Below are 55,440 nucleotides of genomic sequence, written 5' to 3' on the forward strand. Positions count from 1 at the left end.
TGGTCACCGGCCTGGTGCAGGAGTTCCAGTTCGGTCTGGCCTGGAGCAGCTTCGCCCGCTTCTACGGCGACGTGTTCGGCCCGACCCTGGCGATCGAGGGCATGCTGGCCTTCTTCCTGGAGGCGACCTTCCTCGGCCTGTGGTTCTTCGGCTGGGACCGCCTCCCGAAAGGTCTTCACCTGGCCACCATCTGGGTCGTCGCCATCGGCACCCAGCTGTCGGCGTTCATCATCCTCTCGGCCAACTCGTTCATGCAGAACCCGATCGGCTACTCCATCAATGAGCAGACCGGTCGCGCCGAGCTGAACGACTTCTCCAGCCTGCTCTTCAACAAACTCAACCTGGCCGCCTACCCGCACGCCGCGTCCGGTGCCCTGATGACCGGTGGCGCCCTGCTGCTGGCCATCTCGCTGTGGAACCAGTTGCGCCGTCCCGGTGTCGACCGCGCCGCCGTGCGCGTGCTCGGCCGGGTCGGGGCCTGGGTGGTCGTCGTCGGCGGGGCGCTCGTCTCGATCAGCGGCGACCGGCTCGGCGTGGTCATCTCCGAGGTGCAGCCGATGAAGATGGCGGCCGCCGAGGCCCTCTACACGACCACGACCGGCGCCCCCTTCTCCCTCTTCTCCTACGCCGGGCCGGGCGAGACCGAACCGTCCGTCAAGATCGACATTCCCGGCCTGCTGTCCTTCCTCGTCACCCACGACTTCCACGGCACCGTCCAGGGCATCAACGACCTGCAGGCGCAGTACACGCAGCAGTTCGGCGAGGCCAACTACGTGCCCTGGGTGCCGGTCGCGTTCTGGTCGTTCCGGCTGATGATCGGCGTCGGTATGACCGCCGCCGCGCTGGCGGCGCTGTACCTGTTCGTCACCCGCCAGGACCGCGACCTGCCCGCCTTCCTGAGCAACCCGCGACTGCGCCCGGTCGTCGTCCTCGTCCCCGCCGTCATCGGGCTGATGCCGCTGGCGGCCAATGCGATCGGCTGGATCTTCACCGAGACCGCCCGCCAGCCCTGGCTCGCCTTCGGCCTGTTCCGCACCGAGCAGGGCGTCAGTCCTGGCGTCACGGCGGCCGAGGTGATCATCTCGATCGTCGGATTCACCATCGTCTACGGCATTCTCGCCGTCGTCTGGGTGCGCCTGATGTGCCGGCTGGTGCGTTCCGGGCCGGGATCGGGGGAGACGGAGCACCACGCGCCGGCGGTGTCCTCCGACGGCGACGGTGACCACACCGAAACCGCGACCGACCACGACGACGCGCGCCTCGTCCTCACTTACTGATCTGACTGATTGCTGGAGAAGGCTTCTCATGGATCTACCCGTGATCTGGTTCGGCGTGATCATCGCCGCCTGGGTGCTCTTCTTCGTGCTCGAGGGTTTCGACTTCGGGGTCGGCATGATCGCCGGCCTGGCCCGCCGCCCCCGGCACGAACGCGACGCCGCCGTCCGCACCATCGCCCCGACCTGGGACGGCAACGAGGTGTGGCTCGTCGGTGCGATCGGCCTGATGTTCGCGATCTTCCCGGACTGGTACGCGTCCGTGCTCTCCAGCCTCTACCTGCCGATGGTGCTGATCCTGCTGGCGCTCGCCGCCCGGGGCGTGGCCCTGGAGTTCCGCGGCAAGTACCACGGCGAGGGTGAGGAACGCTGGAAGGACCGCTGCGACGCGATCATGGCCTGGTCGTCCCTGCTGGTCGTCGCGCTCTGGGGTGCCGTCGTCGCAGTGCTCGCCCGGGGTCTGGCGATCGACGGGCAGGGTGAGGTCATGGGCGGTGGCTGGAACCGCAGCATCGACCCGCTCCTCACCTGGGAAGCCGCAGCCGGTGCCCTCGGCGCGGTGCTGATGGCCCTGCTGGTCGGGGCGCTGTTCCTGTCGCTGCGCACCACCGGCCCGCTGCGCGACTGGTCGCGTGGGCTGGCCGTACAAGCCGGAAGTGTGCTCGCTGTAGGAATTCTCGCCGTGGCCGCCCTCAGCGGTCAGTTCGTGGTCGCGATGCTCGTGGTGCCGGCGGCCGGGGCCGCGGCCGGCGCCCAGCTGCGCCGCGAGGGACTGGCCTTCACCGCCGGGGCCCTCACCATCGCGCTGGCCACCGTGCTCGGGCTGGCCTGGCAGGCGCCCACCCTGGTGCCCAGCACGCTGGACGCCACCTGGTCGATCACCATGGACAGTGCCGTCACCTCGGACTTCTCGCTCGAACTGATCAGCTGGGCGGCCCTGTTCATCATGCCCGCCGTGGTGATCTACCAGGCCTTCTCCTACTGGATCTTCCGCAAGCGCATCAGCAGTGCCCGGGTGACCACGGCATGAGTACCCCTCCCGTCCGTCCCTCCTCCCCGACGGTGCCGCGCCCCCGTGGGCCGGTGGACACCCGGGTCTTCCGGCTCGTCCCGACCCTGCGCGGCGACGCGGCCGGGCTCGGTGCCCTCGCCGCGCTCGGGGCTGCGGCGCTGCTCGGCCAGCTCGTCGCCGCGGCCTGGGCCGTCACCGTGGTCGAGACCGGGACGTCGCCCTGGCCGCCGCTGACTGCTTTCGTGGCAGCCACTCTCGTGCGCAGTGCGCTGCGGTCCGTCGAGCAGGTGCTCACCGCCCGGGCGGCCGGGCGGGCCCGGGTCGCGCTCGGCACCGCGCTCGTGGGCTCGGCCCTGCGGCTGTCGCCGGACCGGCTGGCGGAAGCCGGGCCGGGCCGGATCTCGGCGCTCGCCACGAACGGTGTCGACTCGCTGGAGAAGTACGTCACCCGTTACCTGCCCGCGGTCGTTCCCGCCGTGCTGCTGCCGCCCGCGGTGATCGTGATCCTCGCGCTGCTGGACCCGCGCTCGGCCGTCGTGGTGGTGGTCACCCTGCCCCTGATCCCGTTGTTCGCCGTGCTCGTGGGGCGGTTGACCGAGTCGCGCTCGGCGCAGCAGTGGCAGCTGATGTCGAAGCTGTCCTCCCATTTCCTCGACGTGGTGCAGGGACTGGTGACGCTGCGGGCCTACCGGCGGGCCGACCGGCAGGTCGAGGTACTCACCGCGGTGGGGGAGCGGCACCGGGCGGCCACGGTGCGGGTGCTGCGGATCGCGTTCCTCTCCGGCACCGCGCTCGACCTGGTGGCAACCCTGTCCGTCGGCCTGGTCGCGGTCGAGGCCGGGTTGCGCGTGGCCGCGGGTGATCTGGGCCTGGGAACCGCGCTCGTCGCCATCCTCGTCGCTCCCGAGGCGTATCGTCCCGTCCGCGAGCTGGGGGCCCGGTTCCACGAGAGTGCCGATGCCACCGCTGTTCTCGATGAGGTTTCGGTGCTGGTGGACGATGTTCCCGCCCCCGTCGCGACGGCCGGTGGCGTTTCGCTCCCGTCGGGTGTCGCGCTGGTCGCCGACCGTCTCACGGTGCGGTTGCCCGGGCGGTCCGAGCCGGTGCTGTCGGGTGTCGGGCTCTGGGTGTTCGCCGGTTCGATCATGGCGGTCGTCGGGCCCTCGGGGGTCGGCAAGACCACGCTGATCCGGGTTCTCGCCCGCCAGCTGACCCCGGAATCGGGCTTCGTGAACGGAGCCGACCCCGTCTACCTTCCGCAGCGGCCCAGCTTTCCCCTGGCCCGCACGGTGCGGGAGGCGGTGACGGCGGCCTGGCCGCAGGCCTCCCGCGAGGTGATCGACGAGGCCCTGCGGGACGCGGCGGCCCTCGACTGGATCAATGCCCTGCCCGCCGGGCTCGACACCGCTCTCGCCGAGGACGGACGTGACCTCAGTGCCGGCCAGCGTCAGCGTCTGGCGCTGGCCCGGACCTACGTGCAGGCGGCCGGGCACGCGGCCCGGGTGAGGCCCGTCGTCCTCCTGCTCGACGAGCCGACCGCCCACCTCGACGACGTCACCGAGAAGGCGGTGCTGGCCGGTCTGCGCCGCCGCGCCGACAGCGGTACCGCGGTGGTGACGGTTGCGCACCGCCCGGCGGCCATCGCGGCAGCGGACGAGGTGACGCACCTGTGGGGCAACACGTCCCGGGTGTCTCTGCCCGGTGATCCGGGCTCGTCCAGGGCGGTGAGTTCTGTCGACCAGGCCGTTGTCTGGTCGCAGGTGGAGGAGATCGCGCCGTCGGTGGTCCACGGTGGAGGCCGGGCCGGGGCGGGCAGTCTGCCGGGTCTGGTTCCGTCTCCCCGCCCTGGCGCGGGGTCGTCGGCGGTGGTCTCGCCGTCTGGCCCATCGCTCTTGAGAGGGAGCGATAACAGGCTTTCGCGGGTGGAAGATGAAGATCTTGAAGGCCGCTCCAGTCACGCTGATTCCCCTCCGGCGCGGGAGCCTCAGGGCGACGCCGTGCTACCGGGTTTCGGCCGGGCCTGGGCCGACGCCAGGCCCACGCGCAGCTGGATCCCGGCCCGCCTGCGCACGGCCTCGATGAACCTGGCCCTGGTGCTGGGTACGCTGTCGTCACTGTCCGGTGTGGCCCTCACGGCGGTCGCCGCCTGGCTCCTGACGAAGGCCTCGGGGCAGCCACCGATCCTGACTCTCACCGTGGCGGTGGTGGGGGTGCGGCTGTTCGCCGTCACGCGTCCTCTGCTCAGCTATCTGGACCGGCTCGTCGCCCACGACGTGGCGCTGGCCGATCTCGGCCGGTTGCGGGCCCGCGTCTACGCCGATCTCGTTCCGCGGGTGCCCGGTCCGGCTCTGCCCCGGCGCGGAGACCTGCTGACCCGTCTGGTGGACGACGTCGACGCGGTCGGCGACACCGTGCTGCGCTGGCGACGTCCGGCCACCGTGGCCGCGGCCACGCTGGTCGTTGCGCTGCTCGTCGCCGCGATCATTGACCGGACCGCCGCGCTCGCGGCTCTGCCCGGCCTTCTGCTGGCCGGCGTGGTGGCCCCGGTCGTCGCGGGTGCCGGAGCCGATCGGCGGGCCGAGCGCACGGCCGAGGCGAAGGCGGGCTACTCGCAGACCGTGGTCGAGGTGCTGGCCGGGGCCGAGGACGTGAAGGCGCTCGGCGCCACGGCAACCGGGGTCGAACCGGTCCGCACGGCTGGTCGTCACGCCACCGAGGCTGACCGGGTCCAGGTGCGTCGCAACGCCCTGGCCGAGTTTCTGCGGACGGCCGGGGCGGGTCTTGCCGTGGCCGGGGTCATGCTCGTGACCACCGGCATCACCGGATCCACCGGTCTCACTCTCCAGCAGGTGGGGGTGCTCGTGCTCGGCACCCTGGCCCTCGCCGACGTCACGGCGACCCTGCCCGACGCCGTCAATGCCCGTACCCGAGGACGCATCGCCCGCCGCCGTCTGGCCCAGGTGCTCCAGACCCCGGCGGCCAGTGTCGATGCGGTCGTGGATGCTTCGGCTCGGGAGCTGGGCCCGGTCGGGCTTGATGTCGCTCCGGCTGGTTCTGGCGTCACCCTGGCGGGTTCTGGCATCGCCCCGGCTGGTCCGGGTGTCGAACTGAGTGCTGTCGTGGCCGGCTGGGACAGGTCCGGTGCTCCGGTGCTGACCGGTCTCGACCTGGATCTCGGCCCGGGGCGACGGATCGCGGTGCAGGGGCCGTCCGGGAGCGGCAAGTCGACGCTGGCCGGTCTGGTGTTGAAGTTCCTCGACCCCCGGGAAGGCCGGCTCAGTCTCGCCGGCCGGGACTACGGGACGCTGGCGGGCGACCGGGTGCGGGAGAGCATCGGGTTGGTGCCGGACGACGACCACGTCTTCGCAAGCACCGTGCGGGAGAACCTGAAACTGGCGAAACCCGATGCGAGTGACGGTGAACTGCGCGTCGTGCTGACCCGGGCCCGGCTGGGGAACTGGTTCAACGCCACCCCCGACGGACTGGACACCTGGCTGGGGGAGCGGGGTGCCACGATGTCTGCCGGTGAACGTCGGCGGATGGCCCTGGCCCGTGCTCTGCTGGCGGACCGGCCGGTGCTGGTGCTCGACGAACCAGCCGAGAGCCTGGACGCCGAGACCGCGCAGGCTGTACTCGCCGACATACTTGACGCCTCCTCGGGGAAAACCGTGCTGCTGGTCACACATCGCGCCGAGGGTCTCGATGCGATGGATGCCGTGCTGCACCTGGAGAACGGAAGCCTGGTCAACGGAAATCTGGTCAACGGAAATCTGGGGGAGAGCGGCCCGAAGCGCTGACGGCGAGCGCCTTGAGTTACCGGTGCGGCCACCCGCCGGATCCCGGATCTGCTGGATCAGAAGGGCGGTTCACCCCGGTCGGGGAGAGGATCGGTTCCTTCGTCCCCGGGGGCATGCGGTGGCCGGGCCGTTGGTCCGCCCCCTACAGCTCGTACTTGAAACCCGCGTGCGACTGGACGAAACCCAGCCGGCGGTAGAAGCGATGAGCGTCCGGGCGGGTGAGGTCGGACGTCAGCTGGACCAGATGGCAACCCCGCGAGCGGCATTCGTCGATGATCCACCGCATCAAGGCCGAGCCCAGTCCGGACCCGCGCTCGGTACTCGACACGCGCACGGCCTCGACGATGGCCCGCGTCGCCCCGCGCCGGGACAGTCCCGGGATGAACGTGAGCTGGGCCGTGGCCAGCACCGTGCCGTCCCGCTCACCGACCACGAGCAACTGGCCGGCATCCTGTTCCACCCGGGTGAAAGCCTTCTCGTACAGAGGAAGATCGTCAGGGCTCTCGCGTTGTGCCCCGAGCCGGTCGTCGGCCAGCAGGCCCACGATGGCGGGGACGTCGGGAAGGGCGGCGCGGCGGAACTGAAGGTCGGTCATCGTCCCGCATCATAAGAAGTGGATCGGCTGACCGCCACACCTGGCGGGTCCGATGGCTGCGGATCCGGTTCAGGCTGCCTGCGACCGCTCCGAGGTTTCCTGCCCCCGGCGCTGGCCCGGGACCTGCCCTGACGACGTTCCGGTCGTGTGCCCACGTCGTTCGGTCGCCGCCAGGACCAGAAACCGGCCGGCCGTGCCGTAGCCCGCTCCGGCCGGGGCCACGAGCGGCAGATCGGCGATGAGATCGGCGCTGACGGAGGTGATCGAGGGCCGGTCGAGGGGCCCTTCCGGAAGCGTGCCGGCGGTCCCGGTCAGGGCCTGCCGCCCGGCCGCCCGGCCCCGTACGGCCAGTGCACGGCCCAGGGCGCAGGCCAGCATCACGCAGGCCATCGGAACCAGGGCCACGAATTCGACGAACATGACAGTTCCCTCCAGATGCCGGCCGGCCGCGCCGTCCTGTTGCCCGGGTTCTGGCATCTGTCGGCACTGACCATCAAAGCGTCACCCCGTGGGCGGAATTCGGCGATACCTGAGGACCGGCGTCATCCTCCGGGCGGATACTCGCGGGCCGGGAGCCACCCGGTCGGCGGATGGCGACCACGGCAACCCCCAGGAGCAGCACCAGCCCGCCCAGCAGTTCGAACGGTCCCGGCTCCTCGTGTTGCACCAGCCAGGCCGTGATCAGCCCGACCACCGGAACCAGCAGGGTGAACGGCACCACCTGGGCGGCGGTGTACTTGGCCAGCAGCGTGTTCCAGATGCCGTACCCGACCAGCGACGCGAGCACAGCGGTGTACAGCGTCGACGCCACGTTCCCGAGCGTGAGGTGGGTGAGCGCGTGGGTCACCTCGGCGAGCCCGTCGACCAGCAAGGAGAGAAGGACGAGGGGAACGGGCACCACGATCGCCGACCACACCGTCATCGCGAGCCCGGACTTCACCGCGGCCCGGCGGCTCAGCACGTTTCCGCACGACCAGCTCAGCGCCGCGCAGACGGCCAGGGCCAGGCCGGGCAGAGGTGTCTCGGCGGACCGGCCGACCGCCACGACGACGAGCCCGATCGCACCCATGGCCACTCCGATCAGGGCCTTGAGGCCAGGTCGTTCACCCAGCACCCCGGCCGCGATCACCACGGTTCCGACCACCTGGGCCTGCACCACCAGGCTGGCGAGCCCGGCCGGCATGCCGGCGTCCAGCGACAGGTAGAGGAAGGCGAACTGGCCCAGGCTGAGAAAGGTGCCGACCAGCAGCAGGGTGTGCCAGGGAACATCCGGCCGGGGCAGGAGGAACAACGCGGGGAGCAGCACCACGACGAACCGCAGGGCGACGAACAGCAGAGGCGGGAATCCGGCCAGTCCTTCGTCGATGACGACGAAGTTCATGCCCCAGATCACTGTCACCAAGACAGCCAGGAACGAGTCGCGAGTGGTCACGGACTCACGATGGCCTGGTCAACCATGAACGTCCATCGACGATCGCTGCCGGGGAATCGGTAGCATTGCTTCATGATGGATCTGGTGGCGCTGCGCTCCCTGATCGCCGTCGACGTCCACGGTACGGTCGCGGCGGCCGCGAGCTCCGGTGGTTACACGCCGTCGGCGGTGTCGCAGCAGATCAAACGGCTGGAGAAGGATCTCGGGGCGGTCCTGCTGGAACGCGTCGGGCGTGGCGTCGTGCTGACCGAACAGGGGCGCACCCTGGTCAAGCACGGGCAGGGAATCCTGCGCCGGGTCGAGGCCGCGACTGCGGGCCTCAGCGCCGATCAGGGAGAACCGTCGGGGCCGTTGCGGATCGTCGCGTTCTCCACGGCCGTGCGCGGTCTGGTGGCGCCGCTGCTGGCCGACCTGGCCAGGACCAGTCCGGCGCTCGTGCCGGAGCTGTTCGAGCGTGACCCTTTCGAGGCACTCGACGCCGTGGCCGCCGGGCAGGCCGACATCGGGCTCGTGCATCACTGGGTGGGGGTGCCGCTGCACCGTCCTGAGTACGTCGCCGCGCAGCTCATCGGCTTCGACACGGCCGATCTGCTGGTGCATCGCGACCACCCGCTGGCCGGGGCGGAGGTGGTCACACCGGCCGACCTGGTCGACGAACCCTGGGCCTCCACCCCGGTCGGCACGATCTGTCACGGCTGGTTCCTCTACATGTTCACCGGTTTCGCCCGTCCGCCGTCGGTCCGGTTCTGGTCGTTCGAGTTTGCCTCGCAGTTGCGCCTGGTGCAGGAAGGGGTCGCGGTGGCCCTGGTCCCCCGCCTGGGCCGGGGGGCGCTGCCCGACGGGGTGATCGCGGTGCCGGTCTCGGGTCCGGCCCCGACCCGGGTGATCGAGATGATCTGGCGGGACTCGATGTCCGCCAGTCCGGCCGTCCGGCACGTACGCGACCGGTGTGTCTCCGTCTTCGCCGACCATGCCGAGGTTTTCGACCCCTCACGCTGAGCCCGTTACCGGCGGGTGAATGAGAGTCATTATCAAATCATCCGCTATGGTCTTTCGGCAGGCAGGCGTATGACAAGAGACCGATGGCACTGACATTCGACGGGGGATGCGAAGATCATGGGCGAGGTGGAGATCCGGGCGGCCGGGCCCGCGGACCTGGAAGGCGCGGCGGCGTGCATGCGTGAGGTGCTCGACCGCGACCTGGGCGGCTACCAGGAGCGCTGGCACCGCGACATCGACAACCTGGCGGCCGCCTATCTCGAGGCGCCCCGGGCCGCGCTGTTCGTCGCGGTCGGGTACGGCGACGGCGAGCAGAACGGCGAGCATGAGGGGCGCGTACTCGCGACGACCGCTGTGCGTCCCTGCCATCTGGTGTCGCCGCCGAATCCGGAATGGCTCGCGGCCCGCTACAACGGCCCGGAGACCTGCCAGCTCGTGCGGGTCTGGGTGCGCTCGGCGGCCCGCCGTCGAGGGCTGGCCCGGCGACTGGTGGCCGAGGCGTCCGCCTGGGCCACCGAGATGGCCGGGTACGAAACGGTCTACCTCCACACGGATGCGGGAGTGCCCGGTGCGGAGGCGTTCTGGCGCTCGATGCCGACTGTCGAGGTGTACGACGCCAGACCCGACCCGTTCAACACGGTGCATTTCGAGATCGACCTGCCGAAGTTCCTCGGACGACCGGGCAAGGAGGCAGAGCACCGGTGATGCGGCGTGAAGGACAGGCCGAGGCCGGCACGGCCAGTACAGCCAGTACAGCCAGTACGGTCAGTACGGCCAGTACTTTCGGTAGCCGGATCGTCGCGGAGGCCGGTGATCTCGCCCTCCTGAACGACCGTACGGTCGACCAGGCCTACGCCGAGCAACTCGCGGGCCGCGTGGCCACCATCTACGAAAGTCTGCGGAGGCAACCGGGGCTGGCCCCGTCCACCATGGTCGATCGGCTCTTCACCGAGCTCGTCGAACTGTGCGGCGACGACGGCGGCGACCTGTCGCCGAGGGCGGCCCGGGTGCTGGGCGACGAACGCATCACCTCTCGTCTGGCCGGTCTGCACGAGCTGTGTGCCGAGGGTGAGTACCTGATGGAGACCCATTGGTCACGCCGCATCGCCGTTGCCGACCGGCCGCTGGAGGTGCTCGAGCAGTTCCCGTACCTGGGCAACTACCGTGAACTGACCCGGCTGGAGATCAACCTGCTGCGCTGCTTCGGCGTGGAACCCGGCAAGGCCCGGCGCATCTGCTTCCTCGGTGCGGGGCCGCTACCTCTCAGTGCGCTGTGCCTGTACGACGAACTCGGGGTGCCGGTGGACGTCGTGGACCGGTCGGCCGAGGCCGTCGCCCTGGGGTCCGCCTGCGTGAACGCACTGATCGGTCAGGGCGCCGTACGTTTCCACCGGGCCGAGGCGGCGGAGTTCGAGCAGGTGGCCGACGCCGACGTGGTGGTGCTCGGGGCGCTGGCCGGGCTGGACCAGGAGGCCAAGAACGCCATCCTGGCCTCGCTCTGGCAGCGGCTCGGTCCCGGTGCGGTGCTGCTGGTGCGCAGCGCAGCCGGGCTGAGGCGGCTGCTCTACCCGGCCGTGGGCACCCATGACCTGAGTGGATGGGAGCAGCTCGGGGTGCTCCACCCGCTCAACGACGTCATCAATTCGGTGATCGTCCTGCGTCACCCGTAATCGTCGTCCCGCGCACGACCACGGTGCGTACCCGGGTCAGCGCGGTGATGTCGGCCCGGGGATCGCCGTCGACGACCAGGAGGTCGGCGTCGATACCCGGCCGCAGGCGTCCCTTCGTGAATTCCAGGCCGCAGGCCTGCGCCGATACCGAGGTGGCCGTGGCGATCGCGTCGTCCGTGGCGATCCCGGCCCCCACCAGTTCGGCCACGGCGTGTGCCACGATGCCGTGCGGTTTCGCGGCATGGATCCCCGCGTCGGAGCCGCTGATCACCGCAACGCCCTGCCGGTGCAGTTTCTCGACCTGAACGAAACGATGGGCGGGCACCAGTCCGGTGCGTTGCGTGATCTCCTGCGCCTGCGCGGAGGGGCGGCTGCCGGGGATCCGCCCGAACGTCGGCCCGATATGAATCCCGCGATCCCGCAGTCGGTCCGCGAGATCTGTCGGTGTCTGCACGCCGTTCGCCGTCAGGCAGGTGCAGTGCTCGATGCCTTTCACCCCGGTGTCGATGCAGAGATTCACGGCATCCAGCGAGTGCGCGTGCGCGACCACCGGAAGGCCGTGGTGGTCGGCGCGTTCCACTACCAGAGCGAGGTCCTCGGCGGAGTACTGCAACGACAGCAGATCCGACCCCGGCGTCATCGCGCCACCACTGACGACGATTTTCACCAGTGGTGCACCCCGTTCGGCCCGTTCATCCACCGCGGCGACCAGATCGGCAGCACCCGCGGCCTCTCCGCCCATCGCCGCGCAGTGCCCGCCCGGTGTCGTGATCGGAGGCCCCGACGCCACCACGGCCGGTTCCCCGCGCGACGAGACCCGTTCCAGCACGGACCAGCGGTTGTCGCCGAGGTCCCGCACGGTGGTCACCCCGGCCCGGGCGTGGGCGAGCAACGACTCCCGTACCACCCGCTCCCGCTCGTCACCGGAGCGGTGCACGTCCCGCCCCAGGGCCCCGTCCCGCCCGTCCGCGATCAGGTGCACATGGGTGTCGATGAGCCCCGGCAGCAACGTTCCACCGTCATGCCGCCGAACCTCGAAACCCTCGGGAACAGGCCTCTGACCAGTGCTGACGCCGATAATCGACGAACCCTCGGTGAAGACGGTCGCGCCGTCGGGCAGAAACCGTTCCCCGTCGAAGGCCAGTGCTGCGATGTGTGCGACACGCTCCGGACTCGGCATGGAATTCAGTCTCGTACCGGTGCGTACCGTCATCAAGTGCTCACATCGTGATGATGGCCATGGTTGCGCGTGCCGAGTGCGTGGGGGTCAGCGTGACGCCCAGTCAGGCTCGGCGCGCACCGGGATCTCGGGGGCACCGGCTATCGGCGTGGTTGCGTAGAGGAAACGGATGCGGCCTTCATCGGCATCGTCCCCGTGCACGTGCACCACTCCGCAACCGCCTTCGGGTGTCACCAGGTACCAGCGGTTGGGCTGCTGGGTGTCGTCGTCGACCAGGCAGCGCCTTGCTAGTTTCGGGGTGAGGAACTGGGCCCATTCCAGCGGGCAAAGACTTGTCCCGGCGACCAATTCGGCGAAGACCTGTACGACGGTGCTGAAATCGACGCCGGGTTCGCCGCGCTCCAGCATGACCGCGGGAAGACCGTCTCCTGACGATGGATCGTACGGCTCGGTCATAACCCGATCTGCCGGAACGCCCAGTTCGGCGAGTGAGTCGATCAAGGTTCGAGGGTCCACGGCGCCGTCGTACAGCAGCTCGTAAATTTCCATTATTCTCCCCGAAAACTCTTGTGATGCTTGAATACTTCGTACGCTCGACGCTGTACCGAATCCGTGAGGGCCGGGAAGAACGTCATTGCCTCCTCGGCCTTGCGGCGATCACCGTCGGCCTGGATGTAGTGCTTCAGCGCGTGATACTCGTGACGACCCAGGTTGATGAGGCCTGGCCCTGAATCGGGAAACACGGTACCGGAGGGTTCTTCAACGCCGTAGGTTCGTCCGCTGGGCGTCTCGTAGCGGCTCGTGGACCGGTTCCACGGGGCGCGCCCTTCCTGAATGTCCCGGAGATCGCCGGATACATCGACGTCAAGGGTGAGGGCGACGTGCCGCACGGACCCGGCGCCCACCGCTGCGTCCCGGACGTCGGTGCAGACAGCACGCAGCTGGCCCCGTAGATCACCCAACGTGCTCATTCGACCCCGATCCGTTGCCACCGGGCGCAAACTATTCCGAACCACGAAGGTGGGGGCAAGCGTCCTCCATCCGTGCGAAGCGAGCGCCGGGCGGGCCGCGCGGTGGTGATCCGGGCGGTCGTGAGAAAGTCACGGAATGACTGACGACAACCGCTCGGTGAGCATCGAACGACTCGAGGAAGGCGTGTACCTGGCCACGAACAAGCGCGGTGACACGCTGCGCTTCGGGAGCAAGGCCACGGACGGGTTCTCCCCGGTGGAACTGCTGCTGGCCGCCATTGCCGGCTGTTCCGCCGTCGATGTCGACGTGGTCACCGGGCGGCGGTCGCCGGCCGAGCACTTCAGCGCCCGGGTGGACGCCGTCGCAGTGCGGGAGAACGGTGAGAACACCCTCAAGGACATCACCCTGACCTTCGACGTGCGCTTCCCCGAGGGGGAGGCCGGCGACGCCGCCCGCACCCTGCTGCCCCGCGCGGTCAAGGCCTCGCACGACCACACCTGCACGGTGTCGCGCACGATCGAGGCGGGCACGCCGGTCACGGTGCGCACAACGCCGTAGCAGTTGTCGTCACCGCTTCGAACGGGGGACGTCGTTGAGCCTCCGGCTCGCGGCGTCCCTCGCGTCGTGGTCCCGTCGCGGTTCAGGAGGTGGCGGCTCTCCACTCCCGGTCGAGCACCGAGAACAGCAGGCTGTCGCGCCAGGCGCCGTTCGTGAACACGTGATCGCGCATGCGGCCCTCGAGCCGGAACCCGAGCCGCTCGACCACTCCGACCGAGCGGACGTTCTCCGGCCCGATCGCTGCGGAGATGCGGTGCAGACCGAGGGCGTCGAAGCCGAAACCGGCCAGCAGCCGTACCGCGGCCGTCGCGTAGCCACGGCCCCAGGCGTCCGCGTGGATGGCGTACCCGAGCTCCGCCGCCCGGGTGCCGCCGAGGGACAGGCGGGCGAAACCCAGGAAGGTGTCGTCGCCGGGCGCGCTCATCGCCATCCAGTACTCGGTGCGCGGGCTCTGGCGGGCCGACGTCATCGCTCCCTCCACCAGCATCGCGGCCTCGTCCCGGGAGAGGGAGCCGAAAGCCAGCCAATGAGTGACGCGGTCGTCACCGACGACCGCGGCCACCCCGTCGGTGTCGGTCAGGGCGAACTCGCGCAGGACGACTTTCGGGCCCTCCAGGCGGAGGGGACCACTCAGGCCAGGGAGTCCAGACATTTCGGCAGGCTAGCCGAATACACCACACCCAGCCTCTGGGTCGCCCGGGTGACCGCCACGTAGAGGTCGCCCAGACCACGGGGCGAGGCCGCGACGATGTGATCGGGCTCGAGAACCACCACGGCGTCGAACTCCAGCCCTTTGGTCTCCCGGGGCTCGAGAACGACCACCCGGGCGATGTTCTCGGTGTCGGGATCCTCGCCCAGAGCGACGGTTCCGGCGAGCGCACCCGTCAGCGCACGGAAGGCCTCGGCGGCCCGGCCGGGCGCCGTGACGACGGCGAGACGACGGTCCTGGTCCAGGTGCGTGAGCTCGTCCGCGACCGCAACGACCAGTCCCGGGAGCACGTCGGGCCGATGAAGGGCCCACGGCTGCGGGCCGTCGGTGCGTACCGGCTCGGGTGCGGGAAGATCGGGGTCGACGGCCCGCAGCACCCCGGCCGCCACCCGCGCGATCGGTTGCGGCATGCGGTAATTGACGCTGAGTTCGGTCAGGCGCCAGCGGTCGCCGACGTGCGGTCCCAGGGCCTGGCGCCAGGAGGTCGAGCCGGCGGGGTCACCGGTCTGGGCCACGTCACCGACGAGGGTCATCGAGCGTGAGCGGCGCATCAGCATGCGCCAGGCCATCGGCGAGATCTCCTGGGCCTCGTCGACCACGATGTGCCCGAACCGCCAGGTGCGGTCGATGGCGGCCCGCTCGGCGGCGGTGCGGTGATCGATCTCCTCCTGCCGGTCCAGCAGGGTCTCGGCGTCGACCAGGTCGAACGCCGCGAGGATCTCGCTCTCCTCGTCCTCGAAGTCACCCGACTCCGAACCCCGCAGCACGTCGAGCACACCCTGGGCGTACTCCAGGTCGGCGGTCTGCAGCTCGTCGGCCAGGCGCCGGGTCGTCGAGTCGTCCCGGCCGAGGATCTCGGCGGCCTCGTCGAGCAGGGGCACGTCGGCCTCCGACCAGCCGGACCCGCGGGGGCGCAGCAGCAGTTCCTGCTCGGCCCGGGTCAGCCCGACCTGGGTGGCCGCGGCGCGAAGACGCTGGGGAGAGCTGAACAGATCGCGCAGCAGGCGGGTGGGCGTCAGTCGGGGCCAGAGCCAGTCGACGATACTACCGACGTCGTCGTTCTCCTCGAGCTCGCCCCGAACCAAGGCGAGATCCTCCGGCCCGAGCAGATTCTCGCCCCCCAGCGGATCGGTGCCGACGGCCTGGGCCCACTGTTCGGCCAGGGCCTCGACCACCAGCCGGCGCACCAGGGGCCGGGCCTCGTTGTGCAGCAGACGGCTGGCCCGAACCCGCTCGCGCAGTTCCTGGCCGGTCTGCCGGTCCAGGCGCAGCAACTGGCCGTCGTGGCGGACCGCGACCACTTCGTCGTCCTGGGGCACCCACTGCCGGTCCGCGACCGCACCGGCCACGACGTCCGCCATCAGCAACTGCCCTTTGAGGGCCGTGACCGCGCCGGGCTCGGTGAGCGTGGGGGAGACGCCTGGATAGAGGTCGCCGGTGGTGGCGAGCAGGACGCCGGTCTCACCGAGCGCGGGCAGCACCTCGGCGATGTACCGCAGGAACGTGGTGTTCGGTCCGATGATCAGGACACCGCGCCGTTCCAGCTGTTCCCGGTGGTGATAGAGCAGATAGGCGGCCCGGTGCAGCGCCACGGCCGTCTTCCCCGTTCCCGGACCGCCCTGCACCACGAGGATGCCCGGCAATCCGGAGCGGATGATGCGGTCCTGCTCGGCCTGTACGGTCTCGACGATGTCGGTCATCCGGCCGGTGCGGGCCGCGTTCAGCGCGGTCAGCAGGGCCGACTCACTGGTGATCGAACCCGGGCCGGTCTGTGCGGCCGGTGAGGTCGAGGCGTCGCCGGTCAGGTGCTCGTCGTGCAGCTGCACCACGCGACGCCCGACCGTGCGGATGTGACGACGACGCACGACACCGTCGCGCTGCAGTGCCGTGGCGAGGTAGAACGGCCGGGCGACGGGTGCGCGCCAGTCGATGAGCAGGGGCTCGTCGTCAGCTCCGGTCGTGTCGTCAGCTCCGGCCGCAGGCTCGGCGTGGTCCTCGTGCAGCCCGATCCGGCCGACGTAGCGGGGTCGCCCGTTGCCCTCCAGATCCAGACGCCCGAAGCACAGGGCGTTCTCGGCGGCGTTCAGCTGGGTCAGGCGCGCGCCGTAGAGGTGCACGGCCGCCTCACGTTCGACGAGCGCCTGGCGGGTCCCCGTGGCCGAGGCGAGTGCTCGGGTCTGACGGGCGGCGAGCCGGGCGCGGAGCTCGTCGACGTGGTCGTAGAGCAGGGAAATATATTCTTGCTCCAGTGCCAGGTCGGTAATTGACAATTGCTCCTCCGGGAAATAACATATGCCATGTTGGGTGGTATTCTTTTGTTTTGGGAATAGCGAACTCAATTGTCGAACATATCGTCTTTCCGGTTCCCGTGACCAGTGCAAAGACCTCCGCGAAGACCCTCTGCGATGTCCCGATGGTCAGCACTGCGTGTCCGTCTTCTCACGCTCGGCCCGACTTCTCCGGATCAGCACTGTCGGTCATGTCACCTTGACGCCGGAACGCCGTGAAGAATGCCGCCGGGACGCTGCCTTTCGGCGACAATCGGCCAATGCGTGATGACGTGCTCCCCGAGGCCGTGCGTGAGCGTGCGCTCGCCCTGGCCGCGGAGAACCAGCTCCCGGCCTATCTCTACGACCTGGCCGCCCTGCGCTCGCAGGCCGCTGCGATCCGCGACGCGCTCGCGGGGGCCGGGGTCGAGTTCCTCTACGCCGCCAAGGCCAACCCCGACCCGGCGCTCCTGCGCGTGATCGCGCCGCTGACCGACGGCATCGAGGTGGCCTCCGGCGGCGAGCTGGAGCACGTGATGGACGCCGCGCCCGGAGCTCGCGTGGCGTTCGGCGGCCCGGGCAAGACCGACCGGGAACTGATGGCCGCGATCGGCCGGGGTGTCTGGCGCCTGCACGTGGAGAGCGTGCGGGAGCTGAACCGGGTGATCGCGCTTGCCGGTCGACGTCCCGTCGACGTATTGCTGCGGGCCAACCTGCCCTTCGGGGTGAGCGGAGCGGCGCTGACGATGAGCGGGCCCTTCGGGATGGACGAGGAAACGCTCGCCGTCGCCGCCCGCACGGCCCGGGACGCCGCGGCCGCCGGTAGTGGGGTGAGGGTGCGCGGTCTCCACGTGCACCTGGCCTCCGGACTGGACGCCGGTCAGAAGCTGGCGCTCGACGGGCGCGTGCTGGCCTGGGCCCGGTGCTGGCTGGAGCAGTACCTGCCCGGCCGGGAGAGCCCCGAGATCAACCTGGGCGGGGGCATGACCGTCGACTACGCCGAGCCCGGCCGGCACTTCGACTGGCAGGCCTACGCCAAGGGTCTGGCTGAACTCGACCGGGGCCCGGCCGTGCTGCGGGTCGAGCCGGGCCGTTCGGTCAGTGTGCACGCCGGTTACTACGTCAGCGATGTGCTCGACCTGAAATACACGCGGGGCCAGGCCTACGCGATTGCCCGGGGCGGTACCCACCACCTGCGCACGCCGGCGGCCAAGGGCCACAGCCAGCCCCTGGTCGCGCTACCTGGCCCCGGGCGTTCCGGTGAGCCGCTGAACGACGACGAGGTCACCGTGGTGGGTCAGCTCTGCACCCCCAAGGACCAGCTCGCGGCCGGGGTTCCCGTGCAGGACCTGCGGATCGGTGACCTGCTGGTGTTCCGGATGGCCGGGGCCTACGCCTGGAACATCTCCCACCACGACTTCCTCATGCACCCGCACCCGACCTTCGCGTACCTCGACCCGGCGGACTGAGACCTCTCAGCAGCTGTAGCTGAGCTTGCAGATGGTGCTGTCGGAGTTGCGGGTGAACTCCCGGCGCTGCCCCTCGGCCCAGATGCCGAACAGCACCAGGGCGACCACCACCACGGCAATGATCTCCACCTTCAGCAGGAGGTCGGTGAAGCGCTTGGCCGAGCCGATGGCCCGCATCGTGGCCGGATGGGCGGTCTGCGACGGGTGGTGGGAGGGGTGGTGGGTCTCGTGGTGCGGTTCGCGCAGGCCGACCGTCGCGGGGACGAAGTCCGGGTCGGTCTTGTCGTGCGTGCGGGCCCGTAGGGTCGCCGCCGACGCCGCGGTCACGCCGGGCACCGTGTACTCCGGGTGCCGGGCCGAGGCCGGGGTGAGACCACTGCCGCCGTGGTGGATGTGGACGTCGGGCAGCACCTCCTCCTGGTCGTGCAGAGCGTGGATGTTGTCCAGGGGTGTGCGGGCACCCGGTACCGGATGCCGTTTCTCCTCCTCGTGCCGGCGGAACCGGTCGAGCAGGTCCTGGACCCGGTGGGCCTCCCGCTCGTCGGCGTGCCGGTGCCCGAGCAGCTCCGTGCGCATGAACAGCAGGCCCAGGGCCGCGATCGGCCACATCCGCGTGGCCAGGGCGGCCGCCATGATCGTCAGGGCGGCGACCCAGCCGGCGATCCGGATCGCGGAGCCGTGTCGTGGCGCCCGCCCGAACCGGATCAGCAGATGGACGGTGAGCAGCCAGGCCACCGGTATCCATCCGAAAGCTCGGATGATGTCCGCGACCGACATGATTCCTCCAGGGCGGAGCAGTGGCCGGAGACCCCGATGCCACCGGCGGTAACGGCCTTGTCGGCATCCGTCCGGTCAAACTTGAGGGGGCGCCGGTCGGTCAGCTCTACGCTGGGCCGACCTCGACGGTGAGCAACTCGCCGGGGGAACAGCGCAGGACCTCGCAGATGGCGCTCAGCGTGGAGAAGCGTACGGCCCGGGCCCGGTTGTTCTTCAGCACCGACAGATTCACCACCGTGACACCCACCTGCACCGACAGCTCGGTCAGGGTCATGCTGCGCTCGGCCAGCAGTTCATCGAGATGGCAGACGACGTGGTGATCGTGCTCCGACCGGTCTGGTGCCGGCTGGTCCGGTGCCGCCTGGTCCTGCGTCTGCTGGTCTTGCGCCGGCTCGAACACCTGCCCGGGACGCGGGTTCACACCAGCCCCTCGACGTCGCGGTGGAGTTTCTCGCCCTGCCGGAACGCCTCGGCCAGGACCACGAGGAGCACGCTCAACCCGACGACCGGGGCCAGGGACAAACCCAGGCCCATGACGAAGGGGCTGCCGGTTCCGAACAGCCCGAGACGATCGAGCGTCAGCAGCGCGGCGAACTGGGGGAGCAGAGGTACGAGAACGGCTGCGCTGCCGGTGACGGCGGCGAGCAGGTTCAGGCGGGAGGAGTTACCCGAACCGAAGGGCCGGCCCGCGGCGATCGAGGTCAGCACCGGCCGCAGGAGGAGGGTGCCGACGGCGACCGTGGCCCCGAGCAGGATCGCGCCGCCGTTGTTCAGTAGCCGCTCGGGCCTCGTCGGATCGGCCGCGGAGAGGACCGGGCCGTCGTTGCCCGCAGTGAACGAGCTCCGGCCGGCCTGACGGGTGTGCGCACCGGTGGCAGAGCTCGAGCCGGGGTCGCCCCCGGATTCCGTGGCCCGTTCAGCGACATAGCCGGTGGCCCGCTCCGTGCTGGCCCCGTCGGTCAGCTGGACCGGCACGTCCTGCGTCCGGGGTGATCCGGTCACCGAGGCCACCAACAGCACGATCGCCACGACCGCCGATACCGCTCCGACGGCGAGCATGATCCAGGTGATCACGCGCAACATCGTCGGGCTCACGTACCGCGGATCGTTCTTGAGTGGATCATTCTTCATCCGAGCGGTCACCGGCCCCGGGCCCATGGCTGCTGCGCTCATCTGGCTGCGCTCATCTGGCGGCTGCGCTCATCTGCACTCATCGTCGGTGCCCCCATTCCGTGTACATATCGACTTTCGATAGCCCCGTCCTGAGTATGGGCCATCGTTTTTCGATATGTCCAGGGGGATGTGACCAGAGTGCCGATGACTTCGGCGGCTCGCTGTCGTCCACCTGCTGGTTGCACATCCGTGAGCACGGAAAGGACAGATATCATGCCCACCATCAGTCCCAGCCTGTGGTTCGACGGCAACGCGCAGGAGGCCGTCGGCTTCTACACCCGGGTGTTCCCGAACTCGTCGATCCTGCGCACCTCCTACTTCGGGCCCGGCACGCCCGGGCCGGAGGGGGAGGTGATGGCGATCGACTTCGAGCTCGACGGCCGGCCGTTCAACGCCATCAACGGCGGCCCGCAGTTCCCGTTCACCGAAGCCGTCTCGTTCGCCGTGCTGTGCGGTGACCAGGCCGAGGTGGACCACTACTGGTTCGGCCTGAGTGCCGACGGCGGGCAGGAGGTGCAGTGCGGCTGGCTGAAAGACCGGTTCGGAGTGTCCTGGCAGGTGGTTCCCCGGGTGCTCGGTGAGCTGATCGCCGACCCGGATCCCGGTCGCCGCGACCGGGCGACCCAGGCCCTGCTCGGGATGAAGCGGCTCGTGATCGCCGACCTGCTGAAGGCCGCCGACGGAAACGAGACCGACGGAAACTAGACCGGCGGAAACTAGGGGGTGCGCCCGGTGAGGCAGTAGGGCCGCCCCAGCGGATCGGTCATGACGGTCCACTCCTCGTTCGCCGGGCCCACGACCGCACCCGCGGCGGCGTGGACCGGCGCGAGGCAGGCGCGTGCGGGTGCGGCCAGATCGAGGTGTGAGACGACGGTGTCCGCGGCGTCGTCCAGCCGTTGCAGCAGCAGTTTCACCGGCAGCCCGGCGGGCTGCCGCAACCGGGTGAACTCGGACGCACCGAGGGGATTCAGCTCCCAGCCGGTCAGATCCGACCAGAAGCGGGTCTCGGAATCCCACAGCGCGGGCGGAATGTCGAGGCACAGCTGGTCGAGGCGGGCCTTGCCCTCGGGCGAGGGGACGACACTCTCCCCCTCCCAGGGCACGAAGCAGAACGGGTAACCACCCGGGCTGGTGAGCACGTCGTGCTCCTCGCCCCGCAGAACGGTCGACGCCCCGAGGGCAACCGCTCCCGCCACGGCGTCGGCCCGCCGTTCCGGGTCGACGTGCAGGTCCAGGTGTGTCCGGGCCGGCCCGGACCCCAGCCCCTGGGCCCGCAGGTACGCGTCGCCCGTGGAGGGAAGCAGCGTGACGAACTCGCCGTCCTCTCCCCGGGGGGCCGAGAGCCGGCTACCGGTGACCCGGCGCCAGAACTCCACCCCCGCCCCGAACTCGGGGCTCGGGAAGTCCAGGAAGATCGTCATCCAGCGAATCTGCACCGCAGAGAGTCTAGGCACTCGATCGGCCTAACGCCGGGGCGGGGACCTGCCGACATGACCGTGGTGACGGGTATGACGTGTGGCACAACCGGGGCGGGGCCGGGACCGGCCGGGTTAGTGTGCCGCTTCGTGGCAGCGCAGAGATCCATCTCGTGAGCCCGGCTGCTGCCGGCCCCCCGGGGCCTCCGGGACGCCAGGACGACAGCGACCGGCCGACACGCCACGCGCGGGTCCGGGCCCGGCGCCGCCGCTGGTTGCGCATCACTCTCTACGGCCTGGTGGTGCTGCTCGTCCTCTCCGCCGGCGGCGGCTACTTCGTGTTCCGCCGGCTGAACGGCAACATCTCCTCGTCGGCGCTGTTCACCGGCACCACCGGTGGCGCCGGGGTGCAGAAGGCCGACGACCAGGGCCGCTTCCCGGTCAACGTGCTCGTCATCGGCACCGACTCGCGGGCGTCGAAGGAGAACTGCAAGCTCGGCGGCGCCTGCGACGAGACCCACAACAACGCGGACGTCGAGCTGCTGGTGCACGTCTCGGCCGACCGCACCAACATCACCGCGATGAGCATCCCGCGGGACACGATGACCGACCTGCCCGGCTGCAAGAACGCCACGACCGGCGAGAGCGTGGCCGCGCGCTACGGCCAGATCAACACCAGCCTGCAGTACGGCCCCGGCTGCACGGTGGCCGCGATCCACCAGCTCACCGGCATCACGATCGACCACTTCGCGATGGTCGACTTCTCCGGGGTGATCGACATGTCCGACGCCACCGGCGGGGTGCAGATCTGCGTGGACAACAACGTCTACGACACCTACTCGCACCTGAAGCTGTCCAAGGGCAAACACACGCTCAAGGGCGAGGCGGCCCTGCAGTTCGTGCGCACGCGCCACGGTTTCGGCGACGGTAGCGACCTGGGCCGCACCTACGGCCAGCACGCGTTCCTGGCGGCGGCGATCCGCTCGCTGAAGGACAAGGGCACGCTGCTGAACCCGACGAAGCTGTACTCGGTGGCCAGCGCGGCGACCAAGGCGCTGACGGTGGACGAGGGCCTGGACAGCATCCCGAAGCTGATCGACCTGGCCACGGAGTTCAACAAGGTCGACACCGACCGCATCACCTTCACCACGATGCAGACCGTGCCGGACCCGAACAACGCCAACCGCGTGGTGCCGGCCGCGGCCGCCCAGAAGCTCTTCGACACGATCCTCGACGACCGGTCGCTGAGCAAGGACAAGAACGCGGCGACGTCCACCACCACTGCGAGCCCGAGCGCCACGGCCGCCACGTACTTCTCGGTGCAGGTGCGCAACCGCAGCGGCAAGGACGGCCGGGCCCGGAAGGTGACGCAGACCCTCAAGGGCGACGGCTACATCGCGGCCACCGACTCCAGCACCGGTACGGCGCAGGAACGCACGTCGATCCTCTACAGCGGCAAGTACCAGCTCGACCAGGCCCAGCAGCTGGCCTCCGACCTCGGCGTGCCCTCGTCGCTGCTCGCGGTGGACCCGGACGTCGAGGTGGTGACCCTGGTGGTGGGCGAGGACTGGACCACCGGCGCGACCTATCCCCAGCTCACCGACGAGGAACGCGAGGACGCCCTCACCGACTCGCACGCCTCCTCCGCCAAGACCGCGGGTTGTGTCCCGGTCAGCACCCAGAACACCGTCACCTACAACGGTGTCTCGATGTCGCCGATCCGGGCCTACGCGCTCGCGACGGGTGTGAAGGACTCCGGCTCCTGAGTCCGGGACGTTCGCCCTTTTCTGTCGGCCGTTCGTCCCCTGACCGATAATTCGTGCTCAGGCCAGCTGGCGCTTTGGGCCGGAGAGGGACTGAATAGAGGGGAGATGCGGCTGCAAGGAATGAGGGGCTGACGATGAGGTCTCAGGTAGGGAACTGGTTCCGCCGTTGTTCGATGGCCACCCGGCCCGGACTGGGCCGGGAACACAACCCGTTACGCCGTCGCAGCGACCGGATCCAGGGCTATTGCGCGCTGGGGGCGGTGTTCCTCGTCCTGGCCGTCCTGCCCGTGGCGGTGATCATCGGTCTGCAGACCTGGCACCACTACTCCGCGATCTCCGAGCAGGAGCTCGCGTCGAGTCACCTGGTCACGGCCACGGTCGTCGCCGCTGATCCCGAAACCCGACTGGCCCGAAGCTATCTCGCCGAGGTTTCGTGGACGTACCCGGACCGGGTGGCGCACTCGGGCCACCTCGCCATCACCCAGACCACCCAGGTCGGTGACCGGGTGCCGTTGTGGGTCAACGACTCCGGCGCCATGACCGCGGCCCCGACCACACGGCTCAGCGTCTGGCTGGACACGCTCGGCCTCGGGCTGGGCCTGACCTTCGCGGCCGTGCTGGTGGGCCTCGCCGGGTACCGGGCCTCGCGGTTCGCGCTGGACCGGCGTCGCACCCATGATCTCGAGGTGGAGTGGCAGCGCTTCAACGAGAGCCGCTCGCAGGGATACCTCAACTAGCGCGGGTCAGGGCCGCCGCGGTCAGCCGGGTCGCCTCGTCGAGGCGGCGCAGGGTGAGCGTGACGGCCCGGCCGGTCTGCCGCTCGGCGTAGGCCTGGAGCATCTCCCGGTTGCCGGCCAGCGCCCGGCGGCGGTCGGCCTCACTGTGCACGGCCAGCCCGGCGTAGAGCTCCGAGACGTCGGACAGGCGGCGCAGAATGGCCCGCAGGTTGCGCCGTTGCGGAGTGCCGACCAGCATCTGCCGTAGGGCGCGGTCGGTCTGCACCCACTCGCGATTGGGCAGGTCGGGCGTCAGCCGGGCCAGCACGGCACGGGCCTCGTCGATCTCGGCGTCGGTGACGAGGGCGATACGTTCCCGCACGGCCAGGGGCAGGAGCAGGCGCCGGAGCTCGTGGATCTCCTCGAGTTCGTCGAGGCTGATGCCGTGCACGGTCGCCCCGCGGAACGGGTCGGAGTCGATCAGGCCCTGGCTCTCCAGCTCACGCAGAGCCTCCCGCACCGGGGTGACGCTGACGTCGAGGCCTGCCGCCAGTTCGCTCTGCACCAGATGTGTACCGGTCTGCAGGCTTCCGGTGACGATCGCCTCCCGCAGTCGCTCGGTGACGTCACGATGTGCCGTGCGACCAGAACCTCCGCCCGCCGTCATCCGCTCATCCTAACTTTCGTTACGGCACTAGCGGAGACGTCGCGTCGTGACGGGCCGCCGCGACCTCACGGAGTTTCTGCAGAACGATGGACGTGGTGGCGTCGGCGGGGCGGCCGGCCCGGGTGATCGCGTACACCAGCCGGGCGGGGGGCGGCCCGGCCACCGGGATCGTGCGCACGTTGCCGAACCGCAGCGGCTGGGCCAGCCGGGGCAGCAGCCCGACCCCGGCCCCGGCGGAGACCAGGGCGGCGAGCGCGTCGTACTCAACTGTCCAGTGCCGCACATCGGGAATGAAGCCAGCTGCCGCACAGGCATTGTCGGCAATCGCGGCGCAGGCGTCGTGGGGATTGCCGGAGATCCACTCCTCACCGGCCAGACGGCTCAGGTCGACCGTCCGGCTCCCGGACAGGGGGTGGTCCTCGTGCAGCACCACGTCGAGGATGTCGGTGATCAGGTCGATCCGGGCGTACCTCGGGTCGTCGCGCCGGGGGCCGCCGGGATGGTCGACGGTAATGGCGACATCGACCTCCCCGGCGTCCAGGGCCCGGATGGCCCCGACCGGATCGGCGTCGCGGGCGCGCACCCGCAGTGCCGGTCGTTCCGTGCGCAGCTGGGCCATGGCCGGCCCGAGCACGGCCGCCACCGCGGTCGGCAGGGTGGCGACGCGCACCTCGCCGACCAGGCCGTCGTCGAACGCCGCCAGATCGGCCCGGGCGCGCTCCAGCTGGGCCTCGATCGCGTGGGCGTGCCCGAGCAGGACCCGCGCGTGCCCGGTCAGCCGCACGCCGCGACCTTGCTTCTCCAGCAGGGGGACGTCCAGCTCACGGGCCAGCCCGGCCAGCTGCTGGCTGACGGCCGAGGGGGTGAGGTGCAGGGCCGAGGCCGCCGCCGCGACGGTGCCCCGCTGCTCGACCTCCCGCAGCAGCCGCAGCTTACGCAGATCGATTGTGAAGTCTGGACTGTCGATTGACATGAAGAAAATCTAGATGGACTTAACGATTAAGTCGAGAGCATCCTGGGGGCATGAGCCGCCGAGCTGTGATCCTCTTCCTCTCCCTGGGCCTGGCCTGGGGTATCCCGTACATGTTCATCAAGGTGGCGGGCGAGGAGCTCTCGCCGTCGGTGCTCGTGCTGGCCCGCACCGCGCTGGCCGCCCTCCTGCTCGTACCGATCACCCTGCTCAGCCGGCGCCACCGCGCCGCCGTGCCCCGCGTCCTTCAGCACTGGAAGGCCGTGGCCGCCTACACCGTCGTGGAGGTGGCGCTGCCCTGGGTGGCCCTGAACCACGCCGAGCAGCGGCTGTCCAGCTCCACGGCCGCGATCCTGATCTCCGCCGTGCCCGTGGTCGGCGTGGTGATCGCCCTGATCACCCGCCGGGCCGAGAAGCTCGGTCGGCGGGGCGGTTTCGGCCTGCTGCTCGGCACCGCCGGGGTGGCCGCGCTGGTCGGGCTCGACGTGAACGTCTCCGACCTCTCGGCTGTGGCCGAGATGGGCGTGGTGGTGCTGGGTTACGCCATCGGCCCGGTCATCCTGTCGCGGTACCTGGGCGATCTGCCCGGTCTGCCGGTGGTGACCGTCAGTATCGTTCTGGCGGCCCTGATCTATCTGCCCGTGGTGCTGCTCGGGCCCGGCCTGCCCTCGCAGATGCCCTCGGCGAAGGTGCTCGTGGCGGTTGGCGTCCTGGCCGTGGTCTGCACCGCCGTCGCCTTCCTGCTGCTGTTCGCCCTGATCGGGGAGCTCGGCCCGGTGCGCGCCACCACCATCGTCTACGTGAACCCGGTGGTCGCCGTGATCGGTGGTGCCCTGTTCCTCGGCGAGAAGGTCACCCTCTGGACCGTGCTCGGGTTCGGCCTCGTGCTGACCGGGTCGTACCTGGTCAACGGCACCCGGCGCCCGGCCGGCCCGGCCGCCCCGGCCGTGCCGGACCCCGGGCGGGAACTGCAGACCGCCTGATCACCCGCGCTATCGTGGACGGATGCCCCTGACCGCCACCTCCGAGGCCGCGTTCGCCGCCGACGTGCTGGCCAGTCCCCGGCCGGTGCTGGTCGACTTCTCGGCCGGCTGGTGCCCGCCCTGCCAGATGATCGAGCCGGTGCTCGAGCAGATCGCCACCGACGAGGCCGCCCGGCTGCGCGTGCTCACCGTCGACGTGGACGAGAACCCGGTGGTGGCCGACCTCTACGCCGTCACCTCGATGCCCACCCTCGTCCTGTTCCGGGGTGGGCAGGAGGTCGCCCGGGTGCAGGGCGTCAAGCCGCGTGAGCTGATCCTCGCGGAATTGCGCCCGTGGCTGTCCGCGTAGGGCTGCTCGGCCCGCTCGAACTGCACGTCGACGACCGGCCGGTGCCGGTGAAGGGCCGGCGCCGCCGGGCGGTGCTGGCCCTGCTGGCGGCCGCCGGCGGGCGCACCGTCACCACCGGGACCCTGCTCGAGGAAGCCTTCTTCGACGTCGAGAACCCCGCCCCGAACACGCTGCACGTGCACGTCTCCCAGCTGCGCTCGCTGCTCGCGCCGTACGGCGCGGCGCTGGAACGTCAGGGCACCGGTTACCGTCTCGACGCGTCCGTGGTGTCGAGCGACGCGGCCGAGCTGGACCGGGTGCTTGCGGCCGTGCGCACCGCCCCCGCCCGCATCGGTGAACTGCGCACGATGCTGGACGCGTGGCGCGGCGGCTTCTGCGAGGACGTCGCCGTCCCCGCCCTGGAGGGCCGCCGGGCCTTCTACACCGACCTGCGGATCAGTGCCTGGGAGGCGGTTTTCGACGCCGAACTGCAGACCGGGGGCGCCGCCGACCTGCCCGAGCGCATCGAGCACCTGCTCACCGAAGCTCCTCTGCGTGAGCGGCTCTGGGGGCAGTTGATGCTCGCGCTGAACGTGGCGGGGCGGCAGGGCGAGGCCCTGGCCGCGTACCGGCGCGCCCGCACGGTGCTCGCCGACGAGACCGGGCTCGATCCCGGGCCGGCGCTGCGTGAGCTGGAGACGATGATCCTGCGGCAGGCCGACTCGGTGGACACGATGGGTGCCTCGGCCCCGGTGCTGCCCGTCAGCACCGCGCCCACCCTGGTCTGGCTCGACGCCTCCGGCGCCCTCAAGGCCCGGCCGATGCTCGACCGCGCCCCGCTGGTCATCGGCCGCTCCGCCGACTGCGACGTCCGCATCGACTGGGACCCGCTGGTCTCCCGGCGCCACGCCACGATCGCCCGCACGGCCGGGGGTTTCGAGGTCCGCGACCTGGGCTCGACCAACGGGGTGCTGGTCGACGGCGAGCGGGTGGACCAGGTCGCCGCCATCGGGTTGCGGGGTACCGTGCAGGTGGGTGACGTGGCCTTGTTCCTGCGCGGGCCGTCGGAGCGGGTCGGCTCGCGCCAGCCCACGGTGAAGTCGAGAAAGCCTGAAATCTAGCCGTTCTCCAGGAAGTGTAAAGACTTCTCCACCCGGTCCAGGCGTCCCGAGAGTTTCTCGTAGTCCTGGTCACGGCTGAACAGCACGATCTGGTCGGTGTCGCGCCCGGAGGCCGACATCACCATCAGGTAGCGGATGGTCAGCCGCAGGTCCGGGTTCTTGCTGGCGATCAGGGTGCCCTCGACCTTCCAGGCCGAACGGTCGTCCACGGTGGTGCGCACCGGGGTGCCCAGGCTCTTCTTGTTCTCGGCCAGGAACGTCTCCAGATGCTGGCTCACCGCTGTCGCGTCCTCGAGGTCCAGCCGCCCGCTCTGTTTCGCGTAGAGCCCCTCCACGCTGGTGCCGCCCGCGATCGCCGCGATCACGTTCGTCCAGTCGCCGGTCTCCAGTACCCCGCCGTACTGGTTGGTGCAGAAACAGGTCTTGCTCAGGTTCGAGTGCGGCGCCCATTCCGCCGGCCGGTCGAACGCCAGCCACGAGGTGGCCGCGTCGGTGCCCTCGTAGCTCACGTAGTCCGGGCCCAGCCAGCGCGGAAGCACGACGAAAGCGGTTGCCAGCAGAGCTGTCACGGCCAGGGTGGCGACGATCCAGGGGGTCCGGCGGGGCTTGCGGGCGGGATCGTCGGTGGTGGCGACCAGGGGTGCGCCGGGCGACGGGGGTGCGGCGACCGGCTCGTTCAGGCTGGGTTGGTCGTCCATGGAGTCGGTGGGTGGGTGCCTCGGGCCGGGCAGCGGTTCGTGGCCGAGCGCCTGGCGAAGCTGCGCGATCACGTCGCGGCACGAGCGGGTCCGTTCGGCCGGGTCTTTCGCCATCGCCCGGCCGATCACGGCGTCCACGGCCGGGGGAAGGCCCGGGACCAGAACGGACAGCGGCTCCGGATCGGACTGCATGTGGGCCCAGAGCATCGCCGCGTCGTCGTCCCGCTGGAACGGAGGAACTCCGGAGAGCGCCTCGTAGAGAACGCATCCCATTGCGTACACGTCTACTGCGGAGGAAACTTCCTGCCCGGAGATCTGTTCCGGCGCGACGTAGGCGATGGTGCCGATGAAGTGCCCCGCGGTGGTGAACCCGGACAGGCTGCTCGAGCGTTTCGTCAGGCCGAAATCGGTCAGGTAGACGTGGGTCCCGGTCGTGGACCGGGACAGCAGGATGTTGCCCGGCTTCACGTCGCGGTGCACCAGGCCGTGCTCGTGGGCGGTGTCCAGGGCCGCCGCGACCTGGGTGAACAGCGTCAGCACGAGATCGGGTCCGAGCCGTCCCGACTCCGCGATCAGCCGGCCCAGGTCCTGTCCGTCGACGTAGCGCATCGCGATGTAGAGGAGGCCCCCGCTCTCCCCTTCAGCCTCACCCGCGGCGTAGATGGGCAGCACGTTCGGATGATCGATGCTCGCCGCCAGCTCCGACTCCCGGATGAAGCGCTGTCGGAACTTGTCGTTGCCCGCCAGTTCCGGGGCGATCAGCTTCAGCGCCACCCGCCGTCCCAGGAGGCGGTCGCGGGCCCGGTACACCACCGCCATCCCGCCCCGGGCGATGAAACCCTCGATCTCGTAGCCGGCGATCACGTCGCCGGGGGCGTGCATCATCGGTCCGGGCGGGGCTGGACGGGACGTTCCAGGGTTGGTTCCTCGCCGGTGATCACCTTCGGGTCGGTGGTGCCCGTGGCGAAGACGGTGGTGCTGCGGTCGGGGTGCGGGTCGTTGGTGGTGGACGGTGTGGAGCTTCGGTCCTGCGGTTCATCGGCGGGGGACCCGGCCTCCGGGGCCGGCCACCGGCGGCGCCGGGCCACGGCCACCGCGATCATCGCCCCGGCCAGCACGAGGATCACCAGCGCCGCGAAGACCCCGATGGCGAGAGGGCTCCAGCCGCCGGTGCGGCCGTCGGGAACGGTCAGGGCACCCGCCTCGTCGGAGAGGTCCTGCGCCGTACCGGACTTCTCGGTGGACTGCGCCAGGAGATCCACCGCCACCCGCTGGCCGCCGGTGGCCTCGGCCGCGGCCTTCAGCTTGGGCACCGCCGCGGCGAACTGGTCCGCCTCGAAAAGCTCCAGACCGTCTTGGAACTGGGCGTCGACCGGACTGGAGTCGCGGGTCAGGCCGAACGTGCGCAGGTCGTTGGAGATGTGCGACGACGACACCGCGGCGAGCTCGTCACCGCCCTCCGGGGTTCCGAGGAAGGCCACCAGGTCACCCCGGGCCGACACCACCGGCGCCCCCTCGGCCAGCGCCCCGAACTCCTTCGCCCACTTCTTCAGGTCCTGCGCCGGGACCGGCGAGGTCTCGGAGTCGGTCAGCGTGCCGGTGCCGACCAGCGGTTCCTCATTGACACCGCGGGAGCTCACCACCCAGTACTTCGCGCCCGGCTGCGGATTGGCCAGTTGCAGGGTGAGCGGGGTGACGCCGCGGGGCTGGGTGGAGAGCACCGCCACCCGGGCGTCGGACTGGGGCAGACCCTCCAGCGCCGCGTCGTCGCCCTGGCTCACGCTCGGCATGACCCGGCGGTGCATGACCACGAAGACCGCGCAGTGGTGCGAGCTCTCCCAGTCGTAGCAGCTCTGGAGCCGGTCGTTGATCTCCGGGTCGGTGGGTGGGCTGTCGGCGAGGCTGCCCTTGTTCTTCGCCGTGATCGTCGTGCGGGAGAACGGGTCGTCGGGCAGTTCCTTCAGGAACTTCGCGTCCTTGAACGCCTGGTTCACACCCCAGGTGCCGAACCGCTGCTCCTGCTCCTGCTCGTCGTACAGCCCGCCCTTGCTGGTGATCACCAGGCCCCGGGAGTTCACGAACGTGCCCGAGGCCACCGCCTGGGGGTCACTGACCTCGTCGTAGCGGTACTTCTCCACGTGGTAGTGGTGCAGTGCCACGTACACGGTGGCCACCGTCTCCACCCGCACCAGAGCGCCCTGGGCCACCAGGTCGGGGGTGGTCCATTCCTCCCCGCCCTGCGGTAGGTCGACATGGCTGTCGGCGTCGTGCTCGCTGTGCGCGGTGGCACCCGGTGACGGCGTGCTGGTCGCAGTGGTCGTGCCACCGTGGTGCTGCCCGTTGGTCAGCTGCGGTGCGGGGGTGTCACCGGCCTGCGCGATCACCGACTGTGCGGGGATCGTGACCAGCGCGAACCCCAGAGCAAGTCCGGCGACACGTGCCTTTCGTCCTTGGAGCCCCCCGGCCCTGTGCTGGGTCATCCCCGGCCTCCTCGTCTTCTTTCCGGACAGTATCGGCCGTCCGGGCATCGCTGACATACCCCCCTCACTCGCCGGCACTGTGATACGCGTCGAACGTGAGCGTCCGGCGCCCGATCCGGACGACCGTGCCGCTGGTCAGTTCGACCGGTTCCTCGCCCCGCACCGTTCGCCCGGCGCCGTGGGCGGGCCCCAGGTAGGTGCCGTTGGCCGAGTCCTCGTCGGTGAGGCACACCGACCAGTCGACCAGCGTGATCCGGGCGTGTACCCGGGACACCCCGTCAACGTCGTCGTTGAGGAACAGGGGCCTGGCGTGACCGGCCGTCACCGCCGGATGGGACGCCGGGTCGCGGCCGATGATCAGGTCGCCGTCGATCGTGACCGAGGTTCCGTCGTCGAGCACCAGCACCCCCAGGGGCGGCCGGGGCCGGCGGGTGATCTGGCGCGACACCTGCTGCATCGAGATCCCGCAGATGGCGCAGTAGGTCGCCTGCGGGTCGGTGAAATGCCCGCGGGCGCAGAGTACGCCCTCGATCGGGGGCACGAACGGCCGGGGGATCGCGACCCCGCCACCGGGAGTGCGCTGTGGTTGCGGGGGAACCGGCTGGTCGTTCATCGGTTGTCCCCGGTGCGGGGTGGGTGGCAGAGCCGATCCGTAGCTGCGGTCGGGCCGGATCGTCGGCGCTCCCGGGACCGGGCGCTCGGCGGTGATCGAGGTGCCGGCCGGGTCGGGATCGTCGCTCTCGGGCGCCCCGATCAGCAGCCCGGCGCCGTGGAGGGTACCCCGGGACAGGTCGAGGGCGATCCCCTCCTCCGCCGCATCAGGTCCTGTCCCGGGGTGGACGGTGGAGGCGCTCCTCGTCCACAGACGCAGACCCAGCACCGTGCCCTCGAAGCACCGCTCCACCCAGGCGAGTGAATCGGTGCCGCGCAGCATCACGGAACCCTCGACCACGGTGCGGATCTCGGCCTCCACCGCGTCGTGCAGCAGCACGACCAGGCCGCGATCGGTGTCCAGGCCGAGCCCGAAGGCCGGCAGCCGGTGCCGGCTGATCATCGTGGCGACGGCAAGAACCGTCGCCCGGCCGGTGGGGTCGCCCGCCGTGGAGGAGCAGGCCAGCAGGAGTTCGGCGGTGCGGGGATGGGGGGCGGCGTCGATGACGAGGGCCAGACCCGGCCCGCGGTGCACGATCCCGTCACCGGGGAGGACGGTCGTGGTGCTGTGGTCGATGGACATCTCAGATCAGCCTTCCGCCGCGAAAGCGCCAGTGGACGAGGGGGACCCGCATCGGCCCGTTGTTCCAGAGCCAGGTGGACAGCCAGACGGCGGCGAAGAGGATCGAGAACGGGGCGGCGGTGACCCCGGTGGTGTTCGGGATCAGGCCGGCGTCGATCAGGAACCACAGCAGCACGCCCTCGTTGATGCCGTTGAGCAGGGCGAACAGGGTGGGCCAGTCCTTCTCCCAGCGAAACTGCTGCAGGAGGTGGTAGACGAGCTCCCAGCCCAGGCCGATGACGATCACGGCGGCGAGGATGCAGTAGGCGGCGGTGTAGGAAGCGGTGACGAGTGGGGTGACGGCGAGGGTGACCAGGCCGCCGATCACGGCGAGCACCGCGATGCGGGTCTGGAGTCGCCCGGAGAGCGTGAGTAGCACGGTATTTCTCCTTGTCGGGAAGGGGGTTTCAGGGACGGCGGGCGGTCATCCAGCGCCACCACTGCCGGATCGAGCGCACCGGGCCCAGGCGCTTGCAGAAGCCCTGCCGGGCCAGGTCGTCGGCGATCTCCTGGGCGGCGATCTGCAGGCCGAGGAAGGTGTCGACCCCGGGGAAGTAGCCACCCAGGGTGGCGGCGCCGCTGGCGTAGAGGCGGCCGCCTCCCGCAGTACCGCCATCAGTACCGCTCCGGGTACCGCGGACCTCGAAGGTGCGCTCCACGTCGAGACGGTTGACCGGGTTACGCCCGGCCCCGCTGTACCGCATCAGGTCGCCGATCACCCGGTGCTCGGCGATGTCGGCCTCCAGACCGGTGCAGTCGATGACGAAGTCACAGCTGATCTCCACCGCGGCGCGCCCGACCGTGAAACCTTCGGCCGGAAGCGGCTTCAGCAGCATGGACAGGCAGGTCCCCCGGGCCCGCACCAGCTCGGCCTCACCGCTGATCGCCTGGTACCAGCCCTCTTTGCGGCCCCGTCGCAGCTGTTCCATCCAGGAGCGGCGCACCGGGGTCTGGGTGCCGCCGATCTGCTGGTACAGGTCGGCCCGGCGCTCACCTTCCAGCCGGCGCATGCGGGCCTTGAGTTGCCCGCCCCAGGCCGACTTCGGGTAGTTGAAGCCCTGGTGCGCCCAGCCGTGACCACCCCGCCGGCGCATGAACACGCTGCGCCCGTGCGACCCGGCCACGTAGGTGCGGAACAGGTGCACGATGCGCACGTTCGTACCGAGGGCGTCGCGGTCGTCGATCAGCCGTTGCAGTACCCGGGAGGCCACGATGCCGCTGCCGCGGATCACCACCGTGCAGGGCCGGGCCGCGACCTCGCGGTAGACGTGCTCGTGGCCCTCGTAGGCATTGACCACCCGGTGGTGGTCGCCCGTGTCGGCACGGTAGCGCTGCAGGTCGGGCAGGAACTTCAGGCCCGCGTAACCGACCGCCAGGTGCACGAACCGGCTGCGGTAGGCCACCCGCTTCGTGGCCGTGGTGCCCGCCGGAGGGGTCACGATCGTGAAATAGCCCCCGCCGTGACGCCGCCGCGTCATCCGCACCGTGCCCTTGACCAGCATGTCGGCGTACCCGATGCGGTCGTGCTCACGCTGCAGGCCGCGGAACACCTGACTCACCCGCGGTGTGTAGTAGTTCGACAGCACCGGCTCACAGAGCACGTTCCAGACCGGCTTCAGCGAGCGCTCCGCCACCGCCTCACGCATCGCGTAACTGGGGAACCCCCAGAGGTTGTCGGGCATCGAGGCGGAGTCCGAGCGGATCCGCTCGGGGCCGGGGATCTGTGACACCCGGGTCAGGTGCTCGTAGGTCTGCCAGGGCACGTCGAGGTTGGACAGCACCCGGATCGCGTCCGCCGGCACCCCCATCACCCGCAGGTAGTCGACGAGCACGAACGAGCCGATGCCGCCGCCGACGGTCACGAACGGCACGTCGACGACCGGGATCCCGGCCCGGGCCACCAGGTCGTCCGACCAGGTGCCGGTCTCGACCATCTGCGGGGTGAGGTCACCGTGGCCGGTGACACTGCGCCGTTGTCCGGGAGCCGGAGCCTGGAGGTGGGGGAGTCTGCTGGTCACCTGCACGATGAACCTCCTTCTGCGGGCCACGGGAAGTGGCTGATGAGAAGGAGGGTGCGCGACGGCGATGAAGCTTCGCTGAAGGCCCTACCGGCGGGTGAAGCGTTCCACGAACTCGGCGAAGTCCGGGCGGCCGACCGTGGCGGCCTGGGCCCACGACTCGAACTCCAGCACCTCGGGCAGCTCGGAGGTCTCGGACATCTGCACGGCCCGCTTGGCGTCGCGGATCAGGCCGGGGTCACGCCGGGCCGCCTGGTGGGCGAGGTCCGTGGCGACCCGGGCCGGGTCGTCCACCACCTGGGTCACCAGGCCGCTGCGCAGAGCTGTCTCGGCGTTGATGGTCTCGGCCGCGATGATCGCTGCCAGGGCTCGGTCGGCGCCCATCCGCCGGGTCAGGAACCAGCTGGCGCCCCCACCCGGGTGCAGGCCGATGTCCGCGAACGTGACGGCGAACTGGGCACCCGGCCCGGCGATCACGATGTCACAGGCCAGAGCCAGGTTGATGCCCGCGCCGACGGCTACGCCCTGCACCGCGGCGATGGTCGGGATCGGCAGGTCGGCCACTCCCAGAAAGCTGGCGTAGATGCGCTTGAGGTCGTCGCGGATCTGCGCGGTGGGCCGGTTCAGGTCGCCGAACAGGCCGGGGACCTCGGCCCCGGCACAGAACGCCTTACCCTCGGCCCGCACCACCAGGGCCCGGGCCCCGTCGTCGGTCGCCACCCGGGCCACGGCCTCGGCCAGCTCGTCGAGCATCACGGCGGACAGCGCGTTCCGCCGTTTGGCCGCGGCCAGCACGATGTGACGCACCGGGCCGTCCTTCTCCATCCGGACCGACTTCATCGTCCTGCTCCCTCACCGACCTGACGAGACCGACCTGACAAAGACGTCCAAAAGCCATCGTGATCAGGTGAGCCCTCCGGGGAGGGTTCACCTGATCACGAGGAGAGGATCAGGCGAGCTGCGGGGCCACCTCGGCAGCGATCAGTTCCACCTGGTCGAGGTCGGCCAGGTCGAGCACCTGCAGGAACAGGCGCTCAGCCCCCTGCTCGGCGTACTTGCCGATGGCCTCGACGGCCTCGTTCACGGTGCCGACGATGCCGCCGTTCTCGCGCATCTCCTCGACGTCCCGGCCGATCGCGGCGGCCCGGCGCTTCAGCTCGGCGTCGTCGCGGCCCACACAGACCACGGCGGCGGACGAGAACACCGGCAGGTTCGTGCGGCCGGCCTCGGCACAGGCCCGGCGCACCCGCTCGAACAGCGGCCCGACCTCGTCCTGCTTCACGAACGGCGTGTTGAACTCCGCCGCGAACCGGGCGGCCAGGGCCGGGGTGCGCCTGGCTCCCTTGCCACCGACGATGAACGGCAGCTTCTCCTGCTGCGGCTTGGGCAGCGCGGGGGAGTCGGTGAGCTGGTAGTGCTGACCGTCGAAGCTGTAGGTCTGGCCGACGGGCGTGGTGAACAGGCCCTCGATGATCTCGAGCTGCTCGGCCAGACGGTCGAAGCGCTCACCGACCGGCGGGAACGGGATGCCGTAGCCCGAGTGCTCGGCGTCGAACCAGCCCGCGCCCAGGCCGAGTTCGACCCGGCCGCCGCTCATCTGGTCGACCTGGGCCACGCTGACCGCGAGCGGGCCGGGGTAGCGGAAGGTGCCCGAGGTCACCAGCGTGCCCAGGCGAATGGTGGACGTCTGCACCGCCAGACCGGCCAGGGTCACCCAGGCGTCGGTCGGGCCGGGGAGGCCGTCGCCACCCATCGTGAGGTAGTGGTCGGAGCGGAAGAAGCCGTCGTAACCGGCGCTTTCCGCGCACTGCGCAACCTTGAGAAGATCATGATAGGTCGCCCCTTGCTGGGGCTCGGTGAAGATGACCAGACGCATGGTCCTAGCCTTTCAGATGCGCGAGCGGGGCGCCCACGCACCCGGCGATGTTTGTCTATCGGCCCTGGTGGGAACCTCGAAACGGTCTGAAATTAGTTAGATCTCACTATTGACAGATTCCTTGTGAACGGACTGTTAATGGTCGACCATGACGGCATGGTGCCTTCCTGGGAGCGCAAACTGCTGTCCGAGGGGGAGGCTCCGGACCCGCGGTTCACCCTGGCCAACGAGCGCACGTTCCTGGCCTGGATCCGCACGTCGCTCGGCCTGATCGCCGGCGGCATCGGTGCGGACGCCTTCCTGACCGACGTCCCCGATCTCCAACGTGAGCTGCTCAGTTCCCTGCTGCTGCTGATGGGTGGCGCGCTCGCCGTCGCGGCCTACCGCCGGTGGTGGGCGAGTGAGCGGGCCATGCGCTCGAACCAGCCCCTGCCCCTGCTCGGCGCGGTGGGACTGATCGGTTACGGCGTGGGCCTGGCCGCGCTGGTGCTGGTGGCCGTCGTGCTGCTGGCCGGCTGATGGCCCGTACCGGCGACCCGGGCCTGCAGGTGGAGCGCACCACCCTGGCCTGGATGCGCACCTCGATGTCCTTCGCCGTGGTGTCGTTGCTGATGATCCGCACCAGCCGGCCCGAGACCGTGGTCGTGGCCGTGATTCTCGCCCTGGCCGGGCTGGTCGCCAGTGCCGGGCTGGGCCTGGTGCAGCGTTCCCGGCACCGCGACCGGGTGACCGACTTCAACGAGGCCGTCCCGGTGCACGGTTTCCGGGCCGTCGCGGCGGGCACGGTGCTGACCCTGCTCCTGGCCGGGGCCGCGCTCTGGTGCGTCTGGTCGTGAAACCCTAGCTGCGGCGCACGATCAGCAGGGTGGTGTCGTCGGTGCGGGCCGCCGGGACCGAGTCGATGAGCAGGTCGGCCACCGCGTTCAGCGGCAGCGCCCCGGCCACCCCGGCTGCTGCGACCGCGTCGGCGATGCGCTGGATGCCCTCGTCCGGGCTCAGCGACCGGTGCTCGCTCAGCCCGTCGGAGTACAGCACCAGGGAATCGCCCGGGGCCAGGGTGCCCGACCACGACCCGGGCGCCACCTCCACCCCGAGACCGATCGGGGGCCGGGCCGTGACCAGGAGAGGCCCGGCGCCGTCGGCCCGCGCGAGCACCGGGTGCGGGTGCCCGGCCCGGGCCACCTCGAGCTCCCCGGTGGTGGAGTCGTAGAGGGCCAGCACCACCGTGGCCAGGGTGGGGCGGAAGACCAGGTGGGCCAGGGAGTCCAGCCGCGCCAGGGTCTCGGCCGGGGGAGCGCCTTCCAGCAGGTACGCACGCAGGGCCGTGCGCAGCTGGGTCATCGTCGCGGTGACCGAGCTGCCGTGCCCGGTGACGTCACCGACCACCAGGGCCAGCCGGCCGTCGGGCAGCTCGAAGCAGTCCCACCAGTCGCCCGCGAACCGGCCCTCCGGGGCGGGCAGGTAGCGCACCTCCAGCTCGGCGCCCGGTACCGAGGGCAGCCCGGCCGGGCGCAGCGCGTCGTGCAGGTCCTCGACGATGCTGACGGCGTCGCGCTCGTAGCGGCGCATCTGGGCGGTGGCGGCGGTGCCCAGCGCCGTCACGGCCTGCACCTGCCACAGGTTCCAGGGGGTGCTGCGGCCGCGCAGCTTCTCCTCGGCGACCTCGAACGACCGGCGCGGGCCGATCCGGGCGCTACCGTCGGCGCGCACCGTGACGGTCTTGTCGTTCGGGTCACCGGCCCAGCGCACCGTGCGTTCCACGGCCCGCTTCACCCAGAGGATCCAGGAGCCGGGGGACAGCGGCAGCACCAGGGCCCCGGCCACCTCATCGCTGCCCAGACCGGGCCGCAGCGCCTCGAGATGGTCGGTGAAGACCGGGATCCCCTCGGTGCGGGCCAGGGCCGTCGCGATCCGGTCGGCCAGCGCGGCGCCGGGCACCTCGCCCCAGCTCGCCCGGACGGCGCCGTGGCGCAGCATCACCCCGTCGGCGTCGGCCAGCCCGGCGACCAGGGCCAGGTCGGCGGTGGCCAGGGCCTCGACCGGGGACAGCTGCGGCTGGTCCAGCACCGGCAGCAGCCGGTCGACCTGACGCTGACCGGCCGCCAGCCGGGTGGCGTCGTCGGTGGTCTCGCGGGTGGTCACGATCTCCATCGCGGCCTGCACCAGGAAGTCGGCCGCGGCCCGCTCGTCGTGCGAGGGCTGCAGCGGCCCGTCGTAGTGGTGGCAGGCGATCAGGCCCCAGAGGATCCCGCCCCGCACCATCGAGACCGACATCGAAGCCCGCACACCCATGCCCCGCAGGTATTCCAGGTGCACGGGTGACACGCTGCGCAGCGGCGCGTACGACAGGTCGAGCTCACCCCCGTCGTCGTCGGGGGCCCGGGGCACGAGCCGGGCCGCACCGGCGTGCGAGTCGACGATGAAGCGCAGCCGGTTGAGCACGTAGAGCCGGCGGGCCTGGGCCGGGATGTCGGCCGCGGGGTACTGCTGACCCAGGAAGGGCTCCAGGTCGGGGCGGCGCCGCTCGGCGATCACCTCGCCGTTCCACTCCCGGTCGAAGCGGTAGACCATGACCCGGTCGAAACCGGTGACCCGCTGCACCGCGGCGACCAGCCGGTCGAACACGGCGTCGTTGTCGGGGGCCATCCGCAACCGGGCGATCTGCGTGTTCGTCGCCGACAGCGACACCGACCGGCCCAGCGACACGTCGGTCACGGCCTCCAGCTCCACGACCAGTCGGCCCGGACCGGCGTGGTGCACCAGCACGTCGACCGCGCGCCCGGCCCACGGGCCGCCTGCCGGGCCGATCCAGCGGACCGGTTCCAGCAGGTCGTCGTCCGCGACGCGCTGCGCCACCTCCGACCACAGCTGTTCGCCGAGCACCGCACCGGCCGGGGTGCCCGGGGCCGAGGGCGCGCCCGGCACGAACACGGTGAGGTTCTCCGAGGCCGTCAGGAGCGTGTGCCGCTCGGGGTGCACCACGATCATCACGCCGTGCGGCTGCACCGAACCGGGGTACTGGATCGGCTCGCGGGCGCACTCGTCGAGATCGGGTTCGGGAAGAGTCACTGCTGAGAGGTCCTGCCGTCGGAGGTCGGGGTGAGCAGCCAGGCCTCGAAGACCGCGAACAGCTCGGACGCCGCGAGCACGGCCTCGGCCAGCTCGGCGGGGGTCAGGTCGTCGAGGAGGGCCTTGGTCTCGCGCCAGCTCGCGATCCGGCCGGGGTCGTGGGCCAGGCTGGTGCAGGCGTCGTGGGGAACGCCGTTGGCGACGGCGTGCCGGGCGATGACCGAGCCACCCAGGGCGGAACCGTCGAGCACGTAGAGCCGGCCCAGGGCCTGCCCCCGCGTCGTCGGGGCGGGGGGCAGCGGACTGCGGGGCAGGTTGCGCACCTCCTCGTCGGTCAGGCCGAGCGAGCGCAGGTCGGACGCGATGGCCCCGGCCCGGCGGCGGGAGGGCACGTCGGGCGCGTCCTCACCGGAGGCGGCGTGCCCGTCGTACCAGGACCCGAGATCGCGCTCGAGAGGTTCGTGCAGGCCCAGCATGCGCTGCAGCCACCACCGGTGCGTGGCCTGGTCCCAGGCGCGCAGGTCGACGAGGGCGTCCAGCCGCTCGTGGGTCGCGCGGGTGGCCGTGCGCAGGGCCTCGATCCCGTGGCCGCCGGGGGTGTTGGTCACCTACTGCTCCGTCCGTGGTTGCGGAACGCCACGACATCGCCGGTCATGTCGTTCACGTCGAGCGGGAAAACCCTGGTGAGTTAGCATAACGATGCAAGCTGCCCGGGCCCGTGCCATGGAGAAGACCGTGGTCAACGGCCCGGGGCGGAACAGGAGACGGTTGTCCGGCCACGACGCCGCGGGGAGAACAGGAGGCGAAGGTGTCCCGGAACCATCAGGACCACCAGGCCTCGGGGCAGCAGGAGAACGCCCCTGGTGACGTAGTCGTGTTCTCGCAGGGCGATCAGACGCTGGTCATCCTCTACGGGGATGTCGACGTGCGCGTCAGTGAAGACCTGGAGTACGCGGGGCGGTTCTCCATCGACGCCGGCCGGCGCACGGTGATGGATGTGCGACAGGTCACAATGATGGATTCTGTCGGCGTCTCGTTCGTGGTGAGGCTGGCCGCGGGTCTGCGCGCCGCCGGCACGGAGCTCCTGCTGCAGGGGCCCTCGCGTCGGGTGTCCGAGCTGATCAGCCTGGTCGGGGCCAATGACCTCACCCGGTGGCTACCGGAGGAGACGCAGGCCGCCGCCCGGGTGGTGGAGCAGTCATGAGCGCCGCGGTGCTCACGCAGGCCAGGCCCCCGGCCGGGTTCTGGGCCCAGCGGCTCGACTGGGAGATCGACTCGTTCGACGGCTCGGTCGAGGCCCGCACCCAGGCCCGTGACGCAGTGGCTGCCGCCGGCGGGTCGGGTCACGCTTCCCACCCCTCCGGGCACGTCTTCTCGGCGGCCAGCGAGCGGGTGGCCATGACCATGGGCGAGCTCACGGTCAACGGCCTGCGCCACGGTGGCCCGCCGGTCACGGCATCGCTGTCCCGGGGCCCTCAGGGCTGGCTGCTCGTGGTCGCCGACAAGGCCGCCGATCGCGTGCCGGTGCCGCCCGGCGCCGACCTGACCGCCGTGGGGGGGCTCGGGCTGCGCCTGGTGATCTCCATGTCCGTCGAGGTCGGCTGGTGTGTCGAGAAAGACCGCAAACTGGTCTGGGCGCTGGTGGGCGACATGCCCTCACCGAGCCTCATGCACCGGCTCGACCAGGCCACCTCTTAGTACTGCAACAGTTCCCGGGCGGCGGTCGCGCATACCGCGGCGGTCACCCGGTCGAGCACCGCAGACTGCAGTTTCCAGCGCTGCCAGTGCAGTTCGACGCTCGCAGGGCGTTCCGGCGCGAGTGCCACGAGCCGGCCGGCCGCCAGATCCTCCAGACACTGCTGCTCGGGCAGCATCCCCCAGCCGAAACCGGTTCTCACCGCCCGGGCGAAATCTTCCGAGGTGGGCACGTAGTGCCGCGGTGATCGGGGGTCGTGCCCCACGGCGGTGCGCAGGAACGCTTGTTGCAGGCTGTCCTGACGGTCGAAGTCCACCAGGGGGACGCCGTCCAGGCCGGCGGTTCCCGCCTCACCTTTCAGATGCCGGCTGACGAAGTCCGGTGAGGCCACCGCGTGGTATCGCATCGTGCCCAGTCGCACCGATGAACAACCTTGTACCGGAGCCGATTCCGCCGTGACGGCCGCCATCACGGTACCTGAGCGGAGCAGGTCGGAGGTGCGGTCCTGGTCTTCGCGGTGCAGGTCGAAGACCACCGCCGTGTCGTCCAGCACGCCGGCCAGCGCCCCCAGGAACCAGGTGGCCAGCGAGTCGGCGTTGACCGCGAGGGGGATCGAGGGCACGCCGGTGTGGCCGGTGCCGGCCAGGGCCCGCGCGGTCTCCTCCTCCAGCAGAGCAGCCTGCCGGGCGTGCCGCACCACCACCTCGCCGTCGGCGGTGGGCCGGATCGGGGTGGTGCGCCGCAGCAGGATGCGCCCCGCCGCCTGCTCCATCGCCTTGACCCGCTGCGACACGGCACTCGCGGTGATGTTCAGGCGGGCCGCGGCCGCGTCGAACGTTCCCTCGTCCACCGCCGCGAGCAGGGTCTCCAGGTGGTCCCGCTGAAAGCGCATAAGCTCAGCTTAAGCACCTTCAGGAAGATGAGCTGTACTACAGAAGAGGGTGCTCGTAGCGTCATCGGCATGCACCTGATGCCCGCCGTATTCGGCCTGATGACCGGACTGAGCCTGATCGTCGCGATCGGCTCCCAGAACGCCTACCTGCTGCGTCTGGGGATCGCCGGGTCGACGCGGGTCGTGCTGCCGGCCGTGGTGGTCTGCGCGGTCTCCGACGCGGTGCTGATCCTGGCCGGGGTACTGGGGGTGGGCGCCCTGGTGCAGAGCACGCCGCAGGCCCTGACGGTGATCCGGGTGGTGGGCGCCGCCTTCCTGATCACCTACGCCCTGATGGCGGCCCGGCGGGTGATCCGGCCGGACGGTGGGGCCCTGGAGGCGGGGGACGTGCGGGAGGCGGCCCCGGGTGCGGGGGCCCGCCGGGCGGTGCTGACGATGCTGGCCCTGACCTGGCTCAACCCGCACGTCTACCTGGACACCGTGGTCATGCTCGGGTCGATCGCCAACGGCCAGCCGCAGGGGCGCTGGTGGTGGGTGGCCGGGGCCGTTGCCGCCAGCGTGATCTGGTTCACCGCGCTGGGTTTCGGGGCCCGCCTGCTACGGCCGGTGTTCTCCCGGCCGGTCGCCTGGCGGGTGCTGGACGCCTTCGTCGCCATCGTGATGCTGACCCTGGGCCTCCGGATCGCCCTCGGCGTCTAGCACCTGCTGGGCGATGCGGAACGCCGTGTTCGCGTCGGGAACGCCGCAATAGATGGCGTTCTGGAGGATGACCTCCTTGATCTCGTCCACCGTGAGGCCGATGCGCCGCGCGGCCCGCACATGCATCGCCAGTTCCTCATGATGGCCGCGGGCGATCAGCGCGGTGAGGGTGATCATCGAACGGCTGCGCCGGTCCAGGCCGGGCCGGGTCCAGATGCCGCCCCACGCGTAATCGGTGATGAAATCCTGGAACTCGGTTGTCAGAGCGGTGGCCGCCGCGGTCGCGCGGTCGACGTGCGCATCGCCCAGTACCTCGCGCCGCACGGCGGTGCCGGCGTCGATGCGCTGGCCCACGCTCCGGTCACGATCCACGGTTTCCTCCGGAGGTCAGGGTCGATCCAGCCGTTGCAGCCGATGGCAGGGTCGATGCAGCCGATGTCAGGGCCCGCTGGAGGACGTCGTCCACCAGCAGTCCGGTCAGGCCCAGGTAGTCGCGGGGATCGCTGCCGGGGGTGCTCCCGGACAGCTCGCGCATGCTGGCCTGCTCGGCCAGGATCGCCGGGCCCGCGGCCTCGAGGTTCACCAGCATCCGGTGCGGGTCCACCCGCAGGCCGGTCAGTAGTTCGCTGGCCTGCCCGGCGGCGGACACGGTGGCCCGGGACAGGGAGCGCAGGGCGGGCCATTCGGTGTGCCAGGAACCGTCGGGCCGCTCGTCGACGGCCTCGGCCGCGGCCAGGTGCAGCGTGGCTCCCCACTGCGGGGCGCTCAGCGCGGTGCGGCGGATCAGCACCGACAGCACCGGGTTCTGCTTCTGCGCCATCGTCGAGGAGCCCCCGCGCCCGGCCACACTCGGCTCGGCCAGCTCGCCGATCTCCGGGCGCCCCAGCACGATCACGTCGCGGGCGATCCGGCCCCAGGCGTCGCACGCGCCGACCAGCACGTCGCCGGCGGCCGTGACCGGGCCCCGCGCGGTGTGCCACGGCGGTGCCCAGGCCAGGCCGAGCCCGTCGGCCGTGCCCTCGAGCAGCCCGCGCACCGTGCGTCCGGGATCGGCCGAGCCGCTGCCCCGCGCCAGCTCGAGGACAGCACTGAGCGTGCCCGCGGCCCCGCCGAGCTGGACCTTCAGGGCCGGCAGGCGGTCGAGGGCGTCGCGCGCGTCGAGCAGCGCGGTGAGCCACTGAGCGACCTTCAGCCCGAACGAGGTCGGCACGGCGTGCTGGGTCAGGGTGCGCCCGGCCATCGCGGTGTTGCGGTGCTCGCCGGCCAGGGCCGCCAGCGCGAGGATCTGGGTGTCCAGTTCCTCGCGCACCCGCTCCAGCACGTCGCGCAGGCACAGGGCCAGGGCCGTGTCCATGACGTCCTGGCTGGTCAGGCCGCGGTGCACCCACAGGGCCGCGTCACCCTCCAGCATCGAGCGCAGCCACCGCGTCAGCGGGATGACCGGATTGCCCCCGGCCTCGGTGCCCGCCGCGACCGCGGAGGCGAGCCCGTCCGCGTCCGCCATGCCGATCGTCAGGCGACCCGCCGCCCGGGCCGGCGCGATCCCCGCGGTGACCAGCCCGTCCAGCCAGACCTGTTCGACCCGGATCATGGCGGTGAGCAGTGCGGCAGGGGACATCAGCGCGCCCGCGCGCTCGTCGCCGGGCCAGAAGATCGTCACGGGGTCAGTCTGCCCGATGCCCCGGGAATCGCAGGAACACGGTCTCATCCTCGCCCTGGAGTCGGATGTCGAAGCGGTAGCCGGTGGATTCCTCACTCGCGCGCAGGGTGTCGCGGCGGTCCGCGGGAAAGTCGCCGAGGTCGGCGCCGGGCAGGTAGGCGCGGGTGAAGAGGCGGTCGAGCAACCCGCGGGCGAACACGGTGATGGCGAAGAACGGGACCTCGCCGCCGGGTCGCAGCGTGCTGAAGGAGTAGTGACCGGTGGTGTCGGTGCCGGCGCGGCCCCAGCCGGTGAAGGTGAAGCCGTCGCGGCGCAGCGACCCGCCGGAGTGTTCCACCGCACCCGAGGGGCCGGGCTGCCAGATCTCGATCAGCGCGTCCGGCACCGGATTCCCCGCACCGTCCCGCACCGTGCCGTGCAGGCGGACCGCCCCGGGGGTGCCCGGCGGTACCAGGTGCCGGTCGCCGGGGTAGGGGAGCGCGTAACCGAAGAAGGGGCCGACGGTCTGGCCCGGTGTGGCGCGGCGGGTCATGCCTCTCATTCCTCTCCTGCCTCGGTTTCCTCGGGTTCCTCGAACCGGGTGTGGTGGGCGCCGGTGAGCACGATGTCCCAGCGGTAGCCGGTGCTCCACTCCGGGGTGGTCACGTCGTGGTCGTAGCGGGCGACCAGCAGTTCCCGGTCGGCCGGGTCGGTGATCGACTGGTAGATCGGGTCGTAGGCGAACAGCGGATCACCCGGGAAGTACATTTGGGTGATCCGGCGCTGGGTGAAATCCGTTCCGAACAGCGAGAAGTGAATGTGAGCCGGACGCCAGGCATTGCGGTGGTTGCGCCACGGGTAGGGGCCGGGCCGGATCGTGGTGAACCGGTAGGTGCCGTCGGCGCCGGTCAGGCAGCGGCCCACCCCGGTGAAGTTCGGGTCGATCGGCGCCGGGTGCTGGTCACGCTGGTGGATGTACCGGCCCGCGGCATTGGCCTGCCAGATCTCGACGAGCTGGTGGGCGACCGGGTGCCCGTCTCCGTCGCTGATCCGGCCGGTCACCACGATCCGCTCGCCGATCGGCTCGCCGGAGTGCTGGATCGTCAGGTCCGCCTCCAGCGGGTCCACGTCCTGATGACCGAAACACGGGGCCCACCGCTCCACGCCCTCCGGATCGGCGTGGTGCAGGTCTTTGGTCGGGTGACGCAGAAGGCTGCTGCGGTAAGGGGGATAGTCCAGGGCGGGCTGCGCGAGATTGCTTCCCCGCCGGTGGTTCCCGATGGCGGCGATCTCTTCGCTGATCTGGCGCTGCGTGGTGGTCGCGGCATCCGATGACGGCGTCGGCATGCTGGTGACGGTAGGTGTTTACATCCGGTGCGGAACAGGTGAGACTTCCGTCCAGCGGAATAGCAGGGGAGAGGTGCCGATGGCCGGATCGCGGGGTGCGACGGCGGGGGAGAGCGTCACCGCCCGGGCGCTGGCCCTGCTCGGTGCCTTCGACGACCGGCACCGGCGGCTCACCCTGACCGAGATGGCCCACCGGGCCGGGCTGCCCGTGCCGACCGCCCACCGGCTGGTCGCCGAGCTGGTGCAGTGGGGCGCGCTGGACCGTCTGCCGGACTCCGCCCGCTATGTGGTCGGCCGCCGGGTCTGGGACCTCGGCCTGCTGGCTCCCGTGCAGACCGGGCTGCGGCAGGTGGCCTCGCCCTTCCTGCACGACATCTACGCCGCCACCCTGGCCACCGTGCACCTGGCCGTGCGCGACGGGATCGAGGTGCTCTACGTCGACCGGCTCGCCGGCCACCAGTCGGTGCCGGTGGTGAGCGAGGTGGGTTCCCGGCTGCCTCTGCACTCGACCGGGGTCGGCAAGGCGTTGCTGGCGCACGCGCCGCCGCCGGTGCGCCGGGGCGCTCTGGAACGGCTGACCCGGATCACGCCCTACACGATCACCCAGCCCGGGCGGCTCACGGCGCAGCTGGAACGGGTCCGGCGGGAGGGGTACGCGCAGACGGTGGAGGAGATGAGCCTCGGCGGCTGCTCGGTCGCGGTACCGGTGCGGGGGGCCCGGGACGAGGTGGTCGCGGCGCTCGGCATCGTGGTGCCCTCGCTGAAACGGGACCGGCCCCGGCTGGTGGCCGCGCTGCGGGTGGCGGCGGAGGGGATCAGCCGCTCGCTGCGCTGAGGCCCGTGGTGGCGCCGACCTGGATGTCCCGGGCCGGTTTCGGCCGCCCCAGGTAGTAGCCCTGGGCCAGCTCGCAGCCGATGCCGGCGAGCCGGTCGAGCTGCTCCTGGGTCTCCACACCCTCGGCCACGACGTCGAGGTGGAAGGCGTGGGCGGCGGTGACCATGAGCTGCACCAGGGCCTGGGCGCCCGGATCGTCCGGGCGCAGGAAGCTCCGGTCGATCTTGAGAATGTCGACCTGGAGCTTCTGCAACTGGCCGATACTCGTGTAGCCGGTGCCGAAGTCGTCCAGACCGACGGCCACCCCCAGCGCCCGCAGGTCCCGCAGGTGGGCGTCGGCGGTGGGCTCGTCGAGCAGCACGGTCTCGGTGATCTCGACCACCAGCCGCCGGGCCTGCAGGCCGCTCTCCTGCAGGGCGTGGCGCACCTCGCCGGCCAGGGTGGGGGAGGCCAGGTGCCGGGCCGAGATGTTGACGGCCATGGTGATGTCGCCGTGGCCGACCGGGTCCTGCCGGCTCCAGGCCGCCAGCTGCTGCGTGGCGTGATGCAGCACCCAGCGGCCGATCTCGCAGATCAGCAGGCTCTGCTCGGCGACCGGGATGAACTCGTCGGGCGGCACCAGACCCCGCTCGGGGTGCCGCCAGCGGATCAGGGCCTCGTAGGAATGCAGAGCTCCCGTGGCCACGCTCATCACCGGCTGGTAATGCAGTTCGAACTCGCCCGTGGCCAGGCCGCTGCGGATGCCGGCCTCCAGCCGGGCCCGGGCCTCCAGCTCCTCGCGCAGGGTGGTGTCGAACATCTCCACCCGGCCCCGGCCCTTGCCCTTGGCCCCGTAGACGGCCAGATCGGCGTCCTGCAGCAGCTTCTCGGCATCCGTCTGGCCGTCGCGGGCCAGCGCGATGCCGACGCTGGCTCCCACCGAGGCCCGCCCGGCCCGGGTCATGATCGGTGCGCTGACGGCGGCCACCAGACGCTCGGCGATGGCCACCAGTTCGGCCGGGGACGGTACCGGGTCGATCAGCACGACGAACTCGTCGCCGCCCTGCCGGCCGAGCAGGTCGCCCTTGCGCAGCAGGCCCGTCATCCGCTCGGACACCGTGCGCAGGACCTCGTCACCGGCGGGCTGGCCGAGCTGCTCGTTGACCTTCTTGAAGAAATCCAGGTCGATCATGAGCACCGCGACCTCGTCACCGGCGCGCGCGGCCCGGTGCATGAGTGAGGTCAGCAGTTCCCGGATGTAGGCGCGGTTGGGCAGATCGGTCAGCGGGTCGTGGGCCGCCTGGTGCTCCAGGTCGTCGCGGTAGGCGTCGCGTTGCCGGGTGGACGCGCGCAGCTGGCGCATCGACAGCCAGAGCCGGGCGGGCACCAGCACGGAGAGCAGGGTCGAGACGACGGCGATCGGCAGGTGATTGAGGTTCAGCCGGTTGAGGTAGTCGACCATCAGCACACCCGGCACGACCAGCAGGGCCGCGTACATCGCGACCAGGCGGACCGGGGACACCTCCCAGGTGGGGGAAGCACCGGCCCGGGCCGGCACGGTGGCCGAGCGCAGGGCCCCGTAACCCCAGCCGATGTACATCAGCAGGTAGCAGGTCTCGAACCAGCGGTCCTGCGGGTTCAGGGTGCCCTGGCTCACCCCGTAGATCACGTTCCCCAGCAGGCCGGAGAGCACCCCCGAGGTCAGGGCGGCAGTGGCCCAGCCCTCCACCGGTGCGGGCACGCTGGTCACGAGCCAGACCGCGGCGGCCAGCATGCCGATCGTGGTGGCCGGGTAGAGCAGGCCGACGATCTCGGCGAGGTCCAGGTCGCCGGCCAGCGGCTGGTAGAGAGCCACCCACAGCACCAGCCCGCCCGCGCCGGTGACCACGGCCGTGTCCAGGAGCCCGGTCGCCTCCACCCGGCGCCCGCGCTGCAGCAGCAGAAGGCCGAGCGCGGCGGCGACGTTGCCGGTCAGCCAGCCGGCGTCGGCCCAGCTGGGGTAGGGCAGCTGCACACCGGCCGCGATGTTCCCGGCGACGTATCCGTCGGAGACGGCGCTCAGGCCGGAGCCGAAGGAGAACGCCAGCCAGGCCAGCCGCCGGGGCCGGTCCAGCCGGGCGGCGACCAGCACGGCCACGGCGCTGCTCAGGCTCACGGCGACCTGGGCCACGCTCCGGGCCGAGCCCGCGGGCATCAGCCAGTAGGAGGTGAGCAGGAGAGCTGCGACGACGAGGTACCGCCGGCCGGCGTCGAGGCGCATGGGCCAGCGATCGACCCGGCCGGATGTCGGGTGTAGAGGGCGGCCCGCGCGTCATACCTCCGGCCCCCGGCCGTGACGGTCCGTCACCCTTGCCGATCAGCACGGGTTCAGCCGGGTCAGAGCTCGATCGGCATCCCGGCGTAGTTCTCCGCCAGGCCCCGGGCCCCGGCCTCGCTGCCGGCCACCCACCGCAGCTGCGACAGCTGCAACTGGGCGTCGAACGGGTCGTCCGCGGTGTGCAGCATGGTCGTCATCCACCAGGAGAAGTGCGTGCAGCGCCACACCCGGCGCAGGGCCGTGTCTGAGTAGGCGTCCGCAGCCCGCCGGTCGCGACGCACAAGCAAGTCGGCCAGGGCGGGCGCGAGCAGGGCCACGTCGGCCACCGCGAGGTTGAGTCCCTTCGCACCCGTGGGCGGCACGATGTGGGCGGCGTCACCGGCCAGGAAGAGCCGGCCGTGGCGCATCGGCTGCTGCACGAAGCTGCGCATGGGCAGGACCGATTTCTCGGTGATCGCGCCGGTGGCCAGTTCCCAGCCGTCCAGGTTCAGGCGGGCGGACAGCGCCTCCCAGATCCGGTCGTCCGGCCAGGCGGCGATGTCGGTGCCGGCCGGCACCTGCAGGTAGAAGCGGCTGACCTCGGCCGAGCGCATCGAGTGCAGGGCGAAACCGTCCGGGTGCCGGGCGTAGATCAGCTCGTCGGTGGAGGGTGCCACGGCCGCCAGCACACCCAGCCACGCGTAGGGATAGACGCGTTCCCAGGTCTGGCGCACGGCCGGCGGCACCGCGCCCCGGCTGGGCCCGAACGAGCCGTCACACCCGACCACGACGTCGGCGTCGAGCCGCCGGGACCGCCCGTCGGCGTCCGTGAAGGTCAGGTACGGACGATCGGACTCCACCTCGTGGACGCCGGTGTCGCCGATCCCGTAGAGGATCGTCTGCCCGGCGGCCTCCCGGGCCCGGCCGAGGTCTTTCTGCACCTCGGTCTGCCCGTACACGGTGACCGTGCGCCCGATCAGGTCGACGAAGTCGAGGTGGTGCCGTTCCTGCGGCCACTGCAGGTGGATGCCCCGGTGCGGGTCGCCCTCGGCGAGCAGCCGGTCGCCCAGACCGTGCTGCACCAGCAGGTCGACCGTGGACTGCTCGAGGATGCCGGCCCGGATGCGGGCTTCGACGTACGCGCGGGTGCGGGTCTCCAGCACCACCGACTCCACCCCCTCGGCCTCGAGGAGATGGGACAGGAGCAGTCCGGCCGGGCCGGCGCCGACGATGGCGACCTGAGTGCGCATGGCCATCAGTGCACCTCAGATCTGCGGGGTGGACGCGTCGGGCGTTTCACTGGGTGAAAGGGCGGCCGGCTGCAGCTTCTCCAGCCGGGAGCGCAGCAGGGGACGCCGGTCGGCGTTGCCGGGCAGGGCCGCGTACTTCTCCCCGAACGCCGCGAGCAGCGCGTCGTCGAGCCGGCGCACGGCGCCCGGCGGGTACTTGTAGGCCATCCGGGTGTTCAGGTCGAGCTCGTTGACCGGCCGCAGTACCTCGGTGAGTTCCGGTAGCGAGGTGATCGCCAGCTCGGACAGCAGGCCGGTGATCCAGGTGTAGTGCTCGGTGCGGGACCAGCCGGCCTCCGGGTACTGCCCGGCCAGGAAGGCCGCCAGCTCACGGGCGCCGACCCGGGAGTCGTCGTCGGCGATGTCGCGGCCGGTGGTCTCGTCGTCACCGCCCGGCTCGCCGCCGGGCAGGGGCTGGCTCTCGGCGATCCGGTCGCGGATGTTGGAGAACTCCTGGTCGGCCAGCTCCAGCAGGCCGGCGGCCAGTGTGAAGCGGCGGTCCAGCTCCGGGGCCTGCTCGGCGGGAACCGATCCCTTGTAACGGATGTCGTGCTCGAACTCGGCCCAGGCGTGCTGCAGCACGGTGCGCACCTGGAGCGAGGCGGCCCGCCCGCGCAACGCCTCGTAGTCGGAGTGCCCCTCCCGGGCGGCGTCCAGGGCGATCAGCATGTGCCGGCTGCGGTAGCCGAAACGGCCCTGCCGGGCGGTCTCCTCGCCCATGTCCCGGTCGCGTTGGACCAGCAGCTGGTCGTGGATCACGTCGGCGACGGTGGCGACGTCGTGCTGCACGTAGGTGATCACCCGGACGCCGATCTGGTCGTTGATCTCCCGCAGCGGGTCGGTGTAGACCAGCTCGCCGTCCTCGGTGCGTCGCCCGGCCTTCCCGGCGAACGAGGCCACCGCCTTGGCCCGGCCGTTGACGCTCAGATAGTTGATGCCGGCCTCGTCGAGGATCGAGGTGACGAGGGCGACGAAGGTGTCGGCGGCCTCGGCCAGGGCGGGCTGTCGCAGGGCGTACTCGCGCACGGCCAGCGACACCGGGTCTTCCTGGGCGGGGTCGTCGGGCGAGCTCGGCTCCAGCCCTTCGGGCAGCGCGGGGGTGACGATGTAACCGTTCTCGGCGTCGCCGTAGGTGGTCATCATCTGCGGGTGACGGGTCGCCAGAAGCGCCACGTAGGCGCAGATCACGGCGTCGACCTGGTCCTCGACGACCCGCAGCTCGCTCTTCTTCCCGGCGCTGCCGGCCGCCTCGATCAGCTCCGGCCAGCGCGACCCGGGCCGGTCCAGGTGCAGAGCCGGCTCGGCCCCGGCCAGACCGCCGACCAGGCCCATGAGCCGGAGCAGCTCGGTCTGCAGAAGGTCGCGGGTGCGGCCCGGTTTGGCCTTGTACTTCAGTGTCCGGCCGAGCCGGAAGAGTGAGACGGTGGCGGCGTGCGGGTAGACCTCGAGCGCCCGCCGGCCCCGGCCTGAGCGTGGGTTCATGTCCAGCTTCAGCGCCGAGGCGATGCGGGCGCCGCGCGGCACCCCGGAGAACTCGGGCTTGGTGGTGTTCACCGGGTGGGCGCCGGCGTGGAACCGGGCGAAGTCCTTGTTGAGGGCCGCCTCGGCCGGCCGGTTGCCGGTCTCGTTCCGCACGATCAGCGGGGCGTCGATCGCGACGACGCAGTCACCGGCCGTGTAGGGCGCCAGCGCCGCGAGGATGTCCTCGTCGCTCTGGGCCGCGCTGACGTGCAGCAGCGCGCCCTCCTCGTCGAGCACGGCGAGTCCGGTGGGCTTGCGTTCGCCCCAGGCAAGATCCAGTCCGACGAAGTACACGGGAGAAAGCCTGCCGTATGCGGGAGCACGGGGCGCAACGGGCTCACCGAGCGGTCATCGTGAACTGACCCTCACACGGCCCTTGCCACCCCGTTTCGCGCGGTACATCGCCTCGTCCGCAGCGTGCAGGAGGGCCGGTCCGGTGTCGTCCGTGGTCGACAGCGCCACTCCGACACTCGCCCCGATCCGCACCCGGGCCAGGGTCAGGTCGAACTCCTCACCGATCGAGGCCACGATGCGCCGGGCGACCTCGAGGGCGATGTCCGCGTCGGCGATTCCCGGGCAGAGAACGGCGAACTCGTCGCCGCCCAGCCGGGCCACGACGTCGTCGGCCCGCACGCAGGCGGCGATCCGGTCGGCGGCCTGCTTGAGCAGTGCGTCACCGGCCGCGTGCCCGGCCGTGTCGTTGACCGCCTTGAACCCGTCCAGGTCGATGTACAGCACGGCCACCGGGCGGACCTGCTGGCGCAGCGTCCGGTCCAGCTCCCGGTGCAGGTGCGAACGGTTCGGCAGCCCGGTCAGGGCGTCGTGCGTGGCCTCGTGGTGCAGTCGTTCCGTCAGTTCCCGCCGCGCGGTGATGTCCTCGATCATCACGATCAGGTACGCCGCGGTGTCGCCGGAGGGCCGCACGGCCGAGGCCGCCATCCGGCCCCACTTCTCCCCGTCACCGCACTCCAGCAGCTGGATGTCGTCCCGCGCCTCGTGGATCTCCCCGTCCGCCATCCGGACCAGGAGCTCGGTGATCCGGGTGGCGGACGGTTCCGCCGTCAGATCGGCGATCCGGCGGCCCAGCAGAGCGGTTGCCGGCCGGCCGACGAATTCGCTGAGGGCCTGGTTGACCCGGTTGATCACGCCGGGGTCGATCGGGTCCAGACCCACGATCGCCATGGCCAGAGGAGCTCCCTCGAAGGCCCGCCGGAAGCGGTCCTGGCTCTCGCCCAGTTCGGCCTGGGCCCGCATGACCTCGGTCAGGTCGGTGATCACGCCGATGAACTCGCGCGAGCCGTCGGGCGCGACGTGGGTGGTGATGGTGAGCTGGGCGGGGAACCGGGTGCCGTCCTTGCGGACGCAGATGGTCTGCTCGGTGACCGATTTCCCCGGCCGGCGCGACATGGCCTCGAACGCGAGGGCCTGATCGTCGGTGCCGAGCCTGTTCGCGATCGCCCGACGGGTCTCGGGGGTCAGGAACGTCGAGGGCCGGGCCGATCCGATGGCCTCGCCCGCCTCCCAGCCGAGCAGTCGCTCGGCGCCCCGGTTGAACCGCGTGACGATTCCGGTGACGGCCGAGGTGGTGAGGACGGCGGTCTCGGTCAGGGCCTCCAGGACCGCAGCGAGTTCACTGTCCGACCGGGCCCGGGCGGCCTGCGTCTCCCGCAGGGCGGTGATGTCGTGCACGGTGGAGTGGAGCCGGACGACCCGGCCGGAATCGTCCGTCTCGGGTTCGGTGCGGCCGACCACCAGGCGTTGCGACCCGTCCGGGTGCATCAGCCGGTACTCGTGCCCGATCCGGGTCTCGCCGGTGGCCATCATCTCCCGCACCGTGTTCATGACGCGTTCCCGGTCGTCCGGGTGGATCGCGGCGAAGTAGTGCTGCGGGTCCGGTGCCACCGTCGCCGGGTCGAGTCCGAGATGCCGGTACACACCCGGCGTCCAGGTCACCTGCCCGGTCTTCAGGTCGAGCATCCCCGACCCGGTGCCGGTCAGTTCCTCGGCCTTGGTCAGCGCGGCGGCCCGGTCCTCGCTGAGTCTCAGGGCCTCGTTCTTCGCCCGGGCCGCCAGCACGCTGAAGAGCAGCAGCAGGGTGAGGGAGGCGAGAGCCATCTGCGTCGTGGGGGTGCGGGCCCAGCCGGTGTCGGCGAACGGCCCACCTCCGTGCAGGGTTCCGACGGTCGCGACGACGGCCAGCAGTTGCAGTGACACCATCGACCGCAGCGCGCCCAGACGCAGGCCACCCCAGAGCAGGGGCAGGGAACAGACTACCGAGGGGACGAGCTGCTGCCTCGTCGCGAACATCACGGCTCCGAGGGCGCCGACCACGACGAACTGGGCCAGCCATTCCAGATTGGCCCGGCGCTCGCGCAGTTCGTCCCGGGCCTCGTCGTACGTGGCGACCAGGAACACCGGTGAGACCAGCAGCATGCCCAGGGCGTGGGCGCTGAAACAGCCCGCCCAGAGGGCGAGGAGATCACCATTGCCCCAGAGCGTCTGGGGCACGGCGTAGACCGTCGAGCCCAGTACGACGCCCGCGACCACACAACCGGTGAAGCCGGCGGCGTGACGAGGCGTGTCCAGGCGCGCCCCGCCGGGGAACACCCGGCCCAGCAGGGTGGCGATGGCGATCAGTTCGCCGGCGGTGGCGAGGGCGATAGCGGCCGAACTGGTCAGGCCGTAGCCGTGCCCCAGGGCGGAGAGGAACTGCCCGGAGTCGATGCCGGCGATCACCGGCAGCCAGTAACCGCGGGGGAGGCGGACCATCAAGGCCAGTCCGGCGCCGGCCAGCGGCCACCACACCGAGGTGTGCAGCGCCTGGTCCTGCAGAAGGCGCAGACCGAGTTCGCTCGTGACGACGGCCAGGGCGAAACAGGCGACCAGGCACGTCGACCAGGACCGGTGGGTCGGCCGGGTCATCGGGCGCTCACCTCGACCCGGCCCCGGCCGCTGCGCTTGGCCTCGTACATCGCCTCGTCGGCGGCGTTCAGCAGCTGCGGCACCGAGTCCCCGGCCCGCTGGGTGTCTTCCGGCGTGGACAGGGCGATGCCGATGCTGGCGCCGATCCGGCAGGCGGAGCCCTCGACCGTGAACGGCGCGGCCAGGGCCCGCACGATGCGCTCGCCGATCGTGCGGGCCGTGTCCAGATGGCCGACCCGGGGCAGGAGCACGGCGAACTCGTCACCACCGAGCCGGGCCACCACGTCGGTGCTGCGCACACAGCCGGCGATCCGGTCGGCCACCTGCACCAGCAGGCCGTCACCCGTCCCGTGGCCGAGGGTGTCGTTCACGGCCTTGAACCCGTCGAGGTCGACGTACAGCACCGCGACCGGACCGTCCACGGGAGCCTCGCCCAGCGCGTCCTCCAGTCGCCGGCGCAGCACCTGCCGGTTCGGCAGGCCGGTGAGCGGATCGTGCGATGCCTCGTGCCGCAGCCGCTCGGTGAGCTGCATCCGGGCGGTGATGTCCTCGATCATCGTGATCAGGTACGGCGGGCCGTCGGCGGGGCGCACCACCGAGGTGGACAGCAGACCCCACGCCTCGCTGCCGTCCGCGCGGTGGAAGGCCCGCTCGGCCGTGGCGCTGTCGCCTCCTTCCAGCAGCAGACCCTGCAGGTCGGTGGTGGCCAGTGCGGCGTGGGCCGGCGTCATCAGGTCGGCCAGGTGGCGCCCCACCAGTTCCGCTCCGGAGAGGGCGGTGAACCGGCACAGGGCCGGGTTGGCCCGCTCGATCCGGCCGGGAACCGGCGGGTCGCCCTCCTCCAGCATCACCACGGCCATCGCCATCGGTGCGAAGTCGAAGGCCAGGCGGAACCGGTCCTCGCTCTCCTGCAGATCGGCCTGGGCCCGCAGCACCTGGGTCAGGTCGACGATGACGGCGATGAAGCTCTCGGCCTGCCCGTCCGGCCCGAGAACCCGGGTCAGACTGCCCTGGGCCGGGAACCGCGAGCCGTCCCGGCGCACGCAGGTCCAGCGGGTGCT

53 protein-coding genes (2 of these 53 running past the window's edge) are annotated in these 55,440 nt (G+C 71.0%); 20 read left to right on the forward strand and 33 right to left on the reverse strand.

Annotated features, from left to right (window positions below):
• The 3 genes in view from QSK05_RS25110 to cydC are tightly spaced (at most 28 nt apart) and all read left to right on the forward strand, a layout consistent with a single transcriptional unit that may run on beyond the window.
• Positions 1–1,277: the 3' portion of a cytochrome ubiquinol oxidase subunit I gene (locus tag QSK05_RS25110; protein ID WP_285599778.1), read on the forward strand. 196 nt of this gene lie to the left of the window's left edge; 1,277 of the gene's 1,473 nt are visible here — the last part of the coding sequence; the start codon falls outside the window, past its left edge; it ends in the stop codon at positions 1,275–1,277.
• A gap of 28 nt (positions 1,278–1,305) precedes the next feature.
• Positions 1,306–2,304, forward strand: coding sequence for a cytochrome d ubiquinol oxidase subunit II (gene cydB / locus QSK05_RS25115; RefSeq protein WP_285599779.1), 999 nt, complete (start codon positions 1,306–1,308; stop codon positions 2,302–2,304).
• Positions 2,301–6,083, forward strand: a complete 3,783-nt coding sequence (gene cydC, locus QSK05_RS25120; protein WP_285599780.1) for a thiol reductant ABC exporter subunit CydC — start codon at positions 2,301–2,303, stop codon at positions 6,081–6,083. Before cydB ends, cydC begins: the two co-directional genes overlap by 4 nt.
• 142 nt (positions 6,084–6,225) lie before the next feature.
• Here cydC and QSK05_RS25125 read toward each other — a convergent pair whose 3' ends face one another.
• From QSK05_RS25125 to QSK05_RS25135, 3 genes are all read right to left on the reverse strand, one after another.
• Positions 6,226–6,678, reverse strand: a complete 453-nt coding sequence (locus QSK05_RS25125; protein WP_285599781.1) for a GNAT family N-acetyltransferase — start codon at positions 6,676–6,678, stop codon at positions 6,226–6,228.
• 69 nt (positions 6,679–6,747) lie between these two features.
• A complete protein-coding gene (locus tag QSK05_RS25130) occupies positions 6,748–7,098 on the reverse strand; it encodes a hypothetical protein (protein ID WP_285599782.1) in 351 nt (116 codons plus the stop codon).
• 73 nt (positions 7,099–7,171) lie between these two features.
• Positions 7,172–8,110: an EamA family transporter gene (locus tag QSK05_RS25135; protein WP_285599783.1), complete on the reverse strand. Its 939-nt coding sequence runs from the start codon at positions 8,108–8,110 to the stop codon at positions 7,172–7,174.
• Between the two features lie 72 nt (positions 8,111–8,182).
• Between QSK05_RS25135 and QSK05_RS25140 the strand changes: the two genes are divergently transcribed.
• From QSK05_RS25140 to QSK05_RS25150, 3 genes are all read left to right on the forward strand, one after another.
• Complete coding sequence (locus QSK05_RS25140; protein ID WP_285599784.1) at positions 8,183–9,109, forward strand: LysR family transcriptional regulator; 927 nt, start codon at positions 8,183–8,185, stop codon at positions 9,107–9,109.
• 117 nt (positions 9,110–9,226) lie between these two features.
• Positions 9,227–9,814, forward strand: a complete 588-nt coding sequence (locus QSK05_RS25145; protein ID WP_285599785.1) for a GNAT family N-acetyltransferase — start codon at positions 9,227–9,229, stop codon at positions 9,812–9,814.
• Positions 9,814–10,779 carry a nicotianamine synthase family protein gene (locus QSK05_RS25150; RefSeq protein ID WP_285599786.1) on the forward strand — a complete coding sequence of 322 codons (966 nt, stop codon included), beginning with the start codon at positions 9,814–9,816 and terminating at the stop codon, positions 10,777–10,779. Before QSK05_RS25145 ends, QSK05_RS25150 begins: the two co-directional genes overlap by 1 nt.
• On the opposite strand, the gene QSK05_RS25155 is transcribed toward QSK05_RS25150, so the two are convergent.
• The 3 genes from QSK05_RS25155 to QSK05_RS25165 form a co-directional block, all read right to left on the reverse strand.
• On the reverse strand, positions 10,748–11,959 hold the full coding sequence (locus tag QSK05_RS25155; protein WP_285599787.1) for an amidohydrolase family protein: 1,212 nt from the start codon (positions 11,957–11,959) through the stop codon (positions 10,748–10,750). The two genes, QSK05_RS25150 and QSK05_RS25155, sit on opposite strands and share 32 nt — an antisense overlap.
• Before the next feature lie 87 nt (positions 11,960–12,046).
• Positions 12,047–12,508, reverse strand: a complete 462-nt coding sequence (locus QSK05_RS25160) for a hypothetical protein (RefSeq protein ID WP_285599788.1) — start codon at positions 12,506–12,508, stop codon at positions 12,047–12,049.
• Positions 12,508–12,951 (reverse strand): hypothetical protein, encoded by a 444-nt coding sequence (locus tag QSK05_RS25165; RefSeq protein WP_285599789.1) that lies wholly within the window; start codon positions 12,949–12,951, stop codon positions 12,508–12,510. Before QSK05_RS25165 ends, QSK05_RS25160 begins: the two co-directional genes overlap by 1 nt.
• 115 nt (positions 12,952–13,066) lie before the next feature.
• On the opposite strand from QSK05_RS25165, the gene QSK05_RS25170 reads away from it, so the two are divergent.
• The gene (locus QSK05_RS25170) at positions 13,067–13,489 is read left to right on the forward strand and encodes an OsmC family protein (RefSeq protein WP_285599790.1); all 423 of its coding nucleotides are present in this window, start codon (positions 13,067–13,069) and stop codon (positions 13,487–13,489) included.
• Positions 13,490–13,571: 82 nt separating this feature from the next.
• Here QSK05_RS25170 and QSK05_RS25175 read toward each other — a convergent pair whose 3' ends face one another.
• Both QSK05_RS25175 and QSK05_RS25180 read right to left on the reverse strand, forming a co-directional pair.
• The gene (locus QSK05_RS25175) at positions 13,572–14,141 is read right to left on the reverse strand and encodes a GNAT family N-acetyltransferase (RefSeq protein WP_285599791.1); all 570 of its coding nucleotides are present in this window, start codon (positions 14,139–14,141) and stop codon (positions 13,572–13,574) included.
• Entirely contained in the window at positions 14,120–16,468 is a 2,349-nt protein-coding gene (locus QSK05_RS25180; protein WP_285599792.1) for a helicase domain-containing protein, read from the reverse strand. Before QSK05_RS25180 ends, QSK05_RS25175 begins: the two co-directional genes overlap by 22 nt.
• Before the next feature lie 278 nt (positions 16,469–16,746).
• Here QSK05_RS25180 and QSK05_RS25185 point away from each other — a divergent pair, with 278 nt between their 5' ends.
• Positions 16,747–17,934 (forward strand): type III PLP-dependent enzyme domain-containing protein, encoded by a 1,188-nt coding sequence (locus tag QSK05_RS25185; protein WP_285599793.1) that lies wholly within the window; start codon positions 16,747–16,749, stop codon positions 17,932–17,934.
• A gap of 6 nt (positions 17,935–17,940) precedes the next feature.
• Here the strand turns inward: QSK05_RS25185 and QSK05_RS25190 are convergent, their stop codons facing one another.
• From QSK05_RS25190 to QSK05_RS25200, 3 genes are all read right to left on the reverse strand, one after another.
• Positions 17,941–18,711, reverse strand: a complete 771-nt coding sequence (locus QSK05_RS25190) for a hypothetical protein (protein ID WP_285599794.1) — start codon at positions 18,709–18,711, stop codon at positions 17,941–17,943.
• A gap of 106 nt (positions 18,712–18,817) precedes the next feature.
• A complete protein-coding gene (locus QSK05_RS25195; protein WP_285599904.1) occupies positions 18,818–19,003 on the reverse strand; it encodes a helix-turn-helix domain-containing protein in 186 nt (61 codons plus the stop codon).
• 125 nt (positions 19,004–19,128) lie between these two features.
• Positions 19,129–19,884, reverse strand: coding sequence for a DUF2975 domain-containing protein (locus QSK05_RS25200; protein ID WP_285599795.1), 756 nt, complete (start codon positions 19,882–19,884; stop codon positions 19,129–19,131).
• A gap of 213 nt (positions 19,885–20,097) precedes the next feature.
• Here QSK05_RS25200 and QSK05_RS25205 point away from each other — a divergent pair, with 213 nt between their 5' ends.
• Positions 20,098–20,589: a VOC family protein gene (locus QSK05_RS25205; protein ID WP_285599796.1), complete on the forward strand. Its 492-nt coding sequence runs from the start codon at positions 20,098–20,100 to the stop codon at positions 20,587–20,589.
• A gap of 11 nt (positions 20,590–20,600) precedes the next feature.
• Here QSK05_RS25205 and QSK05_RS25210 read toward each other — a convergent pair whose 3' ends face one another.
• Positions 20,601–21,320 carry a VOC family protein gene (locus QSK05_RS25210; RefSeq protein WP_285599797.1) on the reverse strand — a complete coding sequence of 240 codons (720 nt, stop codon included), beginning with the start codon at positions 21,318–21,320 and terminating at the stop codon, positions 20,601–20,603.
• A 152-nt stretch (positions 21,321–21,472) separates the two neighbouring features.
• Here QSK05_RS25210 and QSK05_RS25215 point away from each other — a divergent pair, with 152 nt between their 5' ends.
• Together QSK05_RS25215 and QSK05_RS25220 are read left to right on the forward strand one after the other, a co-directional pair.
• Positions 21,473–23,065 (forward strand): LCP family protein, encoded by a 1,593-nt coding sequence (locus QSK05_RS25215; protein WP_285599798.1) that lies wholly within the window; start codon positions 21,473–21,475, stop codon positions 23,063–23,065.
• Positions 23,066–23,199: 134 nt separating this feature from the next.
• Positions 23,200–23,802, forward strand: coding sequence for an Rv1733c family protein (locus QSK05_RS25220; RefSeq protein ID WP_285599799.1), 603 nt, complete (start codon positions 23,200–23,202; stop codon positions 23,800–23,802).
• Here the strand turns inward: QSK05_RS25220 and QSK05_RS25225 are convergent.
• Complete coding sequence (locus tag QSK05_RS25225; RefSeq protein ID WP_285599800.1) at positions 23,795–24,448, reverse strand: GntR family transcriptional regulator; 654 nt, start codon at positions 24,446–24,448, stop codon at positions 23,795–23,797. The genes QSK05_RS25220 and QSK05_RS25225 overlap by 8 nt on opposite strands.
• A 19-nt stretch (positions 24,449–24,467) precedes the next feature.
• Positions 24,468–25,421, reverse strand: coding sequence for a LysR family transcriptional regulator (locus QSK05_RS25230; protein ID WP_285599801.1), 954 nt, complete (start codon positions 25,419–25,421; stop codon positions 24,468–24,470).
• Positions 25,422–25,471: 50 nt separating this feature from the next.
• On the opposite strand from QSK05_RS25230, the gene QSK05_RS25235 reads away from it, so the two are divergent.
• The 3 genes from QSK05_RS25235 to QSK05_RS25245 are packed head-to-tail and all read left to right on the forward strand — an operon-like array spanning position 25,472 to position 27,850.
• Positions 25,472–26,401: a DMT family transporter gene (locus tag QSK05_RS25235; RefSeq protein ID WP_285599802.1), complete on the forward strand. Its 930-nt coding sequence runs from the start codon at positions 25,472–25,474 to the stop codon at positions 26,399–26,401.
• Between the two features lie 22 nt (positions 26,402–26,423).
• Positions 26,424–26,750, forward strand: coding sequence for a thioredoxin family protein (locus QSK05_RS25240; protein WP_285599803.1), 327 nt, complete (start codon positions 26,424–26,426; stop codon positions 26,748–26,750).
• Complete coding sequence (locus tag QSK05_RS25245) at positions 26,735–27,850, forward strand: BTAD domain-containing putative transcriptional regulator (RefSeq protein ID WP_285599804.1); 1,116 nt, start codon at positions 26,735–26,737, stop codon at positions 27,848–27,850. The genes QSK05_RS25240 and QSK05_RS25245 overlap by 16 nt, the downstream gene beginning before the upstream one ends.
• On the opposite strand, the gene QSK05_RS25250 is transcribed toward QSK05_RS25245, so the two are convergent.
• From QSK05_RS25250 to QSK05_RS25280, 7 genes are all read right to left on the reverse strand, one after another.
• Positions 27,847–29,430: a serine/threonine-protein kinase gene (locus QSK05_RS25250; protein ID WP_285599805.1), complete on the reverse strand. Its 1,584-nt coding sequence runs from the start codon at positions 29,428–29,430 to the stop codon at positions 27,847–27,849. The genes QSK05_RS25245 and QSK05_RS25250 overlap by 4 nt on opposite strands.
• A complete protein-coding gene (locus tag QSK05_RS25255) occupies positions 29,430–31,028 on the reverse strand; it encodes a hypothetical protein (RefSeq protein WP_285599806.1) in 1,599 nt (532 codons plus the stop codon). Before QSK05_RS25255 ends, QSK05_RS25250 begins: the two co-directional genes overlap by 1 nt.
• 64 nt (positions 31,029–31,092) lie before the next feature.
• Positions 31,093–32,262: an FHA domain-containing protein gene (locus QSK05_RS25260; protein ID WP_285599807.1), complete on the reverse strand. Its 1,170-nt coding sequence runs from the start codon at positions 32,260–32,262 to the stop codon at positions 31,093–31,095.
• A 1-nt stretch (position 32,263) separates the two neighbouring features.
• On the reverse strand, positions 32,264–32,680 hold the full coding sequence (locus QSK05_RS25265; protein WP_285599808.1) for a hypothetical protein: 417 nt from the start codon (positions 32,678–32,680) through the stop codon (positions 32,264–32,266).
• A gap of 28 nt (positions 32,681–32,708) precedes the next feature.
• A complete protein-coding gene (locus tag QSK05_RS25270) occupies positions 32,709–34,319 on the reverse strand; it encodes a hypothetical protein (protein WP_285599809.1) in 1,611 nt (536 codons plus the stop codon).
• Between the two features lie 87 nt (positions 34,320–34,406).
• Complete coding sequence (locus tag QSK05_RS25275) at positions 34,407–35,159, reverse strand: enoyl-CoA hydratase (RefSeq protein WP_285599810.1); 753 nt, start codon at positions 35,157–35,159, stop codon at positions 34,407–34,409.
• Positions 35,160–35,268: 109 nt separating this feature from the next.
• Positions 35,269–36,195 (reverse strand): LLM class F420-dependent oxidoreductase, encoded by a 927-nt coding sequence (locus tag QSK05_RS25280; RefSeq protein ID WP_285599811.1) that lies wholly within the window; start codon positions 36,193–36,195, stop codon positions 35,269–35,271.
• A gap of 156 nt (positions 36,196–36,351) precedes the next feature.
• Between QSK05_RS25280 and QSK05_RS25285 the strand changes: the two genes are divergently transcribed.
• Positions 36,352–36,714: a YidH family protein gene (locus QSK05_RS25285; RefSeq protein WP_285599812.1), complete on the forward strand. Its 363-nt coding sequence runs from the start codon at positions 36,352–36,354 to the stop codon at positions 36,712–36,714.
• Positions 36,714–37,031 (forward strand): DUF202 domain-containing protein, encoded by a 318-nt coding sequence (locus QSK05_RS25290; protein ID WP_285599813.1) that lies wholly within the window; start codon positions 36,714–36,716, stop codon positions 37,029–37,031. Before QSK05_RS25285 ends, QSK05_RS25290 begins: the two co-directional genes overlap by 1 nt.
• A gap of 4 nt (positions 37,032–37,035) precedes the next feature.
• On the opposite strand, the gene QSK05_RS25295 is transcribed toward QSK05_RS25290, so the two are convergent.
• On the reverse strand, positions 37,036–39,264 hold the full coding sequence (locus tag QSK05_RS25295; RefSeq protein ID WP_285599814.1) for a SpoIIE family protein phosphatase: 2,229 nt from the start codon (positions 39,262–39,264) through the stop codon (positions 37,036–37,038).
• Positions 39,261–39,872 carry a biliverdin-producing heme oxygenase gene (locus QSK05_RS25300; protein ID WP_285599815.1) on the reverse strand — a complete coding sequence of 204 codons (612 nt, stop codon included), beginning with the start codon at positions 39,870–39,872 and terminating at the stop codon, positions 39,261–39,263. Before QSK05_RS25300 ends, QSK05_RS25295 begins: the two co-directional genes overlap by 4 nt.
• A gap of 200 nt (positions 39,873–40,072) precedes the next feature.
• On the opposite strand from QSK05_RS25300, the gene QSK05_RS25305 reads away from it, so the two are divergent.
• Together QSK05_RS25305 and QSK05_RS25310 are read left to right on the forward strand one after the other, a co-directional pair.
• Positions 40,073–40,468: an STAS domain-containing protein gene (locus tag QSK05_RS25305; protein WP_285599816.1), complete on the forward strand. Its 396-nt coding sequence runs from the start codon at positions 40,073–40,075 to the stop codon at positions 40,466–40,468.
• Positions 40,465–40,962, forward strand: coding sequence for an ATP-binding protein (locus QSK05_RS25310; protein ID WP_285599817.1), 498 nt, complete (start codon positions 40,465–40,467; stop codon positions 40,960–40,962). Before QSK05_RS25305 ends, QSK05_RS25310 begins: the two co-directional genes overlap by 4 nt.
• Here QSK05_RS25310 and QSK05_RS25315 read toward each other — a convergent pair.
• On the reverse strand, positions 40,959–41,852 hold the full coding sequence (locus QSK05_RS25315) for a LysR family transcriptional regulator ArgP (RefSeq protein ID WP_285599818.1): 894 nt from the start codon (positions 41,850–41,852) through the stop codon (positions 40,959–40,961). The genes QSK05_RS25310 and QSK05_RS25315 overlap by 4 nt on opposite strands.
• Positions 41,853–41,921: 69 nt before the next feature.
• Between QSK05_RS25315 and QSK05_RS25320 the strand changes: the two genes are divergently transcribed.
• Positions 41,922–42,551 carry a LysE/ArgO family amino acid transporter gene (locus QSK05_RS25320; RefSeq protein WP_285599819.1) on the forward strand — a complete coding sequence of 210 codons (630 nt, stop codon included), beginning with the start codon at positions 41,922–41,924 and terminating at the stop codon, positions 42,549–42,551.
• Here the strand turns inward: QSK05_RS25320 and pcaC are convergent.
• The 4 genes from pcaC to pcaH are packed head-to-tail and all read right to left on the reverse strand — an operon-like array spanning position 42,450 to position 45,537.
• Positions 42,450–42,905: a 4-carboxymuconolactone decarboxylase gene (gene pcaC, locus QSK05_RS25325; protein WP_502879826.1), complete on the reverse strand. Its 456-nt coding sequence runs from the start codon at positions 42,903–42,905 to the stop codon at positions 42,450–42,452. The two genes, QSK05_RS25320 and pcaC, sit on opposite strands and share 102 nt — an antisense overlap.
• Positions 42,906–42,912: 7 nt before the next feature.
• The gene (locus tag QSK05_RS25330) at positions 42,913–44,259 is read right to left on the reverse strand and encodes a lyase family protein (protein WP_502879823.1); all 1,347 of its coding nucleotides are present in this window, start codon (positions 44,257–44,259) and stop codon (positions 42,913–42,915) included.
• On the reverse strand, positions 44,216–44,743 hold the full coding sequence (pcaG, locus tag QSK05_RS25335) for a protocatechuate 3,4-dioxygenase subunit alpha (protein WP_285599822.1): 528 nt from the start codon (positions 44,741–44,743) through the stop codon (positions 44,216–44,218). Before pcaG ends, QSK05_RS25330 begins: the two co-directional genes overlap by 44 nt.
• Before the next feature lie 5 nt (positions 44,744–44,748).
• A complete protein-coding gene (pcaH, locus tag QSK05_RS25340; RefSeq protein WP_285599823.1) occupies positions 44,749–45,537 on the reverse strand; it encodes a protocatechuate 3,4-dioxygenase subunit beta in 789 nt (262 codons plus the stop codon).
• A 79-nt stretch (positions 45,538–45,616) separates the two neighbouring features.
• On the opposite strand from pcaH, the gene QSK05_RS25345 reads away from it, so the two are divergent.
• A complete protein-coding gene (locus QSK05_RS25345) occupies positions 45,617–46,372 on the forward strand; it encodes an IclR family transcriptional regulator (protein WP_285599824.1) in 756 nt (251 codons plus the stop codon).
• Here the strand turns inward: QSK05_RS25345 and QSK05_RS25350 are convergent.
• From QSK05_RS25350 to QSK05_RS25370, 5 genes are all read right to left on the reverse strand, one after another.
• Positions 46,353–48,611 (reverse strand): putative bifunctional diguanylate cyclase/phosphodiesterase, encoded by a 2,259-nt coding sequence (locus QSK05_RS25350; RefSeq protein ID WP_285599825.1) that lies wholly within the window; start codon positions 48,609–48,611, stop codon positions 46,353–46,355. The genes QSK05_RS25345 and QSK05_RS25350 overlap by 20 nt on opposite strands.
• 116 nt (positions 48,612–48,727) lie before the next feature.
• The gene (locus QSK05_RS25355) at positions 48,728–49,897 is read right to left on the reverse strand and encodes a 4-hydroxybenzoate 3-monooxygenase (RefSeq protein ID WP_352302586.1); all 1,170 of its coding nucleotides are present in this window, start codon (positions 49,895–49,897) and stop codon (positions 48,728–48,730) included.
• Between the two features lie 15 nt (positions 49,898–49,912).
• Positions 49,913–51,751 carry a DUF429 domain-containing protein gene (locus QSK05_RS25360; protein ID WP_285599827.1) on the reverse strand — a complete coding sequence of 613 codons (1,839 nt, stop codon included), beginning with the start codon at positions 51,749–51,751 and terminating at the stop codon, positions 49,913–49,915.
• Positions 51,752–51,805: 54 nt separating this feature from the next.
• The gene (locus QSK05_RS25365; protein WP_285599828.1) at positions 51,806–54,379 is read right to left on the reverse strand and encodes a sensor domain-containing diguanylate cyclase; all 2,574 of its coding nucleotides are present in this window, start codon (positions 54,377–54,379) and stop codon (positions 51,806–51,808) included.
• Positions 54,376–55,440, reverse strand: partial view of a diguanylate cyclase domain-containing protein gene (locus tag QSK05_RS25370; RefSeq protein WP_285599829.1) — the 3' end only. Its footprint extends 1,542 nt past the window's final position; only the last 1,065 of its 2,607 coding nucleotides appear in the window; its start codon lies beyond the right edge, outside the window; it ends in the stop codon at positions 54,376–54,378. Before QSK05_RS25370 ends, QSK05_RS25365 begins: the two co-directional genes overlap by 4 nt.

It is taken from the genome of Kineosporia sp. NBRC 101731 (assembly GCF_030269305.1).
Taxonomy (GTDB): domain Bacteria; phylum Actinomycetota; class Actinomycetes; order Actinomycetales; family Kineosporiaceae; genus Kineosporia.

What these genes read in the sequence shown, in the direction of transcription:
- QSK05_RS25320 (WP_285599819.1), top strand. Translation starts at nt 41,922, where the DNA reads ATGCACCTGATGCCCGCCGTATTCGGCCTGATGACCGGACTGAGCCTG.
- QSK05_RS25200 (WP_285599795.1), bottom strand. Translation starts at nt 19,884, where the DNA reads ATGAGCGCAGCAGCCATGGGCCCGGGGCCGGTGACCGCTCGGATGAAG.
- QSK05_RS25260 (WP_285599807.1), bottom strand. Translation starts at nt 32,262, where the DNA reads ATGTCCATCGACCACAGCACCACGACCGTCCTCCCCGGTGACGGGATC.
- QSK05_RS25190 (WP_285599794.1), bottom strand. Translation starts at nt 18,711, where the DNA reads ATGTCGGTCGCGGACATCATCCGAGCTTTCGGATGGATACCGGTGGCC.
- QSK05_RS25140 (WP_285599784.1), top strand. Translation starts at nt 8,183, where the DNA reads ATGATGGATCTGGTGGCGCTGCGCTCCCTGATCGCCGTCGACGTCCAC.
- QSK05_RS25310 (WP_285599817.1), top strand. Translation starts at nt 40,465, where the DNA reads ATGAGCGCCGCGGTGCTCACGCAGGCCAGGCCCCCGGCCGGGTTCTGG.
- pcaH (WP_285599823.1), bottom strand. Translation starts at nt 45,537, where the DNA reads ATGCCGACGCCGTCATCGGATGCCGCGACCACCACGCAGCGCCAGATC.
- QSK05_RS25205 (WP_285599796.1), top strand. Translation starts at nt 20,098, where the DNA reads ATGCCCACCATCAGTCCCAGCCTGTGGTTCGACGGCAACGCGCAGGAG.
- QSK05_RS25225 (WP_285599800.1), bottom strand. Translation starts at nt 24,448, where the DNA reads ATGACGGCGGGCGGAGGTTCTGGTCGCACGGCACATCGTGACGTCACC.
- QSK05_RS25130 (WP_285599782.1), bottom strand. Translation starts at nt 7,098, where the DNA reads ATGTTCGTCGAATTCGTGGCCCTGGTTCCGATGGCCTGCGTGATGCTG.
- pcaG (WP_285599822.1), bottom strand. Translation starts at nt 44,743, where the DNA reads ATGACCCGCCGCGCCACACCGGGCCAGACCGTCGGCCCCTTCTTCGGT.
- cydB (WP_285599779.1), top strand. Translation starts at nt 1,306, where the DNA reads ATGGATCTACCCGTGATCTGGTTCGGCGTGATCATCGCCGCCTGGGTG.
- QSK05_RS25315 (WP_285599818.1), bottom strand. Translation starts at nt 41,852, where the DNA reads ATGCGCTTTCAGCGGGACCACCTGGAGACCCTGCTCGCGGCGGTGGAC.
- QSK05_RS25230 (WP_285599801.1), bottom strand. Translation starts at nt 25,421, where the DNA reads ATGTCAATCGACAGTCCAGACTTCACAATCGATCTGCGTAAGCTGCGG.
- QSK05_RS25345 (WP_285599824.1), top strand. Translation starts at nt 45,617, where the DNA reads ATGGCCGGATCGCGGGGTGCGACGGCGGGGGAGAGCGTCACCGCCCGG.
- QSK05_RS25240 (WP_285599803.1), top strand. Translation starts at nt 26,424, where the DNA reads ATGCCCCTGACCGCCACCTCCGAGGCCGCGTTCGCCGCCGACGTGCTG.
- QSK05_RS25255 (WP_285599806.1), bottom strand. Translation starts at nt 31,028, where the DNA reads ATGACCCAGCACAGGGCCGGGGGGCTCCAAGGACGAAAGGCACGTGTC.
- QSK05_RS25250 (WP_285599805.1), bottom strand. Translation starts at nt 29,430, where the DNA reads ATGCACGCCCCCGGCGACGTGATCGCCGGCTACGAGATCGAGGGTTTC.
- QSK05_RS25280 (WP_285599811.1), bottom strand. Translation starts at nt 36,195, where the DNA reads ATGCGTCTGGTCATCTTCACCGAGCCCCAGCAAGGGGCGACCTATCAT.
- QSK05_RS25150 (WP_285599786.1), top strand. Translation starts at nt 9,814, where the DNA reads ATGCGGCGTGAAGGACAGGCCGAGGCCGGCACGGCCAGTACAGCCAGT.
- QSK05_RS25285 (WP_285599812.1), top strand. Translation starts at nt 36,352, where the DNA reads ATGGTGCCTTCCTGGGAGCGCAAACTGCTGTCCGAGGGGGAGGCTCCG.
- QSK05_RS25170 (WP_285599790.1), top strand. Translation starts at nt 13,067, where the DNA reads ATGACTGACGACAACCGCTCGGTGAGCATCGAACGACTCGAGGAAGGC.
- QSK05_RS25355 (WP_352302586.1), bottom strand. Translation starts at nt 49,897, where the DNA reads ATGCGCACTCAGGTCGCCATCGTCGGCGCCGGCCCGGCCGGACTGCTC.
- QSK05_RS25330 (WP_502879823.1), bottom strand. Translation starts at nt 44,259, where the DNA reads ATGAGACCGTGTTCCTGCGATTCCCGGGGCATCGGGCAGACTGACCCC.
- QSK05_RS25220 (WP_285599799.1), top strand. Translation starts at nt 23,200, where the DNA reads ATGAGGTCTCAGGTAGGGAACTGGTTCCGCCGTTGTTCGATGGCCACC.
- QSK05_RS25125 (WP_285599781.1), bottom strand. Translation starts at nt 6,678, where the DNA reads ATGACCGACCTTCAGTTCCGCCGCGCCGCCCTTCCCGACGTCCCCGCC.
- QSK05_RS25175 (WP_285599791.1), bottom strand. Translation starts at nt 14,141, where the DNA reads ATGTCTGGACTCCCTGGCCTGAGTGGTCCCCTCCGCCTGGAGGGCCCG.
- QSK05_RS25275 (WP_285599810.1), bottom strand. Translation starts at nt 35,159, where the DNA reads ATGAAGTCGGTCCGGATGGAGAAGGACGGCCCGGTGCGTCACATCGTG.
- QSK05_RS25365 (WP_285599828.1), bottom strand. Translation starts at nt 54,379, where the DNA reads ATGACCCGGCCGACCCACCGGTCCTGGTCGACGTGCCTGGTCGCCTGT.
- QSK05_RS25155 (WP_285599787.1), bottom strand. Translation starts at nt 11,959, where the DNA reads ATGCCGAGTCCGGAGCGTGTCGCACACATCGCAGCACTGGCCTTCGAC.
- QSK05_RS25185 (WP_285599793.1), top strand. Translation starts at nt 16,747, where the DNA reads ATGCGTGATGACGTGCTCCCCGAGGCCGTGCGTGAGCGTGCGCTCGCC.
- QSK05_RS25290 (WP_285599813.1), top strand. Translation starts at nt 36,714, where the DNA reads ATGGCCCGTACCGGCGACCCGGGCCTGCAGGTGGAGCGCACCACCCTG.
- QSK05_RS25350 (WP_285599825.1), bottom strand. Translation starts at nt 48,611, where the DNA reads ATGCGCCTCGACGCCGGCCGGCGGTACCTCGTCGTCGCAGCTCTCCTG.
- QSK05_RS25160 (WP_285599788.1), bottom strand. Translation starts at nt 12,508, where the DNA reads ATGGAAATTTACGAGCTGCTGTACGACGGCGCCGTGGACCCTCGAACC.
- QSK05_RS25235 (WP_285599802.1), top strand. Translation starts at nt 25,472, where the DNA reads ATGAGCCGCCGAGCTGTGATCCTCTTCCTCTCCCTGGGCCTGGCCTGG.
- cydC (WP_285599780.1), top strand. Translation starts at nt 2,301, where the DNA reads ATGAGTACCCCTCCCGTCCGTCCCTCCTCCCCGACGGTGCCGCGCCCC.
- QSK05_RS25145 (WP_285599785.1), top strand. Translation starts at nt 9,227, where the DNA reads ATGGGCGAGGTGGAGATCCGGGCGGCCGGGCCCGCGGACCTGGAAGGC.